Raw genomic sequence first — 55,022 nt, 5'->3', positions numbered from 1 at the left:
CGGCTCGTAGCAGCTCGGCGCGGCCGGGCCACACTGGCGGTGCGGGCCGGGCGCGCAGGGTGAACGGCTCGGCGTTGCGGCCGCGGATGACCAGGCGGCAGACCATGCCGTAGGCGTCGCGGTGGATCAGGTCGTCGGCGGCGAAGTACGGCTTGACGTGGTGGGCGAGCGCGTCGGCGTCGGCCGGGGCGAGGGCGAAGAACACCTTCGACCGGGCGTTGGCGTCGATCGCGTCCCGTACCTGCTTCGATAGCTGCCCCAAGTGCTGGTGTGCGAGCAGCATCGACAGCCGCAAGGCCCGTGTCTCGGCCAGGGCGTCATCCAGGCCGATCGGCAGGTTGACGAACTGGTGGCACTCGTCGACGATCAGCGACGCGTCGAGGCGCTGGTGTTCGGGTAGTGCGGTGCGGCGTCCGGCGGTGTGCAGCAAAGCGGCCAGCAGCAGCGATCCGGTGAGCCGGACGGTGTCCTCGCCCATCGCTTTGGGTAGCCGGACGAGCAGGATGCCGCCGTTGAGGATGTCCTCCAGGCGGAACGTCGAACGCGGTACGCCGAACAGCCCGGCGGCGAACCGTCGTGACAGCACCGCGCGGAGCTTGGACAGCAGCGGCCCGAGCTGTTGCGCGGCCAGGGCGGGTGATTGGGAGTCCCACCAGGACCAGAACGCGTGCAAATCGACGCTCCAGCCGTCGTCATCGCGGTCTTCGGCTCGCCGTAGAGCCGCCTGCCGCAGGCGCGGGTTAGCGAGGAGGGTGGGCAGGTCGGCCAGGCTCGCCCCGGGTAGCCGCATCAACGTGAGCAGGGCGTGGCGGGCCAGGTCGTCGGTGCGTGGCCCCCACGTATTCGCCCAGACTTTGGCCATGACCCCGACGAGCTGATCGGCGGTGTCGTACGGGTCCTGCGCTAGTTGGAGGAGGTTCAGCGCGGCCGGCGCCTGCGTCTCGTCCGGATCGATCAAGACCAGACGCTCGGCGGCTTCGGGTGGGAGCCGGTCGAGCAGATCCCGGGTGAGGTCGCCTTTCGGGTCGAACACGGCCACGCCGCGCCCGGCCCGAACCTCGCTCATCGTGTAGTTGAGCAGCAGCGTGGATTTGCCGGTGCCGGTCGGACCGAGCACGTGCAGGTGATGTCGGGCGTCTTCGACGTGCAGGCCGACGAGCGCACCCGAGGTGTCGGCGTCGGTGACGCCGAGCGGCTTCGGGCGGGTGCGGGCGAGGTCGTTGAACGGGCGAAGAAGAAGACGGGCCGGAGAAGTCTCCGGCCCGCGCTCGCGTGTGGATGGTTGGTCAGCGTTCATCGTGATGGTCTCCATGCGTTGCGGGGTCATCGCTCGGGTCGTAGTCGTCGGGTTCGTCGTCGATGACGGCGAGCCTGGCCGGGGCGCTCCACCGGTGGCCCGTCCAGCCGGAGGTGTGCGCGGTCGGCCGCTCCGAGGGGATCTCGGCGGCGTCGGTGGGGAACGGTCGGGTGAGCGCGGCGACGGGGAATCCGTGCCGGGCGGGGTCGGCCGGGAAGTGGAACAGCACCCCCAACTCCGAGGCCGTGGCCAGCAGCCAGTGGCCTCGGCGGGTGTAGCGTTCGGTGACCAGCCACAGAGCCCGCCGGAGCCGCCGTGGGCGCAGTTTCGCGGCCACCGCGTAGCCGTGGGCGATCGTGCGGGCCTCGGCCCGCGCGTAGGCCCGTGCGGGCCGCACCGCGAGGGTGCGGATCGCGACGAGCAGATGCGGCCCGGCGGCGAGCTTGTCGGCCGCGCGGCGCATCTGCGCCCGCTGCAACGCATCCGGCGGCCGGTACGCCTCGCTGCCGCCGGCCTTACCCACACCAGAGCGCGAGCCGGAGCCGGAAGATGCGAGGTACTGGAGGAGGTCGAGTGCTGCGCGTAGCAGCCCGAGCAGCAGCCTGACCGTGAGGTTGGCTGCTATGGCGGCGATCGGGCGGCGCGGCTTGACCGGATGCCGGGCCGCTGAGGCGAGGGTGTTGATCCGCCGGTCGCCTGCCGGTTTGGCGAGGACTTGCAGCACGTTCGGCCCGCCGAGGTGTCGCAGGGCGTCGAACACTGGCCGCAGCGGATCGGCATCACGGGCGTCTCGGCCCATGCTGGTCTCGTCGACCAGGGGGCCGAGGTCGGTGTGGGTGGGCATCAGGTGGTAACCGGCGGCGTGCCAGCCGTCGCCTCCGGTCGGTGGGGTGAACGGGCGCGTGGCCGCGCCCGGCCACGCCATACGTACCTCGGTCGCCACCGCCGAGGCGGTGATCCATGCGGGCACCCACACAGTCAAGGCGAGGCGTCCGGCGTCACCGTGGACCTCCATGGCCAGGGGTGGCTTAACCAGATGCCAGCCGCCTTGCGCCCGCACCGCCAGGGACGCGAGCAGCCGCCAGGCGGCGGCGGACTGGCTGATCGGAGTCTGCCGGGGTGGGACCACTTCGACCCAGGTACCGGCGGCGACAGCGCGCCGCCACAGGGCACGGCGCACCACGCACACCGCCGCCACGACGGCGACGGCCAGCAACACGGCGAAGACCAGCAGTGCCGCATGGGCGTGCAGCCAGCCGAGCACGATGGCGAGCCACCGGTTCAGCAGGTCGCCGGGTTGCGGAGGTCTGTTCGTGCTTGGCCTCGGCGACGGGGCGGGCGAGGGTTTTCCGGCGGCCAACAGGGCCGCCAACAGGATCAGCGTCGTCGGAATCGTGACCACTTCCCTTCATTGGCGACAGTGGACTGAGCAGGGACGCAGGACGTAGTAGGGGCTTGGGACAGGGCGTAAACAATCACGGTGTGCTCCGGGTGAACGGCGTCCAAGCGCACGCTGCGCGCGGTGGACGAAGAGGAAAACCGCCCGGCCAGACGGCACAGGCGGTGCGAGCCAGAAAGGCTCTCATAGTTAAAGAGGAATTGATCTTGGGCTGGAATCACAAGACCAACAAAAGTTCTTCGAGAAATTCGCTTCGTGCCGACCGATAGCCTGACGATCTAGTCTTCATCTGGTGGTGACGACCGGCTGTCGGTGATCACCCGAAGGCACGAGGGCGCGAAGAAGGCAGCTCACGGGGCGAGATTCGGGGTGCATCCCGACATCAGTCCTCGTACGCTTGTTCGGGTTCCCGGCGGAATCGCAGCACGCCGGAGCAGAACACGGTCACCGCCGACCGGCCACCTGTTGACGCCTACGCTGCCTCCGGCGTGTCCACGACAACCCGCACGTGTTGCCGCTGGAAGGACACGCCGTGCCAATCCGCCACGGGCTTGCCGCCCGCCTCGGCCCGGACACGACCCGGGCCGACGACCGCCGGGACACCGACACCGGCTCGCCCGACCCTGCGCCCGACGACGAGCACACCTGGCCCTTCTACCCCATGGAGCAGATCGACTGGCTCTCGCGCCGCCTCGAATGGCCCGCCGTGCCGGCGGCCGTCCTCGACCCGAACGCGCCGCTGCCCGATCCCGCGCCCGAACGCGCCGAGGGCGGGTTGAGCGTGCCCAACGTCGTGGCCGTCATCGGCCCCAAGACCGCCCCGGCGGAACTGGTCGACCGGGTGTGGGCCTTCGTCATCAACGCCATGCGGGCGCACCGCGGACCGTGGAACCTCTACGCGCTGGGTCTTGCCCGCCAAGGCTTGCACCACCATGCCGAGAAGATCACCTACAAGCGCGAGCCGACCGTCAAACGCGACGTGCAGCACGTGATGGCCGCCGAGATGCTCGTCGAGCTGCATCGCACCGAGTCCGACGACAGCGGCCAGCAAGCGTACGCGTTCGACATCGCCAAACCGTTCATCTACGCCCGGCTGCGCGACCACTGCGTCTACGCGGTGACCAAGAAGCGGTGGGCCAGGCACGACCGCGACCGCCACAATCTCGACCTCGACGGCTTCGAGCTGCTCCACGAAGCAATGCCCGACGGCAACACTCGCAGCCGCCTGCGCCACGAGCCCGGCCGCGCCGACGCGTACTCGGTCCTGGCCCGCCTGGTCACCCAGACCGCAGGCGAACAGCGCGGACGCCAGATCAGCCAAGCCGACGCCGCGCTGATCGCCTTGACCCACCTGGTCGGCTTCACCCTGGCCGAAGCCGCCGACGCGCTCGGACTACCGCACCCGGCCGCCCGCATGCGCCAGCATCGTGCGGTCAAACTCGTCACCGCGATCCTGGCCCGCGAACGCGCCGAAGACATTGCGGCCCAACGGGATTAGACGCATCGAACGCAGGTCACTGGTCGCCGGAGCCGGACGGGGCTCCGGCGAACCGGTCCCCTCCGACCGACACCCGCTGCAACTGCCACAGCACGTCATACACCATCGCCAGCAGCCGAGACTGCACCTGCGGATCGGGGTCCTCGTCAACGGCGAGAGCGACCTCGTCCCACTCGTCGCCGCACACCCGGATCGTGGTGTCCACCGCGTCCATGGCGAACACCAAGCTCCAGTCCGGGCCGTGAACCAGGACCACCACACCGGCCCCGGTCGCATACACCCGCGTCTCACCGAGGATCGTCGCGACCTGCTCGGTAACCGCCTCCGCCTGCGCGATCACCCGCTGAGCCAGCGGCGACGCGGCAATCGGCACATACTGGCTCGACGCGCCCACTATGTCACCGCCGTGCCCGTAGCGCGCCACATCCGCGCCCGGATACGCCATGGTGTCGGCCAGCCGCTCGGCGAACCTGCGCCGCAACCGCGCGTCCTCGTTCACCCCCGAAGGCGGGGCACCGACTCGCTGGCCGCGCCGCCACACCCGGAAGAAGCCCAGCCCCTCAACATACTCATGGCCCGCCGGGATCTCACCCGCCGGACCAGCCAGGGCCTCCGACGCCGCCCGCATACGCGCAACCGCCGCCTCGATCGTCCAGGCGGGCGCACGGTCGGCGTCAGACATCACCCCCACAGCTTGACACCCCGTCGCTGGACAGGCGAGCCCAACCACCCTTCCCCAGCCCACCGACCACCCGCCAGACACCGCCGGTCAGATCCCACGAGCACCAGTTCGCCGCGCCGCCGGGGGCTCCGTTCGTCCTTACACCAGGGGGCTCCGCTGGGGGCGTCACCGAACGGCAACCCCAACGGCAACCCTTCCGGTGGGCTTGTCAGGTGCTCTACCTGCGTATCCGCCACCGCCACGAACCTGACAAGCAAGATCACCCCAGGCCGACTCCCTACGGGTTTCATCTCTCTCCACGGGGGTGGCGACATAGGGCCGTCGTGGCCCGCCGCTGCATCAGCGGCTCGCTGACCGTTGCGGCTGTCAGCTCCTTCGGCTGTGCGTCCGGGCTCTCGGCTCACCCTCAGCCGGGTACTCGCTTCGCGAAGCAGCGAGACGAGTACCCGCACGAGCCCCTTTCCGGCCGCGTGTCAGGTGCGTGAGCTGCCCGGACGCGACCTGTCAGAGACCGCGAAACAAGATCAACCTATCCCGACTCCCTACGGGTTTCATCTCTCCACGGGGGACGGCGTACAGCCAACTGCGCGACAGGCGGCGTCGCGCCCGCCTGTCGCGGCGACCGGTCGGAAGTCGGAGAGCAGCGGCGGCGAACCGGGCGGACCGTGGTTGGCATATGTGAACGAGCCCACGACTGTTGAGTCGTGGGCTCGTCTGCTGGCTTGGGTACCGGGCGACCACGGGGGAAGTCGCCCGGCAACTGATCAGCGACGCTAGCCGAGCCGTGCCTGTGGTGCAACTGCCTGGCCGGATGAGGCACTGACGGCCGACCGGCTCGGTCAGCCTCGGACGATACCAAGAGCCTCATCTCGAATGCGGATCACGACAGTCAGCGGCAGGTCACACTGTCTCAGCTGTCAGCGGCGCGCGTACGGGCCGAAGGCGCAGCCGTTGTACAGGCACCAGCTCCACAGCCGCACCACGAAGGCCGCCACGATCCACGCCACGACGACGACCGTGAACCAGAGCCGGAAGCGCGGCGAGTGCGGTCAGCGGGCCATCAAGCGGCCTCGTGCCCGGCCGGCGACGACTCGGCCGAGGAGAGGCTTTCGGGCCGGTCGATGTAGAGGCCAAGGTCGGCGTTGGTGGCGTTGAAGAACGCCCGCAGCGCCGCCCGGTAGTGCTCGTTGGGCCAGCGGACCTCGCCGCGTTCCAGCGCGCCGATGTAGTTGGCGTTCATCCCCGCCCACCGAGGAGCGTGACCGGCCGTGGCATACATCGCGTCAAGGATCTCGTTGCAGGCGTCGGCCAGCTCCTGACGTGACAGGACCCGCTCGGAGCCTGAAGGCGAGCGCCGCGCCCGCCGAGCCGATCGCAGCCGATCGTTGGCAGGCCGCGCCAGCCGTGACGACAACGGCACCTCTACGGCCGGGGCGTGCAGGTCTGCGGGGCTTGGTGCGATCAGCATGTCCGGAGGTTCCGTCTCGTTGGTAGCAGGTGGTCGAAGTCGTTGCGGCGCAGGCGAACCGGGCTTCGGCCGGGTTAGTTCGTGGCGGGTGGTGGCGGCTGATCGGGTCCGGCCATCAGCAGGCGGAAGCGGGCTCGCACGCCAAGGGCGACTCGTTCGAGGAGTTCGTCGAGCTGGCGCTGTTCCTCCAGGCGCGGCAGCGGGCCGCGTGGGCTCTCCCAGCCAAGCACAACCTCCACATCGGTCTGCATAGTCGACGCGTCGGGTAGCTCCGGCATGTTGCCATGCCGGAGCCCCCTCAGAACCGTGCGTGCGACTTTCACCGCACACGGCTCAAGCAAGCCCCAAGGGCTCGTCGGCCTGCTGCAAGTCTGTGCCGTCGGCGCGCCATCGCGTCTGACACCGGGTGTGTACGAGGAACAGTGCGGCGTGATCGTCAGGCGAGCCAGGCGGAGCGGCCGTGCCGAGCCATTGCTTGCGCATGGCGTGGCTGACGGCGCGTAGCCATAGCTCCCATTCGGTCGGGTGCTGTGGCTCGTTAGCGGCGAGGAGGAGAAGATCACCACAGATCGGGCAGCGGCCACGCTGCTTTTGCAGCATGACTAGCCGGACGTGGGTGTCGACTCGACGTCGCCGTTGCCGCTTGGCCCAGTATTCGCTCAGCGTCGGGTCGTCCGGGGACGCCGTTCCGCGAACGAGGGTGTGCCGGACGATCTTTGTCCAGGCGAAGCGCAGGACGTAGTGACCGGTATCCCGGTCGCCGAATACCCACGTATCGTTCCTGGTGGGGTGGAACTTGCCGAAGTACCGCTGTTTGATCCAGCCCTTCGACTTCTTCGGGTGGCGGTGCCGTGCCCAGCTGTATGCCAATTTCCAAACGTGCAGATCGAGTGATCTGAACGCTTCCTTGGACACCCCGGTGCGGTAGTAGGCAGCCCAACCTCGGATGAAGGGGTTGAGCTTGGCGATCACCGCTGCGGTCTGCGCTCCCCGCAGGTTGCGCATCTCGGCGGTGAGCCGCTGCCGCGCTCGCCGCATCGCCGCCTTGCTCGGCTTGGTCAGCAGCTTGCCGCGATGGCGTCGGATGGTGAACCCGAGGAAATCGCAGCCGTCATTGAGGTGGACGATGCGCGTCTTGTCCTCGTTGAACGACAACCCCCGGGGCTCCAGCCATGCGGCCAGCTGTTGCTTAGCCTGTTCGACCTGCTCTTTGCTGCGGCACAGCACGAGCAGGTCGTCGGCATACCTGATCAAGACCGGACTCGGGCCGCGCACTGCTCCGGCGTTGCGGCCGGTTTGGTGGTAGCGGACACCGACGGCGGTTTCCATCCCATGCAGAGCAACGTTAAGCAGCAGCGGGCTGATGACGCCCCCTTGAGGCGAACCCTCAACGGTTGGGGCGTACCGGCCCTCGTCCATGACGCCTGCCCGCAGCCATTGAGCGACTATCCCCCGTGCGGGGAAGCCACCAATGCTCGCAAGCAGGTGCTCATGGTTGATGCGATCGAACGCGGCGGTCAGGTCCGCGTCGAGGACCCACAGCTTCTGAGCGTTCTTGCCTCTGGCGACTGCGAAGACGGCCTCGATCGCGTCATGGCAGCCACGTCCGGGCCGGAAGCCGTACGACTTCGGCTCGAACCGTGCCTCCCATTCCGGTTCCAGCGCGTTGACCGCCGCTGCCTGAAGCGCTCGGTCGGCGATCACCGGGATGCCGAGTGGGCGCTTCTTGCCGTTGCTCTTGGGGATATACACCCGTTTGACTGGCCGGGCGCGCCACGACGTACAGCCACGTTGCACCCAGTTGGCCATGTCGGCCTTCACACCGGGAAGCACCACGACCTTGCCGTCCACGCCCGGGGTCTTGCGACCCGCGTTGAGCTCCGTCACCCGGCGCACGCTCACCAGAGCGTTAGACCGGCTGCGCAGCATCAACTTTTGCAGATTACGGACCTTCTTCAGGTCCCCTGCCTTCGATGCCGTGAAGATCCGCTGCCGTAATCGCTGTACATCGGCCTCGGCGTGCCGCCACGAGACGGCAGTCCAATCCAGGTCGATGTCATCAGGTCCGTTCACCTCCACCACAGAGGGCTCGGCGTCCAACTTGTCCATCCGTTCCAGCTCTTCGATAGCGTTTCGTCACAGGCTCACCTGCTCCGCGTCAGCACCCTTTCAGGTTGGGCGTCGCGCCCTATCCGGCCAGTTATGCCGCCTCCCCGGCGAAGGAACCGGGAGTTCGAGGCGGGTTTCCTGCTGCCTTTCGGCGTGCCGGCGTTAGCTTCTCGGAGCATCCTGTTCCCGCTGGAGGTTTGAGCCTCCCTCACGGTCGGCTTACCGATCACTGTCGTGATCGGACTCCATCGGGGTTTCCATGTTGCGCATGTCGCAGAAGCGACCGGGTTGGACGCCCTCTTTTCCCCGGAACGGCGGTGTTCTCCTGACCGGCGATTGGTTCCGATCAGCGCCTGCCGCTTCTCAGCGGCCAGTTCTACAACCCGCTACTGCATCCCACCTGCGGGAATCATTCTTGACGAGGCATCAACGAGGGTTCACTGTTGTTCGTCCGTCCGGTCTTGCCCTCGCCTGTAGCTCCCGGGTGGAACGGGGACCCTTGGGCTTCTACCTCGGGCTTCGCACCTCGCGATTGCTCACGGGGCACGCCAAGGCGGGCACAGGCATTGAACACTTGCCCGAGTTGCGGCACCAGCCTCTACACTGGATATCGAAGTGGTGCGGGCTGGACCTTCTCCGTCAACTCACTGCATACATGCACCTTTCATGTCGCACCCAGTCGTAGAACCCCATCCGCAGTGCGAGCCGCAGCGCCCGGACCTCACGTTGCCTCCAGTGCGCGACGGCGACGAAGCACAGGCAGTCACGGGGGTTCAGGCAGCCGATGGCGATCTCGTGGGCGGCGACGCTCGCGGCGCGGTTGAGGTCGGCGATGCGTTTGAGTTCGGCGACGTGCGGCCACGCCGCCGCCAACCGGCCACCGGTCGTCAGCAGGTGATCGGCGGTGCGCCAGAAGTCGACCGTAAGAAGGCTCTGGCCGGTCTCCGCGCGGCGGATCGTGGACACGCTCTTTCGCATCCGCTCAGCCAGTTGCGGGCGAGAAAGGTTGGCCGCGATGCGATACACCGTGAGGCTTGCCCCCATTGCCTCGCACGCCCGCTGGTAGGTTGTGAAGCTGTCGTGGGCTTTCTGGTCCGGCGTGGCCAGCGGCTCGGCAGACAGCAGACCTTCCGGCCCCGGCGAGTCGGCGTACTGGTCTGCGGCGGCGGCTTGTTCGGTGATCACGATGTTGTCACTCCACGATTCGACGGATGCCGTCCGGTCCGGTCACGATCCGGGTGGCGGGGATCTTGCGCCGCCAGCCGAAGCGACCGAGCGGGTGCGCGGGGTCGACGTCTCGGTCGAGCCAGCGTTGGGCGAGGCTGATCGCCGAGACGATCCCGAAGGCGGTGAACATGGCGGGCATCGCCTTCGTGAGCAGGAACCGGGCGACCTCAGGCGGGCCGAGCAGGGCCGTGCCGAGTCCGAGGACGCCGACCACAGCCAGACCAAGCCCCAGGATGGCGGCCCCATGGTTGGTCCAGCGGCGCAGCGTCGGCTCGTCGTGGCGTGAGTGCACCGCCTGAAAGTCGTCGATGATCTGATCTCGCTGTTCGGAGGGCATGTCCCACGAAAGCCGAGGCGCGTCAGCGGGGATGCCCGAGCGGCAAGTCCAGATCCCGGTCCGGCACCCTGGGCACCACATCGACGCGAACCCCATCAGGTTGTCCCCGCCGGTGTAGACCAGCCGCAACCCGAGACTGCGGCAGCCGGGACACCGCAAAGCTGGCTGGTCGACCGTGCGCGCGTCGGCAGCGGCGTACGCGGCCAGCCAACCCTTCCACAGACGGTCGCTGAGGATGATCCCGCCCGACACCCGCACCCCGCGCGTGCGCCACCAGCGCACGAGGGCCGCACACGGCCGAGGCATGATCGGCTCACGCATCGGCGGCCTCCGCGACGACATGTCCCGCTTCCTCGGCGCTGGTGCTCGGACGCAGCCAGATGGTCAATGCGCGCCGTTCGTCCATTGTGGGCACTACTATCGGCCGTTGGCCGGTGTCTGAATCCGTCGCACGGTCGGCGGGAGGGGCCGGAGTGGCGTCAGCGCCACGGACGATGTAGAAACCCAGCTCGGCATCGGAGGCCGCGCCTAGGACAGCTCGCAGGCCGTCGCGGTACGCGCGTTGCGGCCAGCGGTGTTCCCCCCGCTCGTATTTTCCGACGTGACCTGCGTCCAGTGCCGCATAGCGGATGCCTCGGGCGGCCAGTTCGACGTTGACCAACTCCGCCAGTTCCTGACGCGACAACGGTCGCCCGGACCCTGACGGCGACTGCATCGCCAGCCGTGCCGCCCGCAGCCGGGTATTGGGCTTCCGCTGCAAAGTCATCGTCCCCCTCGCGACACCGCGAGGCAGTCGGTCTGTGCACGCGTGACACCGGCCGACGACAACGCGCTGTCGATCATGTCCAGCACGTCGAGGCTGGGAATGCTCGGTTGAACCGCGCGGACCGCAGTGATCGTGGCCAGCAGCCGAAGAACCTGCATGATCTCGCCGACGTCGAGGCCGGATTGCTGACGCAAACGGCGATGCTCATCGCGTTCGGCCAGTGCGAAGGCGTACAGACGCGTGAGCGCTCCGCCCGCGTTGAGAACGGTGTCACTGCGCTGCGCGAGATCGAGGCTCGGGAACCGCAGCGCGGCCTCAACCTTGGCCACCATGTTGGCGGCCACGAAGACCTCGCCGGCCAGCGCCGCTTGAGAAAGACCGGCCTCGGTGCGGCGGTGGCGAAGCTCAGCGCCGAAGAAGTGCTGCGCCGAACGGTTCGGCTCCAATTGCCGAGGATGTGCAGTCATGAAGGGAAATCCTTATGAGGTAACGGATTGAGCCCGGCGGGCGTGCGTCATCACGCGCCAAGGCCAGGTCCTCGGTGCGGTGGTCTGACGCAGATTCGGGTTGGTGAACGCCCGCCGGGGGCGCGGGCCGGGCAGCCCCGGTGCGTGGGAGCTGCCCGGCGTTCGTGGCGAGCCGTGGGGTGCGTTACGGCCCGGTGATGACGCCTGTCTCGGTCAGGGCGGCGATGCGGCTACGGAGGTAGTTGTCCGTCATGCGCTTGGCGGCGGCGTCCTTCGGCGATTCGGTGGCCGCTCCGTACTGGTACCAGGCTTTGCCCGTGGCGCGGTCGGTGACGACGAAGCGGTCCTTGACGGCGGGGCCACGCACGATGAGGGTGACGGTCTCGGTGTGGGCGGTCACGGAGTGGATCATGCTGTGATGCAGGGTATATGCATCGCCCGGCTCTTCGATGCGGACCTGGCGGGCGGTCAGGGCGGACACGTCGATTTCGTCGGTGAAGTCGTGGTCAGTTCCGTACAGGACGTGGGTGTAGGAGCCGGTCAAGATGTGGCTGGTGTAGGTCCAGCGGTGGTTGTGCGGTCGGTCGAAGTAGCCGTCCAGGAAGACATGCAGGCGCAGCCGCCATCCGGTGGGGTCGTCGTGCAGGATGATCTTGTCGAGGATGTCGTAGTGCTCGCACAGTCTTGACAGGTCGGGGTTGTCCGCTACGGCGCGCGTCAGTTCGCCGAGCAGGTGCCGGTCGGCGGCAAGCTGGTCGAGGACTTCGGTGGACGCGGCCGTGACGGCGGTCAGGTCGGTCCAGTCCAGGTCGGTCAGCGGAGTGAACAGATCGGGCGGGGCCAGGGTGGTCATGACAGTGCCTCCTCGGTGAGTTCGGCGGTGGTTCGCTGATGGGGCAAGGAGATGGCGGCGCAGTGGGCGGTTCCGGCGTGGCAGGCGGCGCGGACGGCTTGTTGGACCGTCGCACCGGTGAGGTACGCGTGGGCGAGGCCGCCGGAGAAGGCCGCGCCTGCGCCGTGGGTGTGACGGATCTCGGCCGTGGGCGCCTCTATCCAAAACGCTGCGGCGGCGGTGTAGCCGAGCGCGCCGAGGCTGCCGAGCGTGACTACGACGGTTTCGGGCTGCAAGCGCGCGTACAGCTCGGAGGCGAGCGCTTGGGCGTGGCCGGCGTCGCGTTCGTCGAGGTTGGTCTGTACGAAGGCGATGGGGCGGCGGGAGGCGGCCTCGGCGATGGCGTCCGACAGCGGGTCGCCGCCGAGGTTGAGCAGCAGCGGGGCTCGGCTGGCGGTGATCGCGGTGGCGGCCGGGTCGTCGAGGACTCGGTAGCAGTCGATGTAGACGAGGCGGGCGGTGGTCAGTGGGGTCAGGTCGACGGCGGCGAGTTGTTCGACGGCGTTGCCGAGCCATGCGAACCAGGTTCGGGTTCCGGCGTGGTCGGTGACGATGGTCAGCTGTGGGGTGCCGAGCCCCGGGGTCGTGCTGGGGATGGCATGGTGGGTGACGCCCGCCGTGTCGAGCGTGTCGAGGACGGCTTGTCCGGCGGGGTCGAGGCTGACGCGGTTGCTGACCAGGTGGGCGGTGGACCCGAGCCGCCGCGCGGTGAGCGCGGCGATCGGGGCGTCTCCGGCCAGCGACGGGAAGACCTGGTCCACCTGCGCGCCGGTGTTGGCGGCGGGGTAGGCGGCCACGGTCTTGACTTGCGCGTAGGCGAGGTAGCCGAAGCAGGCCAGGTCCGGTCCTCCCGTCGCTGGCGTGAGCACTATGACCAGCCGCCTTCGCTGTAGGTCTGCCCGGCTGCGATGTGCCGAAGCGCGGTGGCGATGTAGGGCACGATCTCGGCGGTCGGGTCGGCGGGGTCGACGAACGACCATCCGGCGCACTTGTCAGGCTCGGTGTTGGTGATCTCGCCGGACCAGTCGGTGGCCTCGAAGAACAGGGCCACCCGGCCCGCCGTGGTGCGGTGGTGCATCAGGTGGGCCAGTCGGAGGTTGCCGGTCTTGACCAGCACGCCGATCTCTTCCTCGGCTTCGCGGGCGGTACCGGCGGTCGCGGATTCGCCGTCTTCGAGGTGGCCGGACGGCAAGCCGAGCTGTCCATCGGCCCATCCGGTGTTCTGGCGCTTTCCGAACAACACCCGGCCCTGCTCGTCGCGCAGGATCAGGTGCAGGTCGACGAATGAGGTGTAGCGGGCCATCACAGCTCCTCGTTGGTGATCATCGTGGGTGGGCGTACGCCCTGGCCGCCCAACATTCTCGGCGGTCGATCATGAAATGGCTGGGAGGCCGGTGGGCACGTCGGCTTTCCACAGGCGGCAGACCGGCACGATGTCCGGCTCGGCGGCGCAGGATGCGGAGCCCATGACCAGTTCCTCGGCGGGGCAGCCGCCCATGCACGAGCCGGAGATCTTGCACGAGCCGCACGACGCCGACCGCAGCACCTTCGTGAACAGGTCGAACTCGTTGGCCTCCTTGTTGAGCACAACCTGTCCGTCGATCATGTTCGCGAAGTGCAGGTCGGTGTCGAACAGGAAGCTGCACACGTACGCGCGGCCGTCCGGGAAGATCGAGATCCGGTCCAGGGTGCGGCCGATGCAGCCCCGGTAGCCATCGGCGGCGTATCCGGCCATCCGCTCGCGGCGGGCGTAGGTCGGCTGGTACCAGATCCTCGTCTTGTGGTCCGAGCCGACTTGCTCCAGGTGTTCGTAGAAGTCGATCCACTCGGCCGGGCTGATGCCCCACTCGGCCGCGCCGTGCCCGGAGCCGATGACGGAGAACACGTGGAACTTGACCAGCGACGCTCCGAGGTCGTCGGCGATGTCGAGGAGGTTCAGACAGTCGCCGAGGTTGGCCTTGTTGACGGTGCAGATGATGCGGGTGTCGAAGCCGCGCTCGCACAACGTGGCGACGGTCTTGAGTGCTTGGTCGAAGGTGCCCTTACCGCGGACCTGGTCGTGGCTGGCGGCGCTGCCTCCGTCGAGGCTGATCTGCACGTAGGAGAAGTCTTCCGGTTCCATCTGGGCGAACTTCTTCGCCGCCGGCCCCAGGCCGTTGCTCGTGGTGATGACGTGCTCATAGCCGAGGGCCTTGGCGTTGCGGATGATCGGGATGTAGTCCGGGTGAAGGGTCGGCTCGCCGCCGAGGATGGTCAGCTTGGAGCCGCCCATCTGCCGCCAGGTCGTCAGCGTGTTCATCACCGCCTCGTAGGGCATCTTCAGCGCCCGTTCCAGCCGTTCGCCCATGTAGCAGTGCTCGCAGCGCAGTTGACATGCTTCGGTGATGTACAGGTAGACGTTGCGGAACCGCCCGTAGGGGATCTTGTCGACCCGCTCGGGCGTGGTGTCGTGGGCGGAGGCGGGCAGGCGGGCGTTGCCGTACGCGTCGGCGACCGCTGCTCGGTCGCGGCGCAGGGTCGGCATCGGTAGGGCGGTGGTGGTCACGGCTGTCTCCCTCGGGGCTGGGTGGCGGTGGTGAGCAGGTGCGAGAGCACGGCGTTGACGCTGCTTCGGACGGCGGTCAGGTCGTCGTCGGCGCTGACGGTGCGATGCTCGATGGCGTGGTCGGCGGCCGATTCGGCGATCTCGGGCCGGTTGGCCAGATAGCGGGCCATCCGCAGTCCGTGAAGGCGTGGCACGTCGCTGGTGCGGCGTATCAAGGCGGCTCGGCAGGACGAGCACAGCTCTGGGTCGTCGGTGGCCGGTTCCGCTGGAGCGTGCGGATCAGGTCCGCAGGCCGGGCACACGCGACGCTCGGCCACGCGTGCGACGGCGGTCGCAGCGGTCGCGGTCAGTTCCAGCAGCGCCAGCCTCCGACCGGCCTGTCCGGCGATCTCTGCGAGCAGGTTCAGTTGCCCGGCGGTGCCAGGGAAGTTGTCCAGCAGCACCACGGGATCGGCGGCGTACGCGCTGCCGAGGAATGCGGCGATCAGGACTCGCCGCACGGCCTCCAGGCTCACCCAGCCCAGTGGGTCTGGGCTGGGAGCCAGTCCGGCCAGTAGCCCCGGGCGGGCGCGGATCGTCTCGCGAAGCCGGAACACCGGTGCGCCATTCGCGCGGGCGAGCCCGCGCACGATGGTGGACTTTCCGGCCCCCGGTGGACCGATCACGGCGACGAGCACGGGGCCGCCCGGGCTGCTGTCGCGGCTCGGTACGTCATGATCGATCGCGACGTTGGTGCTCATGACGATCCCGTCCGGGCGTGGGTGCGGCTGCCCGCGCGGTACGCAGCTCCGCGCGGGCAGCCTCCCGACCCGAGGCTTTTCGGCGACGGATCGGGTCGTCGTGTCGTGCTGGTCAGACCGCCGAACGGCCGAAGCCGTTGAAAGAGCCGCGATCGGCCAGCAGCGCCATCGGCTGTCGCCGAGGCAGCACGCCCGTACCGAGCAGGGCGGCGTAGGCCAGATTGCGCTGAGGGCAGGGCTCGAACTCGCGGCAGGCGGCGCACCGGCCCGAGGCGTCGCTGACCAGATGGTTGGCGATTACTGCCAGCGCCGCGTTCGGTCCGCGTAGCGCTTGTGCCGACACTTCGCCACGAACAGCCGTTGTCATGACGCATTCCGTCCTCCCTGGATAGCTGGCGGACGAGCGAGCACCACGCCGTCCTCCGTGCCGCGCAGAATGCCGGCCAAGGTGTGCTCGCCTTGCCGGTTGAGCCTGAGCGCCAACGAGTGTTGGCGTGCGAAGACCTCGATCTCCATCAGGTGCTCACCGAGCAACAGCAGCAGCATCGTGCGTAGCCTGTTGACCGAGACGTCCGGCAGTAGCCGCGCCAGATCCGATATGGTCCAGACGCGGTGCGGCTGCGAGAGCAGCGTGGCGTAGGTACGTCGCGTCTCGTCCGATTGCACGTGAAGTGCCTGCGGCGCAATGGTATTCATGACTGCGCACCCCCGGATGTGTCGTCGGTGAGGACGCCACGCGCCCACGCCGCTTGCGGGCACGGCCACCAGGCCGCGCGGCCTGCGAAGCCCATGCAGCCCAGACACAGGCCGCCTGTTTCGGACTCCGCCCGATGGATCGTGAGGGTTGTTCGGGCCTCGTCGGCCTCGCGCACGTCGGCGGCCTTGACCACGATTACGACCATGGCCCGGTCCTCACGTCGAGGGCGAGGATCTCGTTCTCCGAGCGTCCGGCGGCGGTGAGGACCGCCCAGGCCCACTCGTGCGTCTTGCACGGGAACCGGCCGTGACAGTTGTTGCAGCGGCGCGCTTCGGGCCATTCGATCGGGCAGTGTGTGCGGATCACGTGCTCGGCGTTGGAGACATCGGACGCTGTGGGTGTCATGTCATCGACCTCCTCACCCGTGACGGCTCGTCCGCTGACGGCGCTGACAGCGGCCCGTGAAGCTGGGGAAACTGAACGTAGGCGCCCGGCTGTCGATGGACCGGGAAATTCCGTACCGGGTCCGCCGGGCTGCATCAGCGTGGCTCGATCGTTACGGACGGTAGAAGTCCAGTGACCGGACATTCACCGGCGTTGCCTGGTCATTCGCCGGACATTTGTGATCACCGCTTGTTGGACGGTTCGCAAACGCCCTACCGTGACATTTGGGAACCCCGCCCCAGACAGGATGTGCAGGCGCTATGGACGAGCCCCCCACGCTGCTCGCGGTGCTGATCGCCAAGAGCGAGAACACATACGCCGAGATCGTGGAAGGCTTCCGTAGTTGTGCTCGCGAGCACGGCGAGGACGCCGAGATCACTGAGCGCACCTTGCGTCGGTGGATGTCGGGTGACATCCGGCTGCCCCGCCCGGCGCAGCGGCGAGTCGCACGGCTGTATTGGGGCTTCCCGATGAGCGAACTCCTCGCCCCTGCCCGGCCCGAGGAGCTGATCTCGCCTGCGGACGGCACCTTCCCCGTGACGCCAAGCGAGCTGCTGTCCCACCACCCACTCGACCAGCGGGCAGAACGGCTGGACTCGGGCCAACCCCTGGAAAGGCAGATGGCAATGTCCACTCGCCGCGCTGCGCGGTTCACCACCTTCGCTGAGTCCACCAACATCGGACCCGAAGCTCTCGACGAGATCCGCGACGAGATGGTTGACCTCGCCAACGCCTACATCCGCGAACCGCTCACCGAGATCATGGGTCCACTGGTCGGGCTGCAAGAGGTCGTGTTCACCCTCCTGGAGGGCAAGCAGCGGCCGACGCAGAGCCGGGACCTGTACGTCGTGGCGAGCGTCGTGTCGGGCATGCTGGCCAAGGCCAGCCATGACCTCGGCCGGTCGCGGGAGGCGATGACGCAGGCGCGCACGATGTTCGTCTGCGCCGACAACGCCGATCACCTTCCGCTTCGCGCGTGGGCGCGCGGCCTGCAAAGCCTGATCGCGTTCTGGGCTGGTCGCCACGAGGAGGCCGTGCATTATGCCCAACGTGGCGCGGCGCTGTCGGAGGGCCACGCCGGAACCGTCGCCGCATGGCTGCCGTCGCTGGAAGGCCGTGCCCTGGCCCAGCTCGGCCGTGCCGATGCCGCCCGTGATGCCGTTCGCCGCGCCACCGACCTTCGCGAGCGCGTCTCGTTGGACGACTTGGACCAGGTCGGCGGCTTGTTCACGTTCCCGCAGGCCAAACAGCACTACTATGCGGCTGGCGCGTACGTGTTCCTCGCCGACGACGACGCGGACACAGCGGCCGAGTCCGAAGCGCTCTCCGCACTGGACCTGTTCGAGAATGGCGTGCCTCAGTACCGCTCGTTTAGCGACGAGGCCGGCGCCCGCGCCGAACTGGCCCTCGCACGGGTCCACCGCAACGAACTCGACGGCGCGCAGGAAGCCATTGCCGAGGTGCTGAACCTTGACCCGGCCCGCCGCATCGGCGGCGTCATCCCCAGTGCCGCCCGCGTGCACTCGGCGCTGAGCCACCGCCAGTACGCCGCGTCGCCGCTGGCCCGCAGCATGCGCGAGCAGATTGAGGCGTTCAGCCGCGTCCCCGCCGCTGCGATCACCGCCTAACGCCGCACTATGGTTGCGGCATGTACCCGGTGAACCTCGACGGCCCCCGTGTCCACCTTCGCGAGTTCGAGATCGGCGACCTCGACGCGTGCATGCAGGTCGTCGGCGACCCCGAGGTCACCTGGCATCTGAGCTTCAACACCCGCGACCGCGACCAGCAAGGCGCGCTGCTGACCGCCGACGTCGAACGGGCGAAGACCGATCCCCGCCCGGACTACTACCTGGCCATCACCGAGAAACCCTCCGGGCAATTGATCGGCTTCGCGCGCATCGGACTGCTCGCCCACCGCGCGGGCGAACTCGGCTACGCGCTGCGCAAGGACCGCTGGCGCAGCGGTCTGACGACCGAAGCCGCATCCCTGATGCTCGACTTCGCATTCGGGCCACTCGAACTGCACCGCGTCCAGGCGGCATGCGGCCCCGACAACCTCGGATCACAGGCGGTACTCGACAAGCTCGGCTTCAGCCGCGAAGGGCGCATGCGCGACCACGTCCACACCAACGGCGCGTGGCGCGACTCCATCCTGTATTCGATCCTCGACACGGAATGGCCCAACGCGTCACGCGGGTGACAATCGCAGCCTGCCGATTGCCAGCCCACGGGCCGGACCGGGAAAATTCTTACCGGGTACCGCCGACCGGATCGGGCATGGTGATCGCATGCGGGGCATGACCGACGACATGACCATCGGCCAGCGGGTGGCGTTCTACCGTCGCCGACGCGGTCTGTCGCAAGAGGTGCTGGCCGGACTCGTCGGACGCACCGTCGAATGGCTGCGCAAGGTCGAGAACAACCGCGCCGACCTCGACCGGCTCTCGGTACTGCGCAGCCTCGCAACGGCCCTGGACGTGTCGCTCGGCGACATCATCGGAGAGCCCGGCCTGTTCGACTGGTCCGACGAGTCCGGGCATGAGACCATCCCCGCACTTCGCGCCGCCCTGCGCGACTACCGCCACCTCAGCCCCGCACTCGCCCGTACCGGCGGAGACGACCCGCCCTCGCTGGACCGCCTCGAACGAGCCAACGCCGACCTGTGGACCAGCTACCAGCGTTCCCGCTACGGCGACCTCGCCCGAAAGCTGCCACTGCTCATCGGCGAGTGCCTGACCGCCGAGCGTGCCCTCGACGGCGATGACGGCCGACGCGCCAGTGAGCTCACCGCGTACGTGCACCACGTGGCGACCCTCTTTCTGACCAAACTAGGCGAGACCGACCTCGCCTGGATCGCCGCCAGCCGCGGACTTGCCGCAGCGAACGCCAGCGGAGACCACGTCGCCATCGGCTCCCTCAGCCGCGCCGCCGCCCACGCCCTGACCTCCAACGGCGAGTACCGCCAGGCCCGCGAAGTCGGCACCGCCGCCGCTGTGTACCTGCACAGTTCCTCGGCGAGCCCACACCGCAACTGCTGTCGGTCTACGGAACGCTGCACCTCATGTGCGCGCTGTCGGCCGCTCGCGACGATGACCGCCAGACCGCCCGGACTCACCTAGCTGAGGCCGGGGACTCGGCTAAACGACTCGGAGCCGACGCCAACCACGTCTGGACCGCGTTCGGGCCAACCAACGTCACCATCCATCAAGTCTGTGTGGCGCTGGAGGTCGGCGACGTGCAACGAGCCATCGTCCTCGGACCTGGACTCGACACCAGTCACCTGCCCGTCGAGCGGCGCGTACGGCACGCAATCGAAGTCGCACGCGCATACATCCGGTACAACCGCGTCGACGAGGCATTGACCGAACTACTCAACGCCGAGCAGATCGCACCCGAGCAGGTCAGATACCACCGGCTCTCGCGCATGATCGTGCGAGACATCCTCAACCGTCCGCGCCCGCCCCGGCTCGCCCTCGACCTCGCGCAACGCATGGGCGTACGAAGCTCGCCGCCCCAGTGGTGACTACACCAGACGGCTCACATACCCGGCGGCCACAAGCCGCTCGAACGCCTGCTTGACCTCCTCGGGCATCGGCTGCGCAATTGCGAAGCCGCGTTCAGCGTAGACCCCGATGCGCTGCGTGTCACCCACGAGCATGTCCACGACCTTCTTCATGTCGCCGATGCTGGCCACATAGTCATCCAGCGACAACGGCCGCGAATAGCAGATCACCTGGACCTCGGGCCACAGCTTCTTGCACGTCGCGTACGCCCTGCGCTGCTGATACGGACGCGACATCAACAGCACAGAGGACACGTTCACGCCCTGGTCCTCCAACAGCGCCCGCGAGAACTTGATGTTCTGCTCAGTGTTCGTCGCAGTCGTGTCGATCAAGATAGCGTCGGCGGGAACGCCGTGCTCAATCGCGTAATCCCGGTACGCCACCGCCTCGCCCTGCGGGAACCGCTCGATCGTGGTTGGCGCGTTCGCTCCGGTGAACACCAGCCATGGATACATACCAGCATGGAACAGCTCGGTTGCGACGATCGCAACGCCAAGGTCATGACTGCCGAGCCCGATGCCCGCATCGCACGGCCGCAGCTCGTGCCCCATGTTGTGGTAGGCCCACAGCACCTCGACATCCGACCTGATCGCGTTTGGCAGCATGCCTACAGCCTACGGAAGGCCAGAGAGCCGACTCGTCAACCCCGTGCCAGAAGCGCCAAGCGCGAAGGGGCGGGTATCGCCGCCGCGATACCCGCCCCTCGTAGGAGGAGTGCTACTGCCCAGGGCCGTCAGGCCGTGCCGCCCCGACTGCGACACCGTTGATGCGGAGTTGCCGAACAAGGCCGCTGGCCCGCTCGTTGGAGACCGTGTGGCCCGCGTCCCGAAGACGAGCGGCGAGGACGTCACGGCTGAGCGGCGTTCCTTCCTCTGTCAGTGCGACCTGGATGGCGCGGGCGGCTTCCTCCAGCGCCGTCCGGTCCGTCCGTCCGGTACGCGCGCCGTCCACGTTTCCCGTCCGGCGTGCTCGGCGGACCGGACGACGGTCCTGGGCCGGAGCCTCGGCGTCCGCTGTATGCGGCCCGTCCGTCCGACTCTTGTCCCGATCTTCGTCCGCAAACGCCGCTGGCCGTTCGGCCGAGGCAGTGACGATCACGGGCGGCTCGATCGGCGCGAGCCTTTCCGGGACGCCGCGACTACCGTTCGTGTCCTGCCCGTGGACCTGCACCCCCGACAGCGTCGCGGTAGCCGCACTGGCAGGATGCTCCAACAGTCCGAACAGCAGCTTGACCGCCAGGAGTAGGGCGAATGCGGGCCAGCCGGAGACCGCGCGGCCGATCCAGTCGGAGCCGCCAACGGCGATGTTGGCGGCGAAGCTCGCCCCTGTTCCCGCGACGAGTGCGGCCCATGGCAGGCGTCCGGAGCGCCGTCCGGCTCGCTTGTCGGCGAGCAGGACGAGCGAGGCCACGATCTCGATGCCGTCCACAGACAGCGGGAACATGTGGCCGCGCCAGCCGGTCTCGCCGTGCAGGTGGGCCAGCTCCGTCATGTGGCTGTAGGAGATGGCTCCGGCGATCCCAGCGAGGCCGACGACGGTCACGCCGGCGGCTGCCTTGATGGCGGCGTCGACTCGATTCATGGGCCGGTCACCTCCTTGTCGGGGTGAGCGGCGCGGAAGGCGTTCAGGTACTCGGTTATCTCGATCTTCTTGTCGGCCGAGGCGCGGGCCGCGAGGCCGCCGAGTGCCTGTGACAGCTCGCCGATCAGGTCGGCGGGGACGTAGGCCGTGCCGCCGACCGCCACGTGACGGGAGTTGATCAGGCCCGTCCACTCGATCTTGATGTAGACCTCGGTGAGCCAATCGGCGTGGGGCATGTGGAGTTGGGCGGTGACTGTGACGGGGAACGGGCCGCCACGTTCCAGCGGCATGACGACGGGGGTTCCCTGGTGGGATTCGCCGGTCGCGCGGTCCGGCGTGGCGGTGCATTCCCGCTGGTTACACCACTCAGGATGGCGGATGATCTTGGCGTCAGATTTGTTCTGGCTTTTTTCGCTCATTGACTACCGTCAAGAGTCAGACGTCGTACGCGATCACGGCGCTACGCCGGCTGCTCCCCGAGTACGCGAAGGAGACCCGGTGAACGACCAGCAGCTCACCACCCTGTTCGCCGAATCGGACCTGAGCGGGCAGCCCGACCTGCCGCCGGATTACCTTCCGGGGTTGCTGACCAAGGCGCGCCGGTCGGCCCGGCAGCGCCGCTTCGTGACGATGCTCGTCGCGGCGGCCGCCGTCCTCGTCGTCCTCGGATTGACCGTGGTGATCCGTCCACATGCGACCGGACTGCCGCCTGCCGGCCGAACCCCCGGTACGCCGACCATCCCGGACCGCATCGCGCCGTACTCCCGCCTCACCAGCGACGTGTCGGCGAGCCCGCCCGGCCGCGCACTCATGATCTACGAGTACGGCAACGGCGAGTTGTTCAACGAATGGCAGTCGCTCGCGTTGAGCGCGGACGGCGATGTCTACCGGCAGCTCGGCGCGGTCGCCGACGGTCGCCAATGGCTGCTGTCGCCGGACGGCCGGACGGTGATCCTCGCCGAGTCGAGGCGAGCCACTTCCGCGCTGACGCTGCTGGACCTCACGACGGCCAAGGTACGCGAAGTCCCCCTGCCCGGGCCGATGGGCGTCGTGCTGCTCGCCGTCTCGGCGGACGGCCGGAAGGTGGCGTACTCGACGGCGCCGTTGCCCGACGACATGAGTGCGGGCAACTCCATCGAGTTCCAGAACGCCCAGCTCGGCAAGCTGTCCATTGTCGACCTGTCAACCGGCGAGATCATGGCCGTTCCGGACTTCCAGCCGGTGGTGGCGGCCGCGTTCGCGCCGGACGGCCAGCGGCTGGCTTTCCAGGCCAAGCGGAAGATCTGGATCATGACGCTGGGCGGACGCCTGGAGACGCCGGTCGACGTTCCCGAGGGCTGGGGCATGGCGCCGCAGAACGCCTGGTCGGTGGACGGCACCCGGCTGGCGACCACGCAGTGGCGGACCGAGCTGGGGCAGACCCGGGACGACACGACCTTGAGCGTGTACGTCGTGGACTCCTGGTACGGGTACGGCGTCGTCGACCTGGCCACCGGCCGGCATCGGAAGATCAACGCCGACACCGACACCTTCCTCGGATGGCGCGACCGGGACCACACGATCGTGTTCACGCCCAGCGGCGCGGACAACGGGGGCGACGAGATCGCCGAGGTCACCCTCGACAGCGGTACGCGTACCAGCCTGGCCAGGTTCGACGCCGGGAAGAGTTGCGAGCTGGGCACGCAGACCTGTCAGACCTATCGGCTGACCGTCGCGGCGGGGCTGCTGCCCGACCTGACGGCTCGTCCGGCCGGCACTCCGCATCGGGGGCCGTGGCCGACCTGGGCCTGGCTCGTGGTGGGCATCCCGCTGCTGCTCGTCGCCCTGATCATCGCGTTCGCCGTCCCTCGGATCCGCCGCGCCCGGCGTCGGCGCGCTCAGGCTCCGCCGACTCAGCTCCCGCCGACTCAGTTCCCGTCGACTCAGCAACCGCCGACTCAGCTCCCGCCGACTCCGGAACCGCCGACGCCGCACCCGTCCGCAGAGTGATCGTCAGCTCAGTGAGTCGTCGGCTCAGTTAGTCGTCAGCTCAGTGAGTCGTCAGCTCAGTGAGTCGTCGGCTCGGTGGTTGTCGGCTCAGCGAGCGTCGGCGGCGGTGTTGTCCACTGTGTACGCCGCGCGGTCGAAGTCGGCGGGGTGGCCGTGTCCGTTCAGGTCCCACACCCACAGCCCGGCGAACGCGCCGGTGAACCCGAGCGACCGGATCTGGTCTCCGTCGAACTCCACCACGTGTTCGTCGGAGACCACGGTCGCGTCGAGCACCGGACCGATGCGCTGCCACTCCGTCTCGGTGGCGTACCAGCAGGTCAGCTCGGCGTCGTCGAAGCGCAGCCGGAGCTGGACCGGGTCGGGACCAGCGACGGCGACGGTCTCGGTGTGCACGGTGAGCCGACCCTGATCCCGCGTGGCCACGCGCAGTACGCGGGACCCGTCGTCGTCCGCCGTCAGGTACGCGAAATGCCAGTTGCGCGTGTTGTAGTACGCCGTCAGCCCGGCGAGCTGCTGGAACGCCGTCGGCTGGAAGTCGACGACGGCCTCGAAGGTGGCTTTCGGCGCGGTGACGCGCCGGGCGACGAGGCTCGGCCCGACCAGGCTCTGCGGCGACCGGCCGCCGCGGATCCGCAGGTGTGACGGCCGTTCGGTCAGCGACAGCCAGCTCGGATCGGGAAGGCGGCGCAGCGTCGACCACTGTGGACCCAACCTGTCCGCGTCGAAGTCGTCGAGGTCGTCCACCTCCAGGGGATCCGGCTCGGTGGTGGGAGAAGCCGCCGGGGGATTCGGTTCGGCGGCGGGAGAAGCCGCCGGGACAGCCCGTTCGGCGGCCGGAGAGACCGTCAGGGGTGGGAGGCCGCCCGCGACGACCGGCCACCCGTCGTCCGTCCACTCCACCCGGGCGAGGGCGGTCTCGCGGCCGAGGATGCACGGGCCGTGGACGCCGATCGGCCGGGCGACCAGGTACGCCAGCCACCATTCGCCGTCGGCGGCCGGCACGAGGCTGCCGTGCCCGGCCTTCTGCAGCGGCCAGTCCGGGCGGTGCTTCGCCGTGAGCAGCGGGCTGTTCGGGTCGCGTTCGTAGGGGCCGGTGAGCGTACGCGAGCGGGCGACGGTCACCTGGTGTTCCCAGCTGGTGCCGCCGTCGGCGGTGATCAGGTAGTACCAGTCGCCGCGCCGATACAGGTTCGGCCCTTCGATCCAGCCGGCCTTCGGCGGAAGCTGGATGCGTTGCGGCGTACCGACGAGACGCCGGTCGGCCCGGTCGTAGCGGGTCGCCTCCAGCCCGGCCGAGCCGCCGTACCCGGGCCGCCAGTCGTGCACGAGATTGATGAGCCAGCTCTCGTCGCCGTCGTGGAACAGGGACGCGTCGAAGCCGCGCGCGTGCAGCAGCACCGGCTCCGACCACGGCCCCTCGATCGCGGGTGCGGTGACGAGGTGGTTCGGGCCGTCGGTGAAGCCGCCCGCGTACGTGGAGATGTTGCTGTAGACGAGATGGAACAGGCCGTCGGCGTACGTGAGATTCGGCGCCCACACACCGCCGGAGTCCGGGCAGCCGGTCAGGTCCAGCAGCCGGGGCTCGTCGAGGATGCCGCCGATCGCCTGCCAGCGCACGAGATCACGCGAGTGGTGCACACGCACGCCCGGGTACCACTCGAAGGTCGACGTCGCGAGGTAGTAGTCGTCGCCCACGCGGAGGATGGAGGGATCAGGGTGCGATCCGGGCAGCACAGGATTGGTCGATCTCGGCACGCGTCGAGCGTACTGGCCCCGGCCGGGCGGCCGGCCCGGCCGGGGAGCGCCATGTCAGACCGGGGTTCCGGGCCGGCGGGAGCGGGCCAGGGCCAGCCCGCCGAGCACCGTCGCGACCAGGCCGATCGCGAGGGCGGCCCAGCCGCCGACGACGCCATAGCCAGTTCCGGGTCCGCCCTTGGCCAGGCCCACCACGAACCCGCCCACGATCAGGCCCGCGGCTCCGGTGGCGAGGGCCAGCATCGCGCGGCGGCGGGCCGCGGCCGGGCGGATCAGCGCGAGGACGCCCAGCACCACGCCGGCCAATGCCAGGAACGCGGCCGCGGTGCCGAAGAGTCGTCCGGTCGTCAACGTGTACGCCGCCACAGCGGCCGTCGTCTGAGTGTTCATGGTGGGAGCATCACGCCACGGCACGGTCCCGTCATCCGGCGTACGCAGGCGCAGCGCACTGCGGCACCGGCGGCAGCCGCCTGCCGCGTACGCGGTAGTGATCCGATCGGCTACCGCGTACGCAGTAGTGGGGAGGTGCTTCGCGCGGAGGGTTCGCCGGCGGGAACCTCCGGCTACGCTGCGCGCATGGGTACCCGACGCGCTCGTGTCCCGGCCGGGGTCACCGACGGGGCGATCGCGGCCGGGGTCGCCGTGACTCTGCTGATCGCGGGCCTGTCCGTCGATCGCCCCGCCCACTACGCGGAGTACGCCGGGCTGGCCTACGCGCTGCTGGCTATCAGCGGCCTCGTCCTCTTCTTCCGCCGCCGGAATCCGATCGCCGTCCTCGTCCTGACCGGGTTGTGCGCGCTGGGCTACCAGGCGCTCCAAGTCGACGTGGCCGCCGTCGCGTTCCTGTTCGCGGTGTACGCGGCCGTCCGTGCCGGTCACCGTCTCGTGACCGTCGTCGCGGCGGTGCTGATGCTGATCACGCTGCCGATCGCCGTCCTGCTCACGTCGCCGGAGATGCCGGTGCGGGCCGCGCTGGCCCATTCGCGGGGCGCACTGGAGATCGCGTGGATCGTCGCCGCTTTCGCAGCCGGTGAAGCATTGCGCCAAGCCGAGGCACGCGCGGACGAAGCCGAGCGTACGCGCGAGGAGGCGGCGTTGCGCCGGGCGAACCAGGAGCGGCTGCACATCGCACGGGAGCTGCACGATTCGCTGACCCATCAGATCTCGGTCATCACCGTGCAGGCCACCGTCGCCGTCCACCTCGCCCGGAAACGGGGTGAAGCGGTGCCCGACGCGCTCGTGGCGATCGAGCAGGCCGGGCGGGAGGCGGCCCGGGAGCTGCGGGCGACCCTGGAAGCGTTGCGGGACGACGGAAAGGTGTCGGCGCACGGCCTCGATCAGGTTCCCGAACTGGTGGAACGCGCCCGGACGGGCGGGCTCCTGGCGACGCTGACCGTCGAGGGGCAGCCGCAGAGCCTGCCGGTGGCGGTCGACCGGACGGCGTACCGGATCGTGCAGGAGTCGCTGACCAACGTCGCCCGGCACGCCGGCGCGGCCACCGCCTCGGTACGCATCGGCTACCGGCCGGGCGCCCTCGCGATCCAGGTCGACGACGACGGCAGTGCCGTGCCGGCGGCCCCGCCGACGCCCGGCGTCGGATTGCTCGGTATGCGCGAACGGGTCAGCGCGCTCGGTGGGCGGCTGCGGGCCGAACCCCGCGTCGAAGGCGGGTTCACCGTCGAGGCCGAGCTTCCGGTGGATCACGCCGCATGAGGGGGCCGGCATGATCCGCGTACTGCTGGCCGACGACCAGCCGCTGATCCGAAGTGGATTCCGGGCGCTGCTGGAGGCCGAGGAGGACATCGAGGTCGTCGCCGAGGCGGCGAACGGGATCGAGACGCTGGCACTGGTCCGGCAGTGGCTGCCCGACATCGCCCTCGTCGACGTGCAGATGCCGGGGATGGACGGCATCGAGGTGACCGGCCGGATCGCCGCCGACCCGGCCCTGGCCGGGGTGCACGTCGTCATCCTGACCAACTACGGCCGGGACGAGTACGTGTTCACCGCGTTGCGGGCCGGGGCGGCCGGATTCCTCGTCAAAGACATCGAACCTGAGGACTTCCTGCACTCCGTACGCGTCGCCGCCCGGGGTGACGCGCTGCTGGCCCCGTCGATCACTCGTCGGCTGATCGACCGGTACGTCACCGAACCGCCTCGGCAGGCCGCCGAGGCGACGCTGACCTGGCTGACCAACCGGGAGCGGGAGGCGGTCGTCCTCGTGGCGAAAGGGCTGTCCAACGACGAGATCGCCGCCCGGATGGCGATCAGCCCGGTGACCGCGAAGACCCACGTCAACCGGGCCATGACGAAGCTGCACGCGCGCGACCGCGCCCAGCTCGTGATCATCGCGTACGAGACGGGGCTGGTGACCCCGCGCACCGCTTAGGGCCACTTGTATTTAGCGGAGGTCGTCGCCACGACAGCTTCGAGTAGCCCGCCGGATCGGCGGCGCTCAGAACGGCGCTCAGAACGGCGCTCAGAACTGGGCCGGCTCAGAAGGTCGCGCGTTCGTGGCTGCGGGGGTCGTCGACCATCCGCCGGTCGTAGACGCCGCCCTCGCGGGCGACCGCGCGCCACGGGCGGGCGGCGTGCAGGGGGAAGTGGAGCCGGGGATCGCTGTCGTCGAGGTCCACGCAGACCAGGTCCGACAGGCCGGACCGGTTGCCGGTCGCCAGCCAGTCGCCGTGCGGGCCGATGACCCCGGCCGGCATCGCGTGACTGACCTGGGCGGGCACCGACACCGACACCCAGGCGGTGGTGGTCGCGGCGTGTCCCCGGGCGATCGTCTCGAAGATCGGGTCCTCGGAGTACGAGGAGAACAGGATGCAGTCGACCCCGGCTTCGGCGTACGCCGTCCACAGCTCCGGAAAGTTGACCTCGATGCACAACAGCAGGCCGAAGGTGAAGCCGTCGATGGTGAAGGTCACCGGCTCCCGGCCCGGGGTGAAGAACTCGTCGACCTCGGAGGCGGACAGGTAGCGCTTGTCGTACCGGTTGACGAGCACGCCCTGGTCGGAGATGACGTAGAGGCTGTTGTGCGGCCGGTTCGGCGGGGTCAGCCGATGATGCGAGCCGGCCACCACCCAGAGCCCGAGGCCGGCGGCCAGCTCCGCGATCTCGTCCAGTTCGGCCCCGAGCGGCTTCCAGTCGATGTCCCAGCCCCGGTAGTACGGCTTGTCCCCGCCGACGTAGCCGCTGACCGCACCCTCTGGCATGTGCACCAGCCGAGCACCCTCGTCGTACGCTCGGCGCATCAGATCCCGCAGGGTGGCACCGTTGGCGGCTGGATTGATGGTGACCGGGCTCTGTACCGTTGCGATCCGCAGGCGGCGAGGCATGGTTCAGGGTAGCCGGTGCGGCGTCCAGCCCCGGCTGACGAGACCGATCAACTGCGGTGGAGTGGACTTGCGCGCCATCGCCCTGAACAGCAGATACATGGCGACGAACAGTACCCATCGACCTAATTGAATGAGAAAGGTCACACCTGAGTTTCCACAACCGAGGGTCGCCGAGTAGTCGTTCAGCGAATGGATGGCCATCACCATCACGATGGCCCCGACGCCGCCCCACAATCCCTGACGGCCGATGCCCCGCTGGTACGCGTACAGGTGCCACAACCGCCAGGCGATGGCGGCCGCGATGCCGGTCCAGAACCAGTGCAGCGGCGATACGGTGAAGATGCGGTAGATCTGCGCCGTGACCACGGAGTCCACAGTGGGCGATGCCGTCTCGCCGCCGCAGAAATCCGGTCCGGAAGCGTTGGCCGTCGCGTACGCGTACTGTGTGGTCTCCGCGATGGCGAAGCCGAAGCCGGCGGCGAGCCCGATCGCTGTGCCCGCGCGGGGATCGCGGTACTTCCCGAGAGCGAAGAGCGCGAGCGGGACGAGCAGCTTGGTGCCTTCTTCGACGAATCCGACGGTCTTCGTCGCGAGCGTAGCGCCCCCGGCGTCGAGGAGCACGGAGTTGATGTTGGCCGCGAGCAGGAGTGTCGCGCCGCCGGACGCCACGGCCACCGCGACGATCTCGCCGGGGCTGACGACGTCGTCGAGCGCGAGCTGCCGCGCCGCGAACCGGTAGAACGCCCAGCAGACGGCGGCCATCGCGAGGAAGCTGGTGACCGCCATGACGCCGGTCGTCGCCGTCGCCCGGTACGCCGCCGACCCGATCAGCAGGATGGGCAGGACGCCGAGCGCGATCCAGGCCCAGCGACCCCAGAAGCGGCCCCGGAACCAGTGGCCCCGATCGGCGGCGGTGTCTCCGGGTCTGAGCTGGGGAGTCCACGCCCGCTCGTCCCAAAGCCGCGACCGCGGACCCCGGTACGCCGGATCGGGGTGCCAGCCGGCGGGCGGCGTCCCCGGCCGATCCGGCGCGATCCGGTACGCCACCATCAGCCCGCCGACGAGCAGCAGCAGACCGGCCAGATCGACGACGTACGCCATACGAAGATCATCGCGTCAGCCAGGCCGGTCAGGGGCGGATTTGCCCGATTGGCCAGCCGGCCGACGCGATGATGCCGACGCGATGATGCCGATGCGATGATCGGGAAGGGACCGGCTCAGCCGAGCCACTCCGCGAGCCGCTTCGGCAGCTCGCCCGCGCCGGGTTCTTCGGACGCCCACGCGACGAAGCCGTCCGGGCGAACGAGCAGCGCGCGTAGCTCGGAGCCGGCCGCGTTCGCGGTGACCACGGTGAGGCGGTCGGCGTACTCGTCGGCGGCGGCCCGCAGCTCGGCGTCGTCGGAGAAGTCGAACAACACGGTCCGGCCCGCGTGCAGGTGGTCCGGGAGGCAGCTGCCGTCGCTGAGTTCCAGCTCGGGCGCGCTGCGGCCGGTCAACGGGTGGTCGCCGGCCAGGTCGTAGTGCTGCCAGACCCCGGAGATGCGCTTGGCCAGGTAGGTCGTGCCGTCCACAGTGCCGGCGAGGTCCTCGACGACGGCCCGGATCGCGCGGGCGTGCGGATCCGGCCGCATGATCGCGATCTGGGCGCGGGTCCAGTTCAGCACCCACGCGCCGATCGGATGGCGCTCGGCGGTGTAGGTGTCCAGCAGGCCTTCGGGCGCCCAGCCGGCGATGGTGGCGGCCAGCTTCCAGCCGAGGTTCATCGCGTCGCCGACCCCGAGGTTCAGCCCCTGCCCGCCGAACGGCGAGTGCACGTGGGCGGCGTCGCCCGCCAGGAGCACCCGGCCCTGCCGATAGACGGGGACCTGCCGCGCGTTGTCGGTGAACCGGGTGCAGGTCTTGATCCCTGTGACGGTCACCGGCACGCCGGTCACGCGGCGTACCGCGCCTTCCAGCTCGGCTTCCGTGACCGGGCTGGTGCGATCGGTGGGCGCGCCGCCGAACTCGGCCACCAGCACCCGGCCCGGCATCGGGCCGAAGGCGTACACGCCCGTGGGGGTGATGTGCCAGCCCGGCTCCAGTCCGTCGGTGTCGGTCATCTCGGCCATCGCCTGGTACGCCGTGATCTCCGGATCGGTGCCGGGGAAGTCGAAACCGGCGAGCTTGCGAACGGTGCTGCGCCCGCCGTCGCACCCGGCGAGCCAGCCGGCCTCGAGCACTCCCTGGTCGGTGGTGATGACGACGCGGTCGCCGTGATCCTCGAACGAGGTCAGCGTGACGCCGCGCCGGATGTCCACGCCCAGCTCGATCGCCCGTTCCTCGAGGATGGCCTCCAGCTGCTGCTGGCTCACCATGCCCAGGGTGCCGAGCCGGGCCTCGCCGGCGAGGTCGGGGTCGGCCGGGTCGAGGTTGTTCCCGTCGAGCAAGAGCCCGCCGAAGTGGCCGACGAACTTGACCGGCCGCTGTTCCGGCCGGCCCGGCTGGGGCGGCTGAACGCCGGGCTGCCCGGCCGGCTGGTCGGCCTGTTGCGCCTGTTGCGCGGCCTGCTTCGCGGCGGCGGCTTCGGCCTGCATGCGGCGGAACTCGGCCATCCGCGCCAGGGTGGCCTCGCGGGCCTCGGCCAGCTTGGGCGACAGCCCGCGCCGGTCGAGCGCCTGCAGCGTGGGGTGGTTCAACGCCCCGGCCTTGATGGTCTGGTCGATGTCGGTGCGGCGCTCCAGCACCGTCACGCGGACGCCGGCGAGGCCGAGTTCGCAGGCCAGCATCAGACCCACCGGACCGGCTCCGGCCACTACCACGTCCACCCGCTCGTGCAGCTCGTTCATGATCATCCCTCCCGCAGATCTTGCTTTCACTAAAAACATACTGTCGCAGAAACTTTTCTGCAAGTAGACTTTTCCGCATGAGTGCTGAGCCGGGTGAGCCGGGGTTGCGTGAGCTGGGACTTCGAGAGCGCAAGAAGCGCCAGACGAGGGAGACGATCTCCGGGATCGCGACCGGGCTGTTCCTCGAACGCGGCTTCGACCCGGTGACCGTGGCCGAGGTGGCCAAGGCGGCCGACGTCTCGGAGAAGACGGTCTTCAACTACTTCCCGCGCAAGGAGGACCTGTTCCTCGACCGGCTGCCGCAGCTGAGCGAGATGGTCACAGTCGCGGTGAAGGCGCGGGACGCGAAGCAGAGCGTCGCCGCGGCGGTCCAGGGATTGCTGACCGAGCTGGTCGCGCAGCGCCACCCGATCAGCGGGTACGCCGACCCGGGCTACACCCGCTTCTGGCAGGTCGTCATCGATTCGCCGGCCTTACAAGCGCGCGCCCGGGAGTACGTCCAGGAGCTGGAGGATCTCCTCGCGAACCTGGTCGCCGAGGCCGAAGGCGGCCAGCCGGGGCAGTTCCGGGCGCGGTTCGCCGCCGCGGCCATCGTCACGGCGTACCGGACGGTGTTCTTCGACGCCGCCCGCCGGATTCTGTCCGGTGAGGACCATCAGGTCGTCACGGCCGAGCTGCCGACCCAGTACGCCCGCGCGTTCCAGGCCGTCGAGCGGGCGCTCGACGGCCTGTAGGGGACTGCGCTCAGGCGGTGCGGATCTCAGGCGGCGCGGATCTCAGGCGGCGCGGAGCGGGGTGCGGCCCGCGTACCGGGCGGCCTCGCCCAGCTCCTCCTCGATCCGGATGAGCTGGTTGAACTTGCTCGTGCGGTCGCTGCGCGACAGCGATCCGGTCTTGATCTGTCCACATGCGAGGCCGACAGCCAGGTCGGCGATCGTGGTGTCCTCGGTCTCGCCCGAGCGGTGGGACATCACGACGCCGAAGCCCGCGTCCTGGGCGATGCGTACGGTCGACACCGTCTCGGTCAGCGTGCCGATCTGGTTCACCTTCACGAGGACCGCGTTCGAGATGCCGTCGGCGATCCCCTGGCGCAGCAACGCCGGGTTGGTGCAGAAGACGTCGTCGCCGACGAGCTGGCACCGGTCGCCGAGGGTACGCGTCAGCTCGGTCCAGCCCGCGAAGTCGTCCTGGGCCACACCGTCCTCGATGGACACGATCGGGAACGCGCCGGCCAGCTCGACGAGGTACGCGACGTGCTCCTCGACGGTGCGGGTGCGCTGCTCACCGGCGTACGCGTAGACGCCGTCGCGGAAGAACTCGGAGGCGGCCGGGTCGAGGGCGATCGCGATGTCGACGCCGGGCTGGTAGCCGGTGTCGGCGATGGCCTGGGTGACGAAGGTCAGTGCCTCCTCCGCCGTACGCAGATCGGGGGCGAAGCCGCCCTCGTCGCCGACGTTGGTGTTCTGACCGGCCTTCTTCAGCGCGCCCCGCAGCGTGTGGAACACCTCGGAGCCCATGCGTACGGCGTCGAAGAAGGACTCGGCGCCGATCGGGGCGATCATGAACTCCTGGAAGTCGAGCGGGTTGTCGGCGTGCGCGCCGCCGTTGACGATGTTCATCAACGGCAACGGGAGCAGTGCCGAACCGGCGTCGAGGTAGCGGTACAGCGGCTGACGGGCGCTCGCCGCGGCCGCCTTGACGACCGCGAGCGAGACGCCGAGGGTGGCGTTCGCGCCGAGGCGGGACTTCGTCGGGGTGCCGTCGAGGTCGATCAGGATCCGGTCCAGCCCGGCCTGGTCGAGCGCGTCCAATCCCTGCACGGCGGCCAGGATCTCGCCGTTGACGGCGTCCACGGCCCGGCGTACGCCCTTGCCGTGGAACCGGCCGGCCTCGCCGTCGCGGAGTTCGACGGCTTCCCGCGTACCAGTGGAAGCGCCCGAGGGGACCGCGGCGCGGCCGAACGAGTCGTCGTCGAGCCGGACGTCGACCTCGACGGTGGGATTGCCGCGGCTGTCAAGGATCTCGCGGGCGTGGACGGTGCTGATCGTGGGCATGCGTCTCCTCCTGGAACGGATGGCAGACGTGGTCGACCGCGTTGTCGGTCACGGTGGCGTCGTCGGTCGCGGTGGCGTTGTCAGGCACGGTGGCGCTGTCAGATTCGGTGGCGCTGTCAGACACGGTGGCGTTGTCAGACACGATGGCGGGGAGTCGGTCAGTTCCCGGAGGGAACTTAGCTTCTCAGTCCGCCGGAAACCTATCACGCACCGTCGGTTGGACCTGGGGTCGGCTCCCCGGTGGGGAACTGGACGAGGCTGATGAGCCGGGGGTGGCGGCCCGGTCCCGGCTCGTTGCGTGCCAGCGGCGCGATGACGTTCTGGAACTGATCCGCGAGCGCGGTGAACTCGTCGTCGGTGAGCCAGAAGATCCCCTGGCGATAGCCGACGCGATCGGCGTACGGGTCGGCGCCGGGCCGGTCGAGGTAGGCGTTGAACTCCGCGTGCACGGCCGCCATCGCGGCGGCGAAGCCCTGCCGGTGGTCGTCCGGCGTCATGGACTTGCCGCTGTCGGCGCTGAGCGTCGGCCGATCCCGGCGCAGGCGGTAATAGCGCTCCACCGCGCCGCGGACGCGTTGCTCGTCGGCGACCTCGACGACGCCGCCCTCGATCAGCAGCGCCACATGCCGGTAGACCGACGCCTTCGGCACGTCCGGCACGCTCTCGCACAGCTCGGCGGTGGTGCGTACGCGGTCGCCGGACAGCGCGTAGACCAAGCGCAGCCGCACCGGGTGGAGCAGCAGGTCAAGGGTGTCCATGGCTCAACGATCTCATATCTGCTACCTTTAGCAAAATTAAGAAAGGTTGTGGGGAGGGTTCTCGTGAGATCTCTGGAAGAGCTGAGCTGGCTCGACGACGCCATCGGCTCCGCACGAGTGGTGGCCATCGGGGAGAGCGCGCACTACAACGGCGAGTCCTACGAACTGCGCCACCGGCTGCTGCGCTACCTCGTCGAACGCCACGGCTTCACGGCGTACGCGATGGAGTCGGGCTTCCCGGAGGGCTGGCGCGTCGACGACTGGGTACGCGGCGGCGAAGGCGACGTCGGCACGGTCCTGGCGACTGGCACCACGTCGTTGATGGGCCTGTGGCAACCGATGCGGGCGCACCTGGAGTGGATGCGGCAGCACAACGCGACAGCGGAGCGGCCCGTCGGCTTCTACGGCGTCGACCTCGGCGGCTCCAACGCCTCCCTGGTTCCCGGACTGGACGCCGTGCTCGCGTACCTGGGCGTGGCGGATCCCGAGTATCGGGTGGACCCGCAGCTCCGGCAGACCGCAGCGGCGTTCGGAGCGGCGTCGCCGTTCTCCATGCAGCAGGCCGTCGGGGCGCTGCTCAGCCTGCCGCCGGCGACGAGGGACGCGATGACCGCCGGGCTCGCCGACCTGACGGCTCGGCTGGTCGGCCGCCGTCTCGCGTACGCCGAACGCACCGGCGTCGAGGCGTACGAGCGGGTGCTCCAGACGATGCGCCTGACCGTGGCGATCGACAGTGCGGCGCGTGCCCTGACCCGGGGCGACCAGCAGTCGGTGATGTACGCCCGCGAAGCCGCGCAGGCGGACACGGTCGAGTGGATCCTGCGGCGCGAGGAGCGGATCGTGCTGGCCGCGCACAACGGGCACGTGCAGCGCTGGCCCATGGTGATGCCGGGTCTGCCGCCGACCACCTCGCTCGGGCAACACCTCGCCGACCGGCTCGGCGACGACTACCGGGTGATCGCGACGACCACCGGCGCGGGGGAGACGCTCAACACCGAACCCGACTTCTACGCCGGCCGGCTGTTCGTCGAGCAGGGTCCGGCGGAGCCGGGCAGCCTCGACGCCGTCCTCGACGCGCGCGCCGACACCCCGTACGCCGACACCCCGAATGCCGACACCCCGTACGCAGTGGACCTGCGGCGGCTGTCCACTGCGGAGGAATCGGCGATCCGGGCGGCCGCGCGGCAGCGGTTCGGCGCGTTCTACGAGGACCTGGACCCGCTGGCGGCGTACGACGTGCTCGTGCACCTGCCGAAGGTGACGGCGGCGGTGCCCGACGCGGACGCGGTGGCCGCGTCGCCCGACGAGGTCCAGCAGGTCTTCGCGGCCTGGGCGGCCCGGCAAGCCGCCGGTCAGCAGGCCGCCGCTCAGTAGGCCGCCACTCAGTAGGCCGCCACTCAGTAGGCCGCCACTCGGTAGACCGACGCTCAGGAAGCGGACGGACGGACTCAGCTCTCCTCGACGAAGCGGGAGACCCTGGCTTCTTCGGAGTCGAGCGCGTCCTGCGCCCGGGTCAGCACCCGCGAGCTGTAGAGGCCCAGGGTTCGGGCGGTCAGCAGTTCCTGACGCTCGATGCCGAGGATCTCGGTCCGCAGCTGGACGTACTGCTCGCGGAGGCCGACCATCGAAGCCGTCGCGCGGGCGGCTGGACGGGTCTGGCGTACGGCGAGTTCCTGCCGGGCTCGGTCGAGGATCTCAGGGGAGTACGGCGTGCCGTCCGGCATGCGCAGATCGGGGTCGTCGACGTGGGCCAGGGCCGACGCCGACATCTGGGTCAGCAGATCGCCGAACTCCTCCCGGTCGGCCGCCCGGTCGTCGCCGGGCACCTGCGCCTTGCGGATCACCCAGGGCAGTGTCAGGCCCTGGAGCAGCAGCGTCGTGATCGCGACGATGAAGGCGATGAGCTGCAACTGCGGCCGGAACGGCGTATCGGCTGGGAGGGTCTGCGCGGCCGCGACGGTCACCGCGCCACGCATGCCCGACCAGGCGAGCACGACGCCGCCGCGCCAGCCGAAGTTCTCCGCCACCTGGAACTTCAGGTCGCTCTTGCGCTTGGCGAACCGGACGGTGAACCGCTTCTTCTGCCGCTCGGACAATTCGTCGCTCTGGATCATCTCGTCGAGCCGGGCCTGCACCGCGTCGACCTGGGGCTGGGCGGCCTCGGCCCGGCTCGCGTCCCGATGCTGCCCGGCGACCAGCGGCGCGACGTAGACCATGCGTGCGCCGATGGCGAGCACGGAGGCGAGCAGGCCGATGCCGACGGTCGTCGCGATGCCGGGGCCGGAGGCATGGGCGTCGTCCAGCACGGTCTTCAGTTGCAGACCCATGAGGAGGAACAGACCGCTCTCCAGCAGGAACGACACCGTGCTCCAGTTGATCGCCTCCGTCACCCGGTCGGTGGCGCGCAGATAGCGTGGGCTCTGATGGCCGGTGACCACGCCGGTCACGACGACGGCGAGGACGCCCGAGGCGTGGATCGCCTCAGCGGGTATGAACGCGACGAAGGGCAGGACGAAGGAGATCGCCGTATTGAGGATCGAGTCCTTCAGCAAGGCGCGGATGCGAACGTTGAGCTGGCCGATCACGATCCCGACGACGGTCGCCGCGACGACGGCGTACAGGAAGTCGAGGCCGATCGTCCAGAAGCTGACCGCCGCGGTCGTCGCCGCGATCGCCGAGCTGAGCAGCACCAACGAGGTCGCGTCGTTGACCAGGCCCTCGCCTTCGAGGATGGTCAGCAGCCGGGAGGGCAACCCGAGTCGCCGTCCGACCGAGGTCGCCGCCACCGCGTCGGTGGGGCTGATGATGGCGCCCAGGGCGAAGGCGGACGCGAGTCCGAGCCCCGGCAGCAGCGCGTTGAACAGGAACCCCGCGCCCAGCGTCGTCAGCACCACGAGGACGACGGCCAGCCCGGCGATCGCCTTGAAGTCCCGCCGGAAGTCCTGGGCGGGCATGCGCACGGCGGCTGCGTACAACAAGGGCGGCAGGACCCCGGCGAGGACGAGCTCCGGCTCGATGACGATGTGCGGCACACCCGGCAGGAAGCTCAGGGCCGTGCCGACGACGACCTGGCTCAGCGGCGCGGCGACGCCGATGCGGTGGGAGAGGGCCGCCACCACGACGATGCTGACGATCCCCGCGACCGCGACCAGGGTGAGTTCCATCGGTCCTGATTGTGCGGGTGATCGAGGCCGGGCACGCGCCGCGACACTCGTGTCAGTGCGGTTCCGTCGCGGCCAGCTCGCACACGGCGGCCGCGTCGGTGGGGGAGATGTCGAGGTGACGGGTCAGCCAGGCCGGGGTGTGCCCGTCCCGCGCCATCGTCCAGGCGATGAAGGCGGTGGAGGCGGGCAGGTGCGCGAGCTGATCCCGGGCCTGGTTCGGCAGGCGCGTTCGCAGGTCGTCGGGGGTCGCCTCGGTTCCGTCGGGCGGTTGCCGCTGAGCCGGAACCGGTACGCAGTCCGCCGCGCGCACCACGAAGGCGTGCAGTGCGTAGGTGTGCCACAGGGCGACCACGAAGTGAGCGTATGCCCGCATCGCGCCGATCGCGTGGAACGTGGCACAGAATTCTGCCGCCGGGTGACGGCCCGCTCGGTGATGATCTCGCGGGTGACGGCCGCGTCAAGATTCTTGACGTTTTCTTGACGCCTCCTCCGGCGACGAGCCGGGTTCACCGATACGCCTGGCGGTATTGTCCGGCCAGGCGCCGCCGATCATGGCGAGCCGGACGTCGAGGATCGAGGAGACGACGCGCGTGAGCGAGCAGCAGGCGGCGGGCCACGATTCCGGCGGGCACAGTGCGGATGGGCACAGTGCGGATGGGCACAGTGCGGGCGGGCACGGTCCCGGCCCGGGAGACGTCGTCCGGCTCGGGCTCGTCGTCGGCGCGCTCGGCGTCGTCTTCGGCGACATCGGCACGAGCCCGATCTACACCCTGCAGACCGTGTTCAACCCCGCGGACCCGCATCCGGTGCCGGTCAGCACCGACAACGTGTTCGGCGTCGTCTCGCTGGTCTTCTGGTCGGTGATGACCATCGTGACCGTCACGTACGTGCTGCTCGCCCTGCGTGCCGACAACGGCGGCGAGGGCGGCATCATGGCGCTGATCACGCAGTTGCGCCGGTGGAGTTCAGGGATCGGCGGGCGTACCGCCGCGATCCTGGCCGGGCTCGGCATCTTCGGCGCGGCGCTGTTCTTCGGCGACAGCATGATCACGCCGGCGATCTCGGTGTTGTCGGCGATCGAGGGCGTCAAGACGGTCTCCCCGTCGATGGAGAGCCTCGTCGTGCCGATCACGGCGGTCATCATCATCGCGTTGTTCCTGGTGCAGCGCCGGGGTTCGGGCGCGGTCGGCCGGCTGTTCGGCCCGGTGATGATCGTGTGGTTCGTGGCGATCTCGGTGCTCGGCATCGCCGGGATCACCCACCACCCGGACATCCTGCGGGCCCTGTCGCCCACGTACGCGATCGGCTTCCTCGCCGGCCACTTCCACATCGCGTTCTTCGCACTGGCGGCGGTCGTGCTGTCGGTGACCGGCGCCGAGGCGCTGTACGCCGACATGGGTCACTTCGGCCGCCGGGCGATCACCCGGGGCTGGCTGTTCCTGGTGTTCCCGGCGTGCGTACTGAGCTATATGGGGCAGGGCGCGCTGATCCTGCAAGACCAGAGCAACATCAGCAGCCCGTTCTTCCTGCTGGCGCCGGGGTGGGCGCGGTTGCCGCTGGTCGTCCTCGCCACCGCCGCGACCGTGATCGCCTCGCAGTCGGTGATCACCGGCGCGTTCTCGGTGGCGTCGCAGGCGGCGCGGCTGGGCTACCTGCCACGGCTGCGGATCGCGCACACCTCCGAATCCACCATGGGGCAGATCTACGTGCCGTGGATCAACTGGCTGCTGATGGTCTCGGTGCTCACCCTCGTCTTCGCCTTCCGCAGTTCGGCCGCCCTCGCGTTCGCCTTCGGCATGGCGGTGACGGGCACCATCACGATCACCACGTTGCTGTTCTTCTACGTCGCGAAGCTGCGGTGGCGTACGCCGACCTGGTTGCTGGCCGGCGGCGCGGCGATCCTGCTGACGGTCGACCTGCTGTTCGTCGGGGCGAACTTGACCAAGCTCGTCCACGGCGCGTGGCTGCCGCTGCTCATCGGCCTGACCGCGTTCACCATCATGACCACCTGGCAACGTGGCCGCCAGATCGTCACCACCGAACGCGAACGGCTCGAAGGCCCGCTCCAGGCCTTCGTCGACTTCGTCCGCAGCGGCAAACCGTTCACCCGCCGGGTTCCGGGCACCGCGATCTTCCTCAACCGGGGCAAGCAGACCACGCCCCTCGCGCTCCGGGCGAACTACCAGCACAATCATGTGCGCCATGAGCACATCGTGATTCTGGCGATCGAGACGGAGCCGGTGCCTCGCGTACCGGACGATCAGCGGATCACCATCGACGACCTCGGGTACGCCGACGACGGCATCATCCACGTGACGGCCCGCTACGGCTACATGGAGCCGACGGACATCCCGGCGCTGCTGCGCAAACTGAAGGCGGCGCAGTCCGAGGGCGAACTCAAGATGAAAGAAGCGTCGTACTTCCTGTCGAAGATCGAGCTGCGAATCGGCAAGAAAGCCACCATGGCGCCGTGGCGTAAGCGGCTGTTCATCGCGACCTCCTACATCACGGCGGACGCCGCCGAGCACTTCAGCCTGCCGTTGGATCGCACCGTCATCATGGGCTCGCATGTCGACGTCTAGGCCGGCGGCTGATTTCCCTGACCGGGTAACAGATCCGTAAGGTCTGAATTGTCGGAGTTGGTCTACGCTGAAGGCGAGGACGCGTACGCGATCAGCGAGGTGAGCACGATGGCCGCTAGTGAACAGGCGATCGAGGAACTGTCGGGGAAGATCTTCTTCGCGGCGCTCGGGGCGACCGAGATCTGCAACGTCTACCTGGGTCACAAGACCGGCCTCTATCGCGCGCTGGCCGATCACGGGCCGCAGACCAGCACCGGGCTCGCCGCCCTGATCGGCGCGGACGAGCGCAACGTACGCGAATGGCTGCAAGCGCAAGCCGTCAGCGGCCTGGTCACGGTGTCCGGTCAGGATCTGCGGACCGCCGAGTTCGCCCTCGTCGAAGGCGGCCGGGAAGTGCTCGTGGACGAGTTGTCGCCGGCTTATGTCGCGCCACTGTCGCAGGCCGCCGTCACCGCCGGCCGGATGATGTCGCGGCTGGTCGAGGCCTTCCCATCGGGCACGGGCGTCGCGTACGCCGAGTATGGCCCGGACGCGATCGGGGCGCAGGCGGCGCTCAACCGTCCAGCGTTCGTCAACGAGCTGGTCGCGTCGTGGCTGCCGGCGTTGCCCGGCGTGGCTGACCGGCTCGCCGATCGGTCCCGGCCGGCTGCCGTCGCCGACTTCGGCTGCGGCAGCGGCTGGTCGTCGATCGAGCTGGCCAAGGCGTACCCGCACATCACGGTGACCGGGTTCGACGCCGACCCGACGTCGATCGACGCGGCGATCAAATCGGCCGACGATGCCGGAGTGGCCGACCGGGTCACCTTCCAGCTGCGGGATCTGGCGCAGCCGGTGGACGGGCAGTACGACGTGGCGTTCCTCTTCGAATGCCTGCACGACTTCGGCTACCCCGACCGGGTGCTGCGAACGGTCCGGGCGGCGACGCCGGACGGCGTGGTCGTGGTGATGGACGAGGCCGCCGACGACGTGCTGGTCGCCCCGACCGAAGACCCGGTGCAACGGTTCTTCGCCAACATCAGTCCGTTGTGGTGCCTGCCGCAGGGCCGCGACGAGTCCGACATGGATCCCGTCGGCACGGTCATCCGCCCGGATCGGCTGCGCGAACTGGCCACCGGCGCGGGGTTCGCCGAGGTCGAGGTCGCGCCGATCGAGCACCCGTTCTTCCGCTTCTACACGCTCGCCTGAGCCCGCCGCCCCGCTGCTGGTGATGTCGGCTCTGCCGATGATGATCCGCTGGCAAAGGAGGACGCTCTGGCGATGATCAGCGCCCCGGCATACTTGCCGGGTGACGATCAACGCGACGCCGCTGCGGGAGCGCACGCGCGAACAGGACCGGGTGACCTTCACCGAGCTGTTCTTCGACCTGGTCTACGTCTTCGCGGTGACGCAGCTGTCGCATCTGCTGCTGAGCAACCTGAGCTGGACCGGCGCCGTGCAGACGGCGATGCTGCTCGTGGCGGTCTGGTGGGCCTGGCAGTACACGACGTGGTTCACCAACTTCTTCCACCCCGACCGCCGCCCGGTACGCGTTGTGCTGTTCGCGGTGATGCTGGCCGGGCTGGTCATGGCGGCGATGCTGCCGGACGCGTTCGGCGGGCACGGCGCGGATCGGGGACTGGCCTTCGCCGTGGCGTACGCCGTGATCCAGATCGGCCGCACCGGGGCGGCGGTGTACTTCTTCCGCGGCATGCCGGTGCAGCGCGCCAACTTCCTGCGCATCCTGTTCTGGAACGCGCTGGCCGCGTCGGTGTGGATCGCGGGCGGCTTCGCGCACGGCCCCGCCCGGTACGCGCTGTGGCTGACCGCGATCGTGCTCGACCTCGCGGGGCCGCCGCTGCTGTTTCCGACGCCGATTCTGGGCCGATCGCGCACCGCCGAATGGGACATCTCCGGTACGCATTTCGCGGAGCGCTGCCAGCTGTTCCTGATCATCGCGCTGGGCGAGTCGATCCTCGTGACCGGGGCGACCTTCAGCTCCCTGCCGTTCACCTGGGACCGGCTGCTGGCCCTGGTCATCGCGTTCCTCGGCGCGGTCGCCTTCTGGTGGGTCTACTTCGACCGCAACGCCGAGATCGGCAGCGACGTCATCGCCCACTCGACCGACCCAGGCGCGTTGGGCCGCAACGCCTTCACCTACTTCCACCTGCCGATCGTGGCGGGCGTCATCGTCAGCGCGGTCGGCGACGAACTGGTCATCGCGCATCCGCTCGGCCACTCCAGCTGGCCGGCGATCGCGACGATCCTCGGGGGCGCGGCGCTGTTCCTCGCCGGGCACGCGCTCTACAAGTGGGCGCTGTCGCGGCAGCTCTCGCGCGTACAGCTGGTCGCGTCGGCCGTGCTGATCGCGGTGATGCCGATCGCGCCGCACCTGCCGCCGATCGTGCTCGCCGGGCTCGCGACAGTGGTCGTCGCCACCGTGGCGATCCGCGACAAACGCCGCTAGCTGTCAGCCGGTGGATGATCGTCGCTAGTGGACGGAGACGGCGGCTTCCGCGGTGAGCGCCAGGAACGTCAGCGACTCCTGGAGGTACAGTTCGATCACGTTGCCGTCGTGGGCCAGGTATCCGATGGACAGGTCCTGGCCGAGATGCAGCTCGTAGTCGCCGCCGCGGGTGGACACGAGCAACGCGCCCGCCAACGCCGGCGCCCAGATGATCTCGCCGTCCTTGAGCAGCCGGGCGAGGTGCTGGTGGATGGGATACCCGTGATCGGTCGTCTCCGCGACCGCCGTGTACGCCTCGGCGGACAGCAGCAGGCTGTAGGGCCCAGCGACACCGGCGAGCCGCAGCGCGCTCATCGCGCGGGCGACCGTGTCAGGGAACTCCTTGACGTCGGCGGGCATCGGCAGCGGCGCGTTCGAGCTGAACGGGCCGATCCCGACGATCCCGGCCGCCGACGAGCCGTCGAAGATCGTGCGGTCCTCGGCGAATCCGATGCGCTTGGCGGCATCCTTGACCGGCTGCCAGTCGGAGTCCTTCGCGCCACGCTCGACGTCGTCGACCGCCTGCCGCGTGACGGTGAACGGCACGCGCAGCTCCACGACCGGCTGCGCCAGTCGCTGCCGGGCGATCACCCCGTCGAGCTGGGCGTCGAGGTCCCGGAGATGGCCGGTGCCGACGGCGGACAACGTCACGCCGGTGGGGCCGACCACGTCGACCACCCGCCGCCCGCCGACGTTGCGGGTGAAGGTGCGGCGCGCCTCCGCCTCGATCTCCGCCCACGCGGCCTCGGAGATCGGGGCGAGTTCCCGGTGCAGGTTGTTCATGACTGTCCGCTCCCTTTCAGGCTCCCGATCGCCAGCGACCCGGCGGTCGCGCCGGTGCTCGGCTCGGCGGGCTCGCTGATCGTCGTCCGCAAGGCCGGCTGAGCAGTGGCGGCAGCCGGCGGATCTTCGAGGAACTCGGCCGTGGGCACGAAGAAGAGGTTGCCGGTGACCGCGGTGGAGAAGTCCAGGATCCGGTCGTGGTTGCCGGGCGGGTCGCCGAGGACCATGTTGCGCAGCATCTGCTCGATCACGTCCGGCGTGGCGGCGTACCCGATGAAGTAGGTGCCGAACTCGCCCTTGCCCACCGAGCCGAACGGCATGTTGTCGCGGACGATCTGCCGCTCGGTGCCGTCGGCGTCGGTGATGGTGTTCAGCGCGACATGGGAGTTGGCCGGCTTCACCTCGTCGGGCAGCTCGATGTCGCTGAGCTTGCGGCGGCCGATCACCCGTTCCTGCTCCTCGACCGGCAGGCGGTCCCAGGTCTCCAGGTCGTGCAGGTACTTCTGCACGACGACGTAGCTGCCGCCCGCGTACTCGGGGTCCTCATCGCCGACGGTCACCGCGGCGACCGCCGCCGACCCGGCGGGATTCTCGGTGCCGTCGACGAAACCGAGCAGGTCCCGCTCGTCGAAGTAGCGGAACCCGTGGACCTCGTCCACGACGTCGGCATGACCGGTGAGGCGCGCCATGATCTGGCGGGCCAGCTCGAAGCACAGGTCGAGACGCGTGGCTCGCAGATGGAACAGCAGATCGCCCGGCGTCGAGACGGCGGTGTGGACGCTGCCCGTCAAGGCGACGAACGGGTGCAGCCCGGCCGGTCGGGTCAGCCCGTACGCCCGGTCCCAGAAGTCCGCGCCGATTCCGACGACGCAGCCCAGGCCGGCCTCCGGTTCGCGGAACCCGACGGCGCGCGTCAGCCCGGCGACGTCGGCGAGCACGTCGCGTATCTCGTCTTCGGCGCCGGCCCGCACCGTGACGACGAGGAAGATCGCTGCCTTCGCCGGTGGCACCAGCACGCTCTGTGGTTCGAGAATCGTCATCGGATCACCCTTCGGATCATCCCCGGCCAGCCTATCGGCGCGGCGGCGATTCAGCCGGGGAATGCCGGACGGGATCCATGCCGCTCGGCGGGGCCACTGTCTCGGCTGGCCACTGTCTCGGCGGGGCCACTGTCTCGGCGGGCCACTGTGCGGGGATTGGCGCTTGCCCGGCCGAGCGGCGGGGCAGACTGTGAAGTCATGATCTTCGCGCACATCAGCGACACTCACTTCGACGGCGGCGAACGGGCCCGGCTGCGTGCGCGGCGGGTGATGACCTGGCTGCGGGGGATGCCGCTCGACGCGATCCTGGTCAGCGGGGACATCGCCGATCACGGCACGGAGGCGGAGTACGAGGAGGCCCGGTCCGAACTGGTCGCCGAGGTCCCCGTGCTGATCCTGCCGGGCAATCACGACGTACGCGCGGCGTACCGCAAGGTGCTGGGCGGCAACGGGGCGGGGGATGGCGCGGGCGAAGGGGCCGGCGAAGGGACTGGCGGTGAGCCGATCAACAGCGTGCACCGCGTGGGCCAGGTGTTGTTCGCGCTGTGCGACTCCAGCATCCCGGGCCGGGACGACGGGCTCCTCGCGCCCGAGACGCTGGCCTGGCTGCGCGAGGTGCTGGCCGGCGCCGACCGGCCCGTGTTCGTCGGGCTGCACCATCCGCCGATCCGGCTGCGGCATCCGCTGCTCGACTCCATCATGCTCGGCGAGCCCGGCGAGTTCGAGGAGCTGATCCGGCGCTCACCTGGCGTCGTGGCCGTGCTCGCCGGTCACGCGCATTCCGCGGTGGCCTCGACGTTCGGCGGACGCCCGTTGCTGCTCGCCCCGGGAGTCGTCTCGACCACCCGGCTGCCGTGGACCACACCGGAGGAACTGACCTGGGCGAACACCGTCGACCGGAACGATCCGCCGGGTGTGTCGTTCCACGTGCTCGACGACGACGGTCGCCTGGCGACCCACTTCCGCATCGCACCAGAGCCGGCCTGACGGAACACCGGCCTGACGGAACACCGGCCTGACGGAACGCCGGCCTGACGGAACACCGGCCTGACCGAACACCGGCCTGACCGAACGCCGGCCTGACGGGAGCTCCGGCCCATCGGGCGGGAGAGCCGGGCGCCCTGTCCGTGGGGCGCCCGGGCGAGTCACCCTTAGGCCGGCATCGTCAACCTCCTCCTGATGCGACGGACGGCCGGTGCCGTCCCGCGAGGCCAACGACCCCGCTACGGGGTTCGGACGGCCGGTGAGGGGGAGATCACTCGCACGTGGCGTGCGATCGGGCCCAACGGGTGACGTCAAGCGTCGGGGTTCGGGTGACCTCGCGGACGGCGCATCCGGCGGGTCACCGGCTTCTGGACGGCGCCCGTGCTCACGAGATGCTCGTAGATCGCGTCCCGGTACGCGACGACCGCCACGACCAGGTCGGAGGCGAGTTCGAGGTCCCCCTTCGTGAGCTCGCCGCCCTCGCTCGCGGCGAACGGGGTCAGCATGATCTCCATCAGCCCGGATCTGACCCACAGCATCGGCGGGCCGCCGTCCTCGGTGTCGGTCCGGATGATCGCCTCCGAGCCGAGGCGGACCACAACCTCCAAGGCCGAGGGCTCCCGCACGCCGTCCTCCGGTGTCCTGCCAGTCGTGTTGCCAGTCGTTTTGACCATCGTCCTGCCCGGTGTCACGGTGACCAGCCAACCAGGTACGCCGGCCCACCGACACGGTGACAACGTGGCAGAAAGGTGGCATACCCGTTGCACGGGGTGTCCTGATCTGCGTAAATATGCAAGACGGTTGGGGGTGAGGGGTGAAGCGCCGCGCGTTGGCCGAACGCCGCAAGACGATGGGGTTCAGCCAGGAGGATCTGGCCGCTGAACTCGGCGTCGACCGGACCACCGTCATCCGGTGGGAGTCCGGCGAGACCGAGCCTCAGCCGTGGCATCGGCCGCGGCTGGCCAAGGCGCTGCAGCTGCCCGTCGAGGACCTCGCCGACCTGCTCAGCGGCCCGCCCCCGGCGTACGCCCCGGGCCCGCCGCCAGCCCGAGCGCTGTCCTTCGAGGACGAAGCGTCGCGGGAGTTGTACCGGCGTGGGTACGGGTTGCTGGCGCACGGCGACCGGGAGGGCATCGGGGCGGCCGAGGCGCTGCTCGAACGGGCGGTCCACCACGATCCGACGTTCGCGGGGGCCATCGCGGCCCGCGGCTACACCCGATGGCGGAAGTACTTCGCGGGCTGGTCGGACTCCGGCGAGGCCCTGCAACGCGCACTCCGGGACGTCGAGGCGGCCCTCGAAGCGGACCCCGGTTCGGTCATCGCCCAGATCACCTTCATCCGCGCCTGCTGGGACATGGGCTGGCACGAGCACGCCCTGCGGGCCGGCCGCGCTGTCTACACCCGGCACCCCGACAGCCTCGACGCCTCGGTCGCGTTCGCCCGCGCGCTGACCAACGCCGGGCTCGCCGACGTCGCACTGCCGCTGGTCGACTCGGTGCTCGCGGCCGACCCCACCGACCTCGCCGCCCAGAAGCTGCGGATCTGGTGCCTGATGCTGCTCGGCCGCTTCGCCGACGCGGTCGAGACCGCGAGCGCGTACCTGCCCGGTCACCCCACCGACGCGAACACGCGCTGGGCGGTCGCGCTGGCGGCGTACCACTGGGAAGGCAGCGGGGACCTCGCGGCGCGAGTCGCCCGCGAAGCCGTGGCGGCCGATCCCGAGGACGTGACAGTGTGGACGCTCCTGGGCTACCTGAGCCCTGGGACCTGGGCGGAAGCACTGGACCGGCTCGGCGCGACCGAGCCGAACAGCCGGACCGCCGCGTGGCTCGCGAACATCCACGCGGCCGCCGGTCAGCGGGAGACGGCCGGCCGCCTGGCCGACGACCTGCGGGCCGCCCACCCCACGAACGGCTACATCATCTATCGATTGGCCCACGTGTACGCGGAACTGGGGCAGACCGAGCCGGCGCTGTCGTGCCTGCGCGCCGCGATCGACCTGGGTTTCCTGTCCGTGCAGCTGCTTCGCCGCGAAGCGGACTTCGGCCTCGCCTCGCTGCGGGGAATACCCGACTATGAGACGCTCATCCGACAGCTCGACGACAATGTGGAGCGATGCCGACGGCAGTACGTACCTTGGGGAGCCGCGAGATGAGCTTGGCCAAGAGTGACCGCGCCTGGATGTCCGGCCTCGCCGGCGAAGGCCTGGTCACCATCGGCGACCCCCGGCTGAAGGCGCCCGTCGCGGTGATCGACCCGCCGTCGGAGGCCCACGACCTGCTGGACGCGATGGTCACGCGACTGCGATCGCTGAACGGCGCCGGCCTCGCCGCCCCGCAGGTCGGCGTCTCCGCCCGCGCCGTCGTCGTCGAAGTACGCAAGACCGACGTCTTCCCCGACCGGCCGGAGACACCGCTCGTCGAGATGATCAACCCCGTGATCGTGCAGCGCACCCCGGCCGACGTGCTGGGCTGGGAAGGGTGCTTCAGCGTACCGGGGATCATGGGGGTCGTGCCCCGGTCGTTCTCGGTCGTGGTCACCTTCGCCGGACGAGACGGCTCAGTCGTGAACCAGGAGTTCACCGGGTACGCCGCCCGCGTCGTCCAGCACGAGGTCGACCACCTCGACGGGCACGAGTTCGTCGACCGGATGGGTTCGATGACCAGCCTCACGACCGTCCAGAACTACCTGGACCACCGGCGCGACGACCCCTCCTGGCTCCGCTGACGGGGCCGGCCGCTTCGCGCCCGGCTTTCGCGGCCCGGCTTTCGCGGCCCGGCTTCCGCGGCCCGGCTTCCGCGGCCCGGCTTCCGCGGCCCGGCTTCCGCGGCCCGGCTTCCGCGACCCGGCTTTTTGGCAGCAGATCACGGATATGCCTGGAATCTTGGGCCAAGATCGCATGCATATCCATGATCTGCTGCCTTCAGCGCGGCCAGCGCCCGGCGCCGAGCGCCCGCGAGGCGCGGGGTTAGCGCCCAGCGCGGGGTCCAGCGGGGGTCAGCGGAGCGCGGCAGCGCCGGCGGCGGCGTACTTCTCGTCGAGGTCGCCACTGGGCGCCCCGCCCACGCCGATGGCGGCGATCGGCGTACCGTCGACGACCACGGGAACCCCGCCACCCAGGAACAACGTGCCGGGGATGTCGCGGATGGACGGTCCGGTGCCCCCGGCGCGGCCGGCGAGCGCCGAGGTCGGCTGGCCGAACGACACGGCGGTGAACGCCTTGCGCTCGGCGGACTCGTCGGTCTGCGGGCCGGCACCGGTGCTGTGGAGGGCCAGCCGGACGACGCCGGAGCGGTCCATCACGACTACGGAGACCTTCTGGCCGTCCTTCGTCGCGGCGGAGAGAGCGGCCTGCGCCGCGCGCAGGACGGCGTCGTCGGTCAGCGTACGCACCTCGACGGTGGAGCGGACGGACACCGCGGGGGTGGCGGTGACGGCGGCGGCGGTGCTGGCCGGCAGTGCGATGCCGAGGGCTCCGGCGGCGGTCAACGCGCCTGCTCCGACGGTGAGGGCGAGACGACGGCTAATCTGCATGATCCCATTCCTTTCGAACGACTGACTCCGGGCGACTGACTCCGAGCGACTGCTTCGGAGAGGCTGACTTCGAGCCGGCTTTCCAGCGGCTGTTTCGGGCGGCCGATCCGGCGGAACGTCCGGCCGACGGATTCGAGTCTTGCCGGGAAAGGGCGGCCCCACCTGCGGCGGTTGATCGATCGCGGCATCCATCGAATGGTTGATGGCGGCGTTCGGCGCGGCCGTAGGGTTGGATCATGCGCGTCTGGATGCATGCTGGCTTCTACCTGTTGCTCGCCTCGTCGGCGGCCAGGTATGTGGCTCGGCATGGCTGGAGCGCGCCGGTGCTCGGGCTCGCCGCGTTGCTGGCGATCGCGTACGCCGTCGCCATGGTGTGGCGGCCGGTGTGGCGGCCCCGGCGGGTGGGCCTGCTCGTGGTGGCCGTCGTCTGGCTGGCGATCGTCCTGGTCGCGCCCAGCTTCGCGTTGTGCGCCGTGCCACTCGTCTTCGTCGCGTTGGACGACTACTCGCCCCGGACCGCAGTGACGATCATCGCCGTGCTCACGGCCGTGGTGGTGCTCTCGTTCGTCCGGCTCAACGGCTGGCATCCCGACGTCGGGCTCATCGCCGGCCCGGCCGGGGTCGCGATCATCACCACGGCCGCGTACCTCCAGTTGGCCCGGACCAGTCAGGCGTTGGCCGAGAGCCGACGCCGCGCGGGCGCGCTGGAAGAGCGCGCACGACTGGCCCGCGACCTGCACGACACCGTGGCCCAGGGGATGTCCAGCGTGAATCTGCTGCTCCAGGCGGCCGCCCGGGCCTGGCCCGCGGACGCCGCGCAGGCGAATCTGCGGCAGGCGATGACCGTGAACCGGGACACCCTCGGCGACATCCGGACGGTCGTGATGGACCTCAACTCGCTCCAGGGCCGTTCCCTGGAACAGGCGATCGCCGACGTCTGCGCCGGCGTTCGCGGCCCCGGGGTCCGGTTCGCCGTCGACGGCGACCGGTACGCATTGCCGGAGCAGACCGCGATGACTCTGCTGCGGATCGCCCAGGGCGCCCTGGCCAACGTCGCCGAGCACGCCCAGGCGCAGACCGCCGCGGTCACCTTGAGCTACCTGCCCAACGAGGTGCGGCTCGACGTCGTGGACGACGGGGTCGGCTTCGACAGCGCTCATTCCGGTGCCCGGCCGCCGGCCGGTCCGGGCCGAGGGTTCGGGCTCGAGGCGATCGCGCGCCGGGCCGAGCTGGCCGGCGGCCGGGTCACGATCGAGTCCGAGCCTGGCCGGGGCACGGCGATCGCGGTGGCGATCCCGACGGAGGGAGCCTCCTCATGAGACTGATGCTGGTCGACGATCACGTGGTCGTCCGGGCGGGCCTGCGCGCGCTGCTCGAATCCCAGCCGGGCGTCGAGGTCGTCGCCGAGACGGGTACCGGCGAGCAGGCGGTGTCCTTGGCTGCCGCACTGCATCCGCAGGTCGTCCTGATGGACCTCCAGCTCGGCTCGGGTATCGACGGCGTCGAGGCGACCCGGCGGCTGCTCGCCCTCGAACCGGCGCCCCGGGTGCTCGTACTGACCACATACGACAGTGACGCCGACGTGGTGCGGGCGATGGCCGCCGGGGCCGTCGGCTACATCCTCAAGGACATCGCGCCCGACGACCTGTTCCGCGCGATCGACGACGCGGCCGCTGGGCGTACCGCGCTGTCGGCCGCCGTGGCCGGCCGGCTCGCCCGTCAGGTGCACCAGCCGGGCGTCGCGCTGTCCGCCCGGGAGACGGAGATCGTCACTCTGCTCGCCGAGGGCCTGACCAACCAGCAGATCGCCCGCCGCCTGCTGATCAGCGAGGCCACGGTCAAGACCCACCTGGTCCACATCTTCAGCAAGCTCGGCGTCGACTCGCGTACCGCGGCGGTCACAGAAGCGGTCAACCGCCGCCTGATCACCCTGCGGGGCCGCCCATGAGGCCGCCCATGAAGCGCCGTCTGATCATCCTGTTCGCGGTCCTCGCGGCCGTGCTGTCCCTCACCGTCGTCGCCCTGCAGAAGGAGAAGACCGAGATGCCCTCCGCCGAAAACCTGCTGTCCGCCGCCGCCTCCGGTGACACCGCGACGGTACGCCGAGAGCTGGCGGCCGGCGTGCCGGTCGACGTACGCGACGGCCATCGGCGTACGCCGCTGCTGCTCGCGGCGTTGAACGATCACGTCGACACCGCGAAGGCGCTGCTGGACGCGGGGGCCGACGTCGACGCCCAAGACGACCGCAACGACAGCGCATGGCTGGTCACCGGCGTCACCGGCAGCGTGGCGATGCTGGAGGCGCTGCTCCCGGCCGGACCGGATCTGACCCTGCGCAACCGGTTCGGCGGGATCTCGGTGATCCCGGCCAGCGAACGCGGCCACGTCGACTACGTACGCCGAGTCGTCCAGACCGGTATCAACGTGAACCACGTCAACGATCTCGGCTGGACGGCGATGCTGGAAGCCGTGATCCTCGGTGACGGCACCCGGCCCTACGTCGAGATCGTCGGCATCCTGTTGGACGCGGGAGCCGATCCGGCCATCGCCGACAAGGACGGCGTCACGCCGTTGCAGCACGCCTCGGAGCGCGGCTACACCGATCTCGCCGGGCTGCTCCGATCCCGCGGCTGACCTGCCGGCCGAGCTGCTGGCCGAGCTGTCGGCTGACGTGCCTCGGTTGCCTGCCTCGGTCGCCTGCCCCGTTGCCTGTCTCAGTCGCCTGCGTCAGGTGCGGGGGAGGACCTTGGCGATCTCGGCCAGCGCCGCGTTGAGCGCCTGATATTCACGGTCGCCGATCTGATCCTCTTGGTGGAAGCGCGTCAGATGCCGGGCCGCGTCGGTCAGGTCGCTCCACGCTCGCCGGTTTCGGCCGCTGGCCGCGTTCCGGGCCAGGTCGCGCAGATCGCCGTCGAGGGTGTCCGCCGCATCGCCGTCGATGCGATCGGCCCGGTCATACGACGCGACCAGGTCGCGGGCGGCCGCGATGAGCTGCGCGGCCGTCTTCTTGGCCGGGGTCGGGGAGGGCTTGCGGGTCGGCGACGGCGAGATCTCCGTGGCCTCCGGGGTCGGCTCCAGCACTTCCTCGTCGGTGGGCTCGGCGGCGACGGTGGGCCCGGCGACCGGCTGCTTCGGCTCCGGTGTGCCGCCCGACAGGAGCAGCCCGGTGAGGATGCCGAGGACGATCGCCAGGACGGCGGCCCCGCCGATCACGCCGAAGAGCCACCGGTTGGACGAGCCTTGGGCGGCGTGCCGTCCCGGCTGGGTGGTCGGCAGCATCTGCGTCGGCGGATCCTGGTCGTACGCCATGTCGCAGATAATGCCCGGTCGCCCCGGTCCGGCGAAACCCGTGACACCGGCCCGTCCACACGGAGTGGCCCGCCTGGCGGCTGGGCGTGCCCCGGCCGCGTACGCTGCGCGGCATGACTGACCTGGTGACCCGGTATCTTCAGCTCGGCCTGCGGCTCGGCCGGGTGGAAGAAGGCCTGGTCGACGTCTATTTCGGGCCTCCCGAGCTGGCCGAAGCCGTCGCCGCCGAACCCGCGCCCACTGCGGGCCGGCTCGCCGACGAAGCCGCCGAGCTGCTCGCCGACCTGCCGGACGGCTGGCTGCGCGACCAGGTCAGCGGCGTTCGGGCGTACGCGGGAGTGCTGGCCGGCGAGCGGCTGACCTTCGCCGAGGAGGTCGCGGCCTGTTACGGCGTACGCACGGAGTTCACCGACGAGTCCGTCTTCGCGGCCGCACACGAGCAGCTGTCGGAGTTGCTGCCGGGATCCGGCCCGCTCGGCGATCGGTTCCGCGCCTGGCGTACCAGTCAGGTGCTGGAGCCGGACCGCGTCGAGGCGTTGGCGCGGGCGGCGATCGAGCTGGGCCGGGCTTGGACCGAGCGGCTCGTGGAGCTGCCGCCGGGCGAGGGTGTCGAGCTGGCCCTGGTACGCGACGAGGCCTGGTCGGGGTTCAACGAGTATCAGGGTGACCTGCGCGGGCTGACCTCGATCAACCTGGATCATCCACGGACCGCGCTGGACACGCTGCACCTGGTGCTGCACGAGACCTACCCGGGGCATCAGGCCGAGCGGGTGCTTAAAGACCACCGCCTCGTCCGCGGGCAGGGTGACCTCGCGGAGACGCTCGTCCTGGTGCCCACCCCGCAGTCGCTCATCAGCGAGGGCCTGGCTGAGCTGGCGCTGGACCTGGTCGTCGACGGGCCGGGCGGGGCGGAGTTCACGGCTGCCCTCGGCGTCGACGTGCGCCACGCGCTGGCAGTGGAGCGGGCCATCCAGCCGTTGCGCTGGGCCGACGTCAACGCCGCCATCATGCGGTCGGACGAAGGGCGGTCCGACGATGAGATCCGCGCCTATGTACGCCGCTGGGGCCTGCTGGACGAGGAGCAGGCCGAGCACGTGCTGCGGTTCATGAGCGCGCCCGGCAATCGGACATATCTGGCAGTCTACCCGGCCGGCCGGGAGCTGTGTCGGAGCTATGTGGACGGTGACCTCGCGAGGTTCCGGCGGCTCCTGGCCGACCAGGTACGCGTCAGCGACCTCGACGATCCGCGTTGATGATCAGCCCTGTTGGTCAGCCCTGTCGATCAGCCCTGACCCGTCGCCTTGTCGGGTTAGTCCCGTTGTGCCCGCCGCATGAGCGCCCTACCGTGCATTCATGGAGAAAACGCCGCTATCCCCCAAATTGGATGCCGCTTTCGACCAGATCGACCTCGCCCGGCGCGGCGCGATCGACCGCACCGCGATCCTGCACCAGGCCGGGCGCGTCCTCAGCGCGTTCGGTCAGGAGACCTCCACCGCCCGGGGTCGCGAGACCATCGCCCTCTACGGCTGGTACTGGGACTGCCTGTCCGCGCACGCGGGCGTACCCAGTGACGGGCGCATGACGCGAGAGGAGTTCGGCACGGCCTTCCAAGGCGCGTTCATCGACGGCGAGAAGTTCGCCGCCGTCTACACGCCGATGGCGCTCGCCACGATCCGGCTCGCCGACACCGACAACGACGGCTACCTCGTCCCGGCCGAGCTGGCCCGGCTGTGGCACGCCATCGGATCGTCGGTCGACGACATCACCGGCGCGTTCACCGCCGTCGACGCCGACGGCGACGGCCGGCTCTCCGTCCTCGAAGTGCTGGACGCCATCCGCGACTTCTACACCAGCGACGACCCGGCGTCGCCCGGCAACATGCTCTACCGGCAGGTGGCGCGCACGGCTTAAGCCCGGTCACCTGCTCCTGGCAGGTGACGCCGGCGGCGTAAGGCTGGTCGCCTGCTCCTGGCGGCGGCTCAGGGCCGGTCGCCGAGCGCCAGCAGTACCTGCCGAAGCGCGGCGATCGCCGCCTTTCGATCGGGCTCCGGCACGGCCGCCAGTGCGGTCGCCTGGGCGGTGGTCGCCGCGCGTACGGCTTCCTCCGAAAGCCGCACACCTGTCTTTGTCAGGCGTACCCAGGAACTGCGGGCGTCGGCCGGGTCCGCTTCGCGGTCGAGCAGCTTCGCTTCGGTCAGCCGGCGTACCAGGTTGCTCGTGCCGCCCGAGGACAGCATGAGCCGAGTGGCCAGATCGGACGGTCGCAGCCGATAGGGGGAGCCGGACGCACGCAGCACCGCGAGGATCTCGTACTCGGCTTTGGTCAGGCCGAGCCGGGCCAGCTCGGCGTTGACCTTGTCGCCGAGGATCGCCGCGAGCCGGGCGGCCCGCTTGGCCAGCTCCAGCTCTTCGCCGACGACGCCGGGCAGCTCCTGCGCCCAGGCCGCGGCGATCTCGTCGGTGGAGTCCCTGCTCACGCCCTCGATGGTAGAGGAGGGTTGCGGCCTGGTCCGATCATGAAGTACCTTTCAGAAAAGCTTTCTCGAAAGGTATCATCGTGTTGCTCCTCAAGAACGCCCACGTGGTGCCCGGTGACGGCGCGCCCGAACTGCCCGCCACCGACGTCCTCGTCCGCGACGGCGAGATCGCCGCCGTCGCCCCGAACCTGGCCGCGCCGGACGCCGAGGTCATCGACGCCACTGGCACCGGGGAG

57 protein-coding genes and 1 pseudogene (1 of these 58 running past the window's edge) are annotated in these 55,022 nt (G+C 69.7%); 22 read left to right on the top strand and 36 right to left on the bottom strand.

What is annotated here, in order from left to right; all coding sequences use genetic code 11:
* Both AB0M47_RS16075 and AB0M47_RS16070 read right to left on the bottom strand, forming a co-directional pair.
* Window positions 1–1,327, bottom strand: the 5' portion of a protein-coding gene (locus AB0M47_RS16075; protein WP_363413547.1) for a DUF87 domain-containing protein. It extends 179 nt beyond the left edge of the window; only the first 1,327 of its 1,506 coding nucleotides appear in the window; it begins with the start codon at window positions 1,325–1,327; its stop codon lies beyond the left edge, outside the window.
* The gene (locus AB0M47_RS16070) at window positions 1,287–2,699 is read right to left on the bottom strand and encodes a hypothetical protein (RefSeq protein WP_363413544.1); all 1,413 of its coding nucleotides are present in this window, start codon (window positions 2,697–2,699) and stop codon (window positions 1,287–1,289) included. Before AB0M47_RS16070 ends, AB0M47_RS16075 begins: the two co-directional genes overlap by 41 nt.
* A 529-nt stretch (window positions 2,700–3,228) precedes the next feature.
* Between AB0M47_RS16070 and AB0M47_RS16065 the strand changes: the two genes are divergently transcribed.
* On the top strand, window positions 3,229–4,194 hold the full coding sequence (locus AB0M47_RS16065) for a hypothetical protein (RefSeq protein WP_363413541.1): 966 nt from the start codon (window positions 3,229–3,231) through the stop codon (window positions 4,192–4,194).
* A 16-nt stretch (window positions 4,195–4,210) separates the two neighbouring features.
* Here AB0M47_RS16065 and AB0M47_RS16060 read toward each other — a convergent pair whose 3' ends face one another.
* Together AB0M47_RS16060 and AB0M47_RS16055 are read right to left on the bottom strand one after the other, a co-directional pair.
* Complete coding sequence (locus tag AB0M47_RS16060) at window positions 4,211–4,876, bottom strand: hypothetical protein (protein WP_363413538.1); 666 nt, start codon at window positions 4,874–4,876, stop codon at window positions 4,211–4,213.
* Between the two features lie 1,060 nt (window positions 4,877–5,936).
* The gene (locus AB0M47_RS16055) at window positions 5,937–6,344 is read right to left on the bottom strand and encodes a hypothetical protein (protein WP_363413535.1); all 408 of its coding nucleotides are present in this window, start codon (window positions 6,342–6,344) and stop codon (window positions 5,937–5,939) included.
* A gap of 29 nt (window positions 6,345–6,373) precedes the next feature.
* Here AB0M47_RS16055 and AB0M47_RS16050 point away from each other — a divergent pair, with 29 nt between their 5' ends.
* Entirely contained in the window at window positions 6,374–6,613 is a 240-nt protein-coding gene (locus tag AB0M47_RS16050; RefSeq protein ID WP_363413532.1) for a hypothetical protein, read from the top strand.
* Between the two features lie 64 nt (window positions 6,614–6,677).
* Here AB0M47_RS16050 and ltrA read toward each other — a convergent pair whose 3' ends face one another.
* The 13 genes and pseudogenes from ltrA to AB0M47_RS15985 form a co-directional block, all read right to left on the bottom strand.
* Complete coding sequence (gene ltrA, locus AB0M47_RS16045) at window positions 6,678–8,453, bottom strand: group II intron reverse transcriptase/maturase (protein ID WP_363413529.1); 1,776 nt, start codon at window positions 8,451–8,453, stop codon at window positions 6,678–6,680.
* A 639-nt stretch (window positions 8,454–9,092) separates the two neighbouring features.
* Entirely contained in the window at window positions 9,093–9,638 is a 546-nt protein-coding gene (locus tag AB0M47_RS16040; protein WP_363413526.1) for a helix-turn-helix domain-containing protein, read from the bottom strand.
* Between the two features lie 7 nt (window positions 9,639–9,645).
* Complete coding sequence (locus tag AB0M47_RS16035) at window positions 9,646–10,338, bottom strand: hypothetical protein (protein WP_363413523.1); 693 nt, start codon at window positions 10,336–10,338, stop codon at window positions 9,646–9,648.
* 163 nt (window positions 10,339–10,501) lie between these two features.
* Window positions 10,502–10,702 (bottom strand): annotated as a pseudogene (locus AB0M47_RS16030) (hypothetical protein); the annotation flags it as partial.
* Window positions 10,703–10,779: 77 nt separating this feature from the next.
* Window positions 10,780–11,229: a helix-turn-helix transcriptional regulator gene (locus AB0M47_RS16025; RefSeq protein WP_363413520.1), complete on the bottom strand. Its 450-nt coding sequence runs from the start codon at window positions 11,227–11,229 to the stop codon at window positions 10,780–10,782.
* Between the two features lie 205 nt (window positions 11,230–11,434).
* Window positions 11,435–12,103, bottom strand: coding sequence for a hypothetical protein (locus tag AB0M47_RS16020; protein WP_363413517.1), 669 nt, complete (start codon window positions 12,101–12,103; stop codon window positions 11,435–11,437).
* Window positions 12,100–13,011, bottom strand: a complete 912-nt coding sequence (locus AB0M47_RS16015; RefSeq protein WP_363413514.1) for a carbohydrate kinase family protein — start codon at window positions 13,009–13,011, stop codon at window positions 12,100–12,102. The genes AB0M47_RS16020 and AB0M47_RS16015 overlap by 4 nt, the downstream gene beginning before the upstream one ends.
* Complete coding sequence (locus AB0M47_RS16010; protein ID WP_363413511.1) at window positions 13,011–13,445, bottom strand: NUDIX domain-containing protein; 435 nt, start codon at window positions 13,443–13,445, stop codon at window positions 13,011–13,013. The genes AB0M47_RS16015 and AB0M47_RS16010 overlap by 1 nt, the downstream gene beginning before the upstream one ends.
* Before the next feature lie 69 nt (window positions 13,446–13,514).
* On the bottom strand, window positions 13,515–14,687 hold the full coding sequence (locus AB0M47_RS16005) for a radical SAM protein (RefSeq protein WP_363413508.1): 1,173 nt from the start codon (window positions 14,685–14,687) through the stop codon (window positions 13,515–13,517).
* The gene (locus tag AB0M47_RS16000) at window positions 14,684–15,427 is read right to left on the bottom strand and encodes an AAA family ATPase (RefSeq protein WP_363413505.1); all 744 of its coding nucleotides are present in this window, start codon (window positions 15,425–15,427) and stop codon (window positions 14,684–14,686) included. The genes AB0M47_RS16005 and AB0M47_RS16000 overlap by 4 nt, the downstream gene beginning before the upstream one ends.
* Window positions 15,428–15,539: 112 nt before the next feature.
* Entirely contained in the window at window positions 15,540–15,794 is a 255-nt protein-coding gene (locus AB0M47_RS15995; RefSeq protein WP_363413502.1) for a hypothetical protein, read from the bottom strand.
* On the bottom strand, window positions 15,791–16,123 hold the full coding sequence (locus tag AB0M47_RS15990; protein ID WP_363413499.1) for a hypothetical protein: 333 nt from the start codon (window positions 16,121–16,123) through the stop codon (window positions 15,791–15,793). Before AB0M47_RS15990 ends, AB0M47_RS15995 begins: the two co-directional genes overlap by 4 nt.
* Window positions 16,124–16,319: 196 nt before the next feature.
* On the bottom strand, window positions 16,320–16,529 hold the full coding sequence (locus AB0M47_RS15985; RefSeq protein WP_363413496.1) for a hypothetical protein: 210 nt from the start codon (window positions 16,527–16,529) through the stop codon (window positions 16,320–16,322).
* Between the two features lie 299 nt (window positions 16,530–16,828).
* On the opposite strand from AB0M47_RS15985, the gene AB0M47_RS15980 reads away from it, so the two are divergent.
* The 4 genes from AB0M47_RS15980 to AB0M47_RS15965 all read left to right on the top strand — a co-directional run bounded on the left by AB0M47_RS15980 (window position 16,829) and on the right by AB0M47_RS15965 (window position 20,091).
* Window positions 16,829–18,196, top strand: a complete 1,368-nt coding sequence (locus AB0M47_RS15980; protein WP_363413494.1) for a hypothetical protein — start codon at window positions 16,829–16,831, stop codon at window positions 18,194–18,196.
* Window positions 18,197–18,216: 20 nt separating this feature from the next.
* Window positions 18,217–18,768: a GNAT family protein gene (locus AB0M47_RS15975; RefSeq protein ID WP_363413491.1), complete on the top strand. Its 552-nt coding sequence runs from the start codon at window positions 18,217–18,219 to the stop codon at window positions 18,766–18,768.
* Between the two features lie 88 nt (window positions 18,769–18,856).
* On the top strand, window positions 18,857–19,687 hold the full coding sequence (locus AB0M47_RS15970; protein WP_363413488.1) for a helix-turn-helix domain-containing protein: 831 nt from the start codon (window positions 18,857–18,859) through the stop codon (window positions 19,685–19,687).
* Window positions 19,688–19,782: 95 nt separating this feature from the next.
* Window positions 19,783–20,091: a hypothetical protein gene (locus tag AB0M47_RS15965; protein ID WP_363413485.1), complete on the top strand. Its 309-nt coding sequence runs from the start codon at window positions 19,783–19,785 to the stop codon at window positions 20,089–20,091.
* Here the strand turns inward: AB0M47_RS15965 and AB0M47_RS15960 are convergent, their stop codons facing one another.
* From AB0M47_RS15960 to AB0M47_RS15950, 3 genes are all read right to left on the bottom strand, one after another.
* Window positions 20,092–20,736, bottom strand: a complete 645-nt coding sequence (locus AB0M47_RS15960) for a YdcF family protein (protein ID WP_363413482.1) — start codon at window positions 20,734–20,736, stop codon at window positions 20,092–20,094. It abuts the gene before it with no gap.
* A 112-nt stretch (window positions 20,737–20,848) separates the two neighbouring features.
* The gene (locus AB0M47_RS15955) at window positions 20,849–21,712 is read right to left on the bottom strand and encodes a DUF2637 domain-containing protein (protein ID WP_363413479.1); all 864 of its coding nucleotides are present in this window, start codon (window positions 21,710–21,712) and stop codon (window positions 20,849–20,851) included.
* Window positions 21,709–22,002, bottom strand: a complete 294-nt coding sequence (locus AB0M47_RS15950; RefSeq protein ID WP_363413477.1) for a hypothetical protein — start codon at window positions 22,000–22,002, stop codon at window positions 21,709–21,711. Before AB0M47_RS15950 ends, AB0M47_RS15955 begins: the two co-directional genes overlap by 4 nt.
* Before the next feature lie 208 nt (window positions 22,003–22,210).
* Here AB0M47_RS15950 and AB0M47_RS15945 point away from each other — a divergent pair, with 208 nt between their 5' ends.
* Window positions 22,211–23,701, top strand: a complete 1,491-nt coding sequence (locus tag AB0M47_RS15945; RefSeq protein WP_363413474.1) for a hypothetical protein — start codon at window positions 22,211–22,213, stop codon at window positions 23,699–23,701.
* 87 nt (window positions 23,702–23,788) lie between these two features.
* On the opposite strand, the gene AB0M47_RS15940 is transcribed toward AB0M47_RS15945, so the two are convergent.
* The gene (locus tag AB0M47_RS15940; protein ID WP_363413472.1) at window positions 23,789–25,456 is read right to left on the bottom strand and encodes a glycoside hydrolase family 43 protein; all 1,668 of its coding nucleotides are present in this window, start codon (window positions 25,454–25,456) and stop codon (window positions 23,789–23,791) included.
* 54 nt (window positions 25,457–25,510) lie between these two features.
* The gene (locus tag AB0M47_RS15935) at window positions 25,511–25,846 is read right to left on the bottom strand and encodes a DUF6223 family protein (RefSeq protein ID WP_363413469.1); all 336 of its coding nucleotides are present in this window, start codon (window positions 25,844–25,846) and stop codon (window positions 25,511–25,513) included.
* A gap of 186 nt (window positions 25,847–26,032) precedes the next feature.
* Here AB0M47_RS15935 and AB0M47_RS15930 point away from each other — a divergent pair, with 186 nt between their 5' ends.
* Entirely contained in the window at window positions 26,033–27,169 is a 1,137-nt protein-coding gene (locus AB0M47_RS15930) for a sensor histidine kinase (protein ID WP_363413466.1), read from the top strand.
* A gap of 10 nt (window positions 27,170–27,179) precedes the next feature.
* Window positions 27,180–27,842 (top strand): response regulator transcription factor, encoded by a 663-nt coding sequence (locus AB0M47_RS15925; RefSeq protein ID WP_363413463.1) that lies wholly within the window; start codon window positions 27,180–27,182, stop codon window positions 27,840–27,842.
* A 106-nt stretch (window positions 27,843–27,948) separates the two neighbouring features.
* Here the strand turns inward: AB0M47_RS15925 and AB0M47_RS15920 are convergent, their stop codons facing one another.
* From AB0M47_RS15920 to AB0M47_RS15910, 3 genes are all read right to left on the bottom strand, one after another.
* Window positions 27,949–28,794: a carbon-nitrogen hydrolase family protein gene (locus AB0M47_RS15920; RefSeq protein ID WP_363413460.1), complete on the bottom strand. Its 846-nt coding sequence runs from the start codon at window positions 28,792–28,794 to the stop codon at window positions 27,949–27,951.
* Window positions 28,795–28,797: 3 nt separating this feature from the next.
* A complete protein-coding gene (locus tag AB0M47_RS15915; protein WP_363413458.1) occupies window positions 28,798–29,895 on the bottom strand; it encodes a PrsW family glutamic-type intramembrane protease in 1,098 nt (365 codons plus the stop codon).
* Between the two features lie 116 nt (window positions 29,896–30,011).
* Entirely contained in the window at window positions 30,012–31,619 is a 1,608-nt protein-coding gene (locus tag AB0M47_RS15910; RefSeq protein WP_363413455.1) for an FAD-dependent oxidoreductase, read from the bottom strand.
* A gap of 77 nt (window positions 31,620–31,696) precedes the next feature.
* On the opposite strand from AB0M47_RS15910, the gene AB0M47_RS15905 reads away from it, so the two are divergent.
* Window positions 31,697–32,353 carry a TetR family transcriptional regulator gene (locus AB0M47_RS15905; RefSeq protein WP_363413452.1) on the top strand — a complete coding sequence of 219 codons (657 nt, stop codon included), beginning with the start codon at window positions 31,697–31,699 and terminating at the stop codon, window positions 32,351–32,353.
* 42 nt (window positions 32,354–32,395) lie between these two features.
* On the opposite strand, the gene eno is transcribed toward AB0M47_RS15905, so the two are convergent.
* From eno to AB0M47_RS15890, 3 genes are all read right to left on the bottom strand, one after another.
* On the bottom strand, window positions 32,396–33,673 hold the full coding sequence (gene eno / locus AB0M47_RS15900; RefSeq protein WP_363413449.1) for a phosphopyruvate hydratase: 1,278 nt from the start codon (window positions 33,671–33,673) through the stop codon (window positions 32,396–32,398).
* Window positions 33,633–33,797, bottom strand: a complete 165-nt coding sequence (locus AB0M47_RS15895; RefSeq protein WP_363413446.1) for a hypothetical protein — start codon at window positions 33,795–33,797, stop codon at window positions 33,633–33,635. Before AB0M47_RS15895 ends, eno begins: the two co-directional genes overlap by 41 nt.
* 79 nt (window positions 33,798–33,876) lie before the next feature.
* Entirely contained in the window at window positions 33,877–34,431 is a 555-nt protein-coding gene (locus tag AB0M47_RS15890; protein WP_363413444.1) for a helix-turn-helix domain-containing protein, read from the bottom strand.
* A gap of 63 nt (window positions 34,432–34,494) precedes the next feature.
* Here AB0M47_RS15890 and AB0M47_RS15885 point away from each other — a divergent pair, with 63 nt between their 5' ends.
* Window positions 34,495–35,805, top strand: a complete 1,311-nt coding sequence (locus AB0M47_RS15885) for an erythromycin esterase family protein (RefSeq protein ID WP_363413441.1) — start codon at window positions 34,495–34,497, stop codon at window positions 35,803–35,805.
* A 74-nt stretch (window positions 35,806–35,879) separates the two neighbouring features.
* Here AB0M47_RS15885 and AB0M47_RS15880 read toward each other — a convergent pair whose 3' ends face one another.
* Entirely contained in the window at window positions 35,880–37,595 is a 1,716-nt protein-coding gene (locus tag AB0M47_RS15880; RefSeq protein ID WP_363413438.1) for a sodium:proton antiporter, read from the bottom strand.
* Between the two features lie 52 nt (window positions 37,596–37,647).
* Window positions 37,648–37,947: a hypothetical protein gene (locus tag AB0M47_RS15875; protein ID WP_363413435.1), complete on the bottom strand. Its 300-nt coding sequence runs from the start codon at window positions 37,945–37,947 to the stop codon at window positions 37,648–37,650.
* Between the two features lie 238 nt (window positions 37,948–38,185).
* Here AB0M47_RS15875 and AB0M47_RS15870 point away from each other — a divergent pair, with 238 nt between their 5' ends.
* The 3 genes from AB0M47_RS15870 (at window position 38,186) to AB0M47_RS15860 (ending at window position 42,620) form a co-directional block, all read left to right on the top strand.
* A complete protein-coding gene (locus tag AB0M47_RS15870) occupies window positions 38,186–40,177 on the top strand; it encodes a potassium transporter Kup (RefSeq protein WP_363413432.1) in 1,992 nt (663 codons plus the stop codon).
* Window positions 40,178–40,234: 57 nt separating this feature from the next.
* Window positions 40,235–41,362, top strand: a complete 1,128-nt coding sequence (locus AB0M47_RS15865; protein ID WP_363413429.1) for a methyltransferase domain-containing protein — start codon at window positions 40,235–40,237, stop codon at window positions 41,360–41,362.
* Between the two features lie 100 nt (window positions 41,363–41,462).
* Complete coding sequence (locus AB0M47_RS15860; RefSeq protein ID WP_363413426.1) at window positions 41,463–42,620, top strand: low temperature requirement protein A; 1,158 nt, start codon at window positions 41,463–41,465, stop codon at window positions 42,618–42,620.
* 24 nt (window positions 42,621–42,644) lie between these two features.
* On the opposite strand, the gene AB0M47_RS15855 is transcribed toward AB0M47_RS15860, so the two are convergent.
* Both AB0M47_RS15855 and AB0M47_RS15850 read right to left on the bottom strand, forming a co-directional pair.
* Window positions 42,645–43,442, bottom strand: coding sequence for a family 1 encapsulin nanocompartment shell protein (locus AB0M47_RS15855; protein WP_253755950.1), 798 nt, complete (start codon window positions 43,440–43,442; stop codon window positions 42,645–42,647).
* Window positions 43,439–44,482, bottom strand: a complete 1,044-nt coding sequence (locus AB0M47_RS15850) for a Dyp-type peroxidase (RefSeq protein ID WP_363413423.1) — start codon at window positions 44,480–44,482, stop codon at window positions 43,439–43,441. Before AB0M47_RS15850 ends, AB0M47_RS15855 begins: the two co-directional genes overlap by 4 nt.
* Before the next feature lie 198 nt (window positions 44,483–44,680).
* Here AB0M47_RS15850 and AB0M47_RS15845 point away from each other — a divergent pair, with 198 nt between their 5' ends.
* Window positions 44,681–45,469, top strand: coding sequence for a metallophosphoesterase (locus AB0M47_RS15845; RefSeq protein WP_363413420.1), 789 nt, complete (start codon window positions 44,681–44,683; stop codon window positions 45,467–45,469).
* 308 nt (window positions 45,470–45,777) lie between these two features.
* Here the strand turns inward: AB0M47_RS15845 and AB0M47_RS15840 are convergent, their stop codons facing one another.
* Window positions 45,778–46,092, bottom strand: coding sequence for a hypothetical protein (locus AB0M47_RS15840; RefSeq protein ID WP_363413417.1), 315 nt, complete (start codon window positions 46,090–46,092; stop codon window positions 45,778–45,780).
* Between the two features lie 188 nt (window positions 46,093–46,280).
* On the opposite strand from AB0M47_RS15840, the gene AB0M47_RS15835 reads away from it, so the two are divergent.
* Window positions 46,281–47,621 (top strand): tetratricopeptide repeat protein, encoded by a 1,341-nt coding sequence (locus AB0M47_RS15835; protein ID WP_363413414.1) that lies wholly within the window; start codon window positions 46,281–46,283, stop codon window positions 47,619–47,621.
* Window positions 47,618–48,193 carry a peptide deformylase gene (def, locus tag AB0M47_RS15830; protein ID WP_363413411.1) on the top strand — a complete coding sequence of 192 codons (576 nt, stop codon included), beginning with the start codon at window positions 47,618–47,620 and terminating at the stop codon, window positions 48,191–48,193. The genes AB0M47_RS15835 and def overlap by 4 nt, the downstream gene beginning before the upstream one ends.
* Window positions 48,194–48,463: 270 nt before the next feature.
* Here the strand turns inward: def and AB0M47_RS15825 are convergent, their stop codons facing one another.
* Window positions 48,464–49,000 (bottom strand): heme-binding protein, encoded by a 537-nt coding sequence (locus tag AB0M47_RS15825; RefSeq protein WP_363413408.1) that lies wholly within the window; start codon window positions 48,998–49,000, stop codon window positions 48,464–48,466.
* 236 nt (window positions 49,001–49,236) lie between these two features.
* Between AB0M47_RS15825 and AB0M47_RS15820 the strand changes: the two genes are divergently transcribed.
* The 3 genes from AB0M47_RS15820 to AB0M47_RS15810 are packed head-to-tail and all read left to right on the top strand — an operon-like array spanning window position 49,237 to window position 51,634.
* Entirely contained in the window at window positions 49,237–50,319 is a 1,083-nt protein-coding gene (locus AB0M47_RS15820) for a sensor histidine kinase (protein ID WP_363413405.1), read from the top strand.
* The gene (locus tag AB0M47_RS15815) at window positions 50,316–50,948 is read left to right on the top strand and encodes a response regulator transcription factor (protein WP_363413402.1); all 633 of its coding nucleotides are present in this window, start codon (window positions 50,316–50,318) and stop codon (window positions 50,946–50,948) included. The genes AB0M47_RS15820 and AB0M47_RS15815 overlap by 4 nt, the downstream gene beginning before the upstream one ends.
* A gap of 8 nt (window positions 50,949–50,956) precedes the next feature.
* Window positions 50,957–51,634 (top strand): ankyrin repeat domain-containing protein, encoded by a 678-nt coding sequence (locus AB0M47_RS15810; protein WP_363413399.1) that lies wholly within the window; start codon window positions 50,957–50,959, stop codon window positions 51,632–51,634.
* A 93-nt stretch (window positions 51,635–51,727) separates the two neighbouring features.
* Here the strand turns inward: AB0M47_RS15810 and AB0M47_RS15805 are convergent, their stop codons facing one another.
* On the bottom strand, window positions 51,728–52,309 hold the full coding sequence (locus AB0M47_RS15805) for a hypothetical protein (RefSeq protein WP_363413396.1): 582 nt from the start codon (window positions 52,307–52,309) through the stop codon (window positions 51,728–51,730).
* A 113-nt stretch (window positions 52,310–52,422) separates the two neighbouring features.
* On the opposite strand from AB0M47_RS15805, the gene AB0M47_RS15800 reads away from it, so the two are divergent.
* Entirely contained in the window at window positions 52,423–53,562 is a 1,140-nt protein-coding gene (locus tag AB0M47_RS15800; protein WP_363413393.1) for a hypothetical protein, read from the top strand.
* 100 nt (window positions 53,563–53,662) lie between these two features.
* Window positions 53,663–54,220: an EF-hand domain-containing protein gene (locus AB0M47_RS15795; protein ID WP_363413390.1), complete on the top strand. Its 558-nt coding sequence runs from the start codon at window positions 53,663–53,665 to the stop codon at window positions 54,218–54,220.
* A 68-nt stretch (window positions 54,221–54,288) separates the two neighbouring features.
* Here the strand turns inward: AB0M47_RS15795 and AB0M47_RS15790 are convergent, their stop codons facing one another.
* A complete protein-coding gene (locus AB0M47_RS15790; protein ID WP_363413387.1) occupies window positions 54,289–54,786 on the bottom strand; it encodes a MarR family transcriptional regulator in 498 nt (165 codons plus the stop codon).
* Window positions 54,787–55,022: the final 236 nt, after the last annotated feature.

The sequence above is a fragment of the Hamadaea sp. NPDC051192 genome, assembly GCF_040682475.1.
Taxonomy (GTDB): domain Bacteria; phylum Actinomycetota; class Actinomycetes; order Mycobacteriales; family Micromonosporaceae; genus Hamadaea; species Hamadaea flava.
This window is presented reverse-complemented; position numbering and strand designations above follow the sequence as displayed.

Bases quoted from the DNA above. Each gene is read 5' to 3' on its own strand.
- AB0M47_RS15980 (WP_363413494.1), top strand. From the start codon at position 16,829: ATGGACGAGCCCCCCACGCTGCTCGCGGTGCTGATCGCCAAGAGCGAG.
- AB0M47_RS15950 (WP_363413477.1), bottom strand. From the start codon at position 22,002: ATGCCGCTGGAACGTGGCGGCCCGTTCCCCGTCACAGTCACCGCCCAA.
- AB0M47_RS15810 (WP_363413399.1), top strand. From the start codon at position 50,957: ATGAAGCGCCGTCTGATCATCCTGTTCGCGGTCCTCGCGGCCGTGCTG.
- AB0M47_RS16020 (WP_363413517.1), bottom strand. From the start codon at position 12,103: ATGACCACCCTGGCCCCGCCCGATCTGTTCACTCCGCTGACCGACCTG.
- AB0M47_RS15960 (WP_363413482.1), bottom strand. From the start codon at position 20,736: ATGCTGCCAAACGCGATCAGGTCGGATGTCGAGGTGCTGTGGGCCTAC.
- AB0M47_RS15920 (WP_363413460.1), bottom strand. From the start codon at position 28,794: ATGCCTCGCCGCCTGCGGATCGCAACGGTACAGAGCCCGGTCACCATC.
- AB0M47_RS16010 (WP_363413511.1), bottom strand. From the start codon at position 13,445: ATGGCCCGCTACACCTCATTCGTCGACCTGCACCTGATCCTGCGCGAC.
- eno (WP_363413449.1), bottom strand. From the start codon at position 33,673: ATGCCCACGATCAGCACCGTCCACGCCCGCGAGATCCTTGACAGCCGC.
- AB0M47_RS15845 (WP_363413420.1), top strand. From the start codon at position 44,681: ATGATCTTCGCGCACATCAGCGACACTCACTTCGACGGCGGCGAACGG.
- AB0M47_RS15955 (WP_363413479.1), bottom strand. From the start codon at position 21,712: ATGAATCGAGTCGACGCCGCCATCAAGGCAGCCGCCGGCGTGACCGTC.
- AB0M47_RS15815 (WP_363413402.1), top strand. From the start codon at position 50,316: ATGAGACTGATGCTGGTCGACGATCACGTGGTCGTCCGGGCGGGCCTG.
- AB0M47_RS15880 (WP_363413438.1), bottom strand. From the start codon at position 37,595: ATGGAACTCACCCTGGTCGCGGTCGCGGGGATCGTCAGCATCGTCGTG.
- AB0M47_RS15800 (WP_363413393.1), top strand. From the start codon at position 52,423: ATGACTGACCTGGTGACCCGGTATCTTCAGCTCGGCCTGCGGCTCGGC.
- ltrA (WP_363413529.1), bottom strand. From the start codon at position 8,453: ATGGACAAGTTGGACGCCGAGCCCTCTGTGGTGGAGGTGAACGGACCT.
- AB0M47_RS15910 (WP_363413455.1), bottom strand. From the start codon at position 31,619: ATGAACGAGCTGCACGAGCGGGTGGACGTGGTAGTGGCCGGAGCCGGT.
- AB0M47_RS16055 (WP_363413535.1), bottom strand. From the start codon at position 6,344: ATGCTGATCGCACCAAGCCCCGCAGACCTGCACGCCCCGGCCGTAGAG.
- AB0M47_RS15970 (WP_363413488.1), top strand. From the start codon at position 18,857: ATGCGGGGCATGACCGACGACATGACCATCGGCCAGCGGGTGGCGTTC.
- AB0M47_RS15820 (WP_363413405.1), top strand. From the start codon at position 49,237: ATGCGCGTCTGGATGCATGCTGGCTTCTACCTGTTGCTCGCCTCGTCG.
- def (WP_363413411.1), top strand. From the start codon at position 47,618: ATGAGCTTGGCCAAGAGTGACCGCGCCTGGATGTCCGGCCTCGCCGGC.
- AB0M47_RS15850 (WP_363413423.1), bottom strand. From the start codon at position 44,482: ATGACGATTCTCGAACCACAGAGCGTGCTGGTGCCACCGGCGAAGGCA.
- AB0M47_RS15915 (WP_363413458.1), bottom strand. From the start codon at position 29,895: ATGGCGTACGTCGTCGATCTGGCCGGTCTGCTGCTGCTCGTCGGCGGG.
- AB0M47_RS16060 (WP_363413538.1), bottom strand. From the start codon at position 4,876: ATGTCTGACGCCGACCGTGCGCCCGCCTGGACGATCGAGGCGGCGGTT.
- AB0M47_RS15995 (WP_363413502.1), bottom strand. From the start codon at position 15,794: ATGACAACGGCTGTTCGTGGCGAAGTGTCGGCACAAGCGCTACGCGGA.
- AB0M47_RS15795 (WP_363413390.1), top strand. From the start codon at position 53,663: ATGGAGAAAACGCCGCTATCCCCCAAATTGGATGCCGCTTTCGACCAG.
- AB0M47_RS16000 (WP_363413505.1), bottom strand. From the start codon at position 15,427: ATGAGCACCAACGTCGCGATCGATCATGACGTACCGAGCCGCGACAGC.
- AB0M47_RS15935 (WP_363413469.1), bottom strand. From the start codon at position 25,846: ATGAACACTCAGACGACGGCCGCTGTGGCGGCGTACACGTTGACGACC.
- AB0M47_RS15975 (WP_363413491.1), top strand. From the start codon at position 18,217: ATGTACCCGGTGAACCTCGACGGCCCCCGTGTCCACCTTCGCGAGTTC.
- AB0M47_RS15805 (WP_363413396.1), bottom strand. From the start codon at position 52,309: ATGGCGTACGACCAGGATCCGCCGACGCAGATGCTGCCGACCACCCAG.
- AB0M47_RS15925 (WP_363413463.1), top strand. From the start codon at position 27,180: ATGATCCGCGTACTGCTGGCCGACGACCAGCCGCTGATCCGAAGTGGA.
- AB0M47_RS15905 (WP_363413452.1), top strand. From the start codon at position 31,697: ATGAGTGCTGAGCCGGGTGAGCCGGGGTTGCGTGAGCTGGGACTTCGA.
- AB0M47_RS15930 (WP_363413466.1), top strand. From the start codon at position 26,033: ATGGGTACCCGACGCGCTCGTGTCCCGGCCGGGGTCACCGACGGGGCG.
- AB0M47_RS15855 (WP_253755950.1), bottom strand. From the start codon at position 43,442: ATGAACAACCTGCACCGGGAACTCGCCCCGATCTCCGAGGCCGCGTGG.
- AB0M47_RS15825 (WP_363413408.1), bottom strand. From the start codon at position 49,000: ATGCAGATTAGCCGTCGTCTCGCCCTCACCGTCGGAGCAGGCGCGTTG.
- AB0M47_RS15990 (WP_363413499.1), bottom strand. From the start codon at position 16,123: ATGAATACCATTGCGCCGCAGGCACTTCACGTGCAATCGGACGAGACG.
- AB0M47_RS15985 (WP_363413496.1), bottom strand. From the start codon at position 16,529: ATGACACCCACAGCGTCCGATGTCTCCAACGCCGAGCACGTGATCCGC.
- AB0M47_RS16035 (WP_363413523.1), bottom strand. From the start codon at position 10,338: ATGCGTGAGCCGATCATGCCTCGGCCGTGTGCGGCCCTCGTGCGCTGG.
- AB0M47_RS15890 (WP_363413444.1), bottom strand. From the start codon at position 34,431: ATGGACACCCTTGACCTGCTGCTCCACCCGGTGCGGCTGCGCTTGGTC.